Source organism: Streptomyces flavotricini (assembly GCF_020639365.1).
Classification (GTDB): domain Bacteria; phylum Actinomycetota; class Actinomycetes; order Streptomycetales; family Streptomycetaceae; genus Streptomyces; species Streptomyces flavotricini.
Genome location: NZ_JAINUL010000001.1, coordinates 5947747 through 6003040 on the forward strand (window position 1 = coordinate 5947747; position 55294 = coordinate 6003040).

Here is a 55294-nt window from a genome sequence, read left to right on the forward strand (position 1 = left end):
CGCGGGGTTCTGCGCGATTCCGCGCGCGGACTTCCTCAGCTGCTCGTAACGCTCGCGTCCCGCGCGGGTTCCGAGGACGTATCCGAGGGCCAGTCCGACCACGAACGTGACCTTGTACCGCATGCCTGCCACCCTTCGTCGTGTGGTGCCCGGCCCGCTGGCGATACCGATTGGCGGAGCACCCCCCTGCTTGCGCTAATCTATGACTCGCAACGGGCGCTCGCCCCTCCAGCAAGGCCGGAGGTGGGCTGTTCGGTGCACCGCAGCAATCCCCTGTAGCTCAATTGGCAGAGCAGCCGGCTGTTAACCGGCAGGTTACTGGTTCGAGTCCAGTCGGGGGAGCGCAGTCCCCTGTAGCTCAATTGGCAGAGCAGCCGGCTGTTAACCGGCAGGTTACTGGTTCGAGTCCAGTCGGGGGAGCGTGAAAGAAGAGGGCCTCACGCGAGGTCCTCTTTCTTTTTGCCCTGGTTCTGGAACCGGGCAGCCCTCAGAACGGTCTCCCTGAGCAGGCGAAGCCGATCATGCGAGGCATCCGAGGCAGGAGATCGTATGAGCGGCTATGCTGCGGCAGACGGCGCGCACACATGTACGCGCCACGCCGTGAAGGGGCGGTAGCTCAGCCGGTTAGAGCAGCGGACTCATAATCCGTCGGCCGTGGGTTCGAGTCCCACCCGCCCCACCGCACACCAGGTGTGCAGAAACGATCTGGTCAGCATCTTTGCTGGCGGCGTGAGTCACCTCGGTGATCTTGGCGGCCCTCCGGGGCCGCCTTTCGCGTTCCAGGGGACGCCCAGGCGGATCGGCACGTCGCCCTGCGGGTCGCGTCCTCGCCGCGATCACCCTCGTCGTGGTCCTGGGCACCAGCCTCACCCCCGGCACCGGAGCCGCGGCCGTCGTCAAGGACTGGTAGCCCCCTGGGGGGGCCAGTACCCACAGCAGGGCCCTGACGGTCAGCGGCGTGGTCGCGATCAGGCTGAGGTAGAGCTCCACCAGCGATCCGTCGCCCGTCAGGACATCGAGGTCGGCGGTCCCTCGCGAGAGCAGGTGGATGACGGCGTCGACGATGAGCCAGGAGGCGAGGCTGGCCCCGATCCACCACTTCCAGCGGGCGGTGACCTTGAGGAGGACCAGTGACTGCGACAGGCCGAGCAGGGGCCCGAGGACCAGACTCTGGCTGGCGGTCAGCAGGTAGGCCGTCGAGACGGGCTGGTGGGAGTCCTGTGCGCCGATCACGGCAGGCATGATCACCAGGAGCCATACGAGCAGTGCCGGACCGGTGTTGGCGGTGACCCAGGCCTTCCGGGTGAGGGGGACCCGCTCCCTGACGACCAGCGGTCACCACCCACTCCTCGGCGAGTATGCGGACGCGGACGCGCATGCCGTCCCGACGTCGAACGAGGACCGCCGCGGACCCGGCTCGCGCCACCGTCCGCCCTGCCGGTTCCGGCCCCGATCACTCGTGTGGCCCCACCTCCGACGCGGTCCTCGGTGCGGGCGCCCGCAGGCGGCGGACACGTGAGCGGCCATGTCGGTGACCTCATGGTGTGTCTGCCGCACATTGCCCGTCCCACCCGGGAGGTTGGGCCCAGGGCAGAGGCTGCGGTCGGGGTGGAGTCGTGATCGGGAACTCGGGTGGTCACCGTCGGCAGGCGCTGCTGGCCGCCGCGCGCTCGCTGGCGACGATGGTGCTCCTCGTGGTCGCCTACTACCTGCTGCCCATGGATTCGGCGTTCACGGCCACCACCGTCCTCGCGCTCGTCGGTGGCATCACGGCCGTCGTGGTGCTCCTGTCCTGGCAGATCTACCGGATCACGCTGTCTCCGCGGCCCGGGTTGAAGGCCATGGAGACCATGGCGATCACCGTGCCGCTGTTCGTCCTGCTGTTCGCCGCGGCCTGCTTCCTGATGGAACACAGCTCCTCCGGCAGCTTCAGCGAACCCCTGTCGCGCACCGACGCCCTGTACTTCTCGATGACGGTGTTCAGCACGGTCGGGTTCGGTGACGTCACCGCGCGCAGCGAGCCTGCCCGGGTGCTGACGACGGGGCAGATCACGCTGAACCTGCTGCTGCTCGGCGTGGCCGCCCGGCTCCTCGCCAACGCGGTCAAACGGGGCCGGCAACGCCTTGACCGGCCGGCCCGCCCCGACGGGAGTGACGGCCCGCCCCGTACCCCGTGACGGTCGGCGGCGCTTCCCGTCTGCCGGCTGCCCGTGGTGAGGTAGTCGTCGATGGGGCGGGCGGCGTGGTAGCCGCTCTGGATCGCGCCGTCGATGAAGGAGCGCCCTCCGATCGCGGAGTCGGCGCCGGCGAAGAACAGCCGTCCCGCGGTGGTGCGCAGGTCGGGGAAGCGGCTTGCGAGTTGTCCGGGCCGGTAGATGCACCAAGTGCCCAGGGAGAGGGGGGCGGTCTTCTGGCCGTCAGGTGTCCCACCGCAGCGGCGGCGGCCGGCCGGAGGGTGCGGTCGCAGGCGCCGGTTCCACCGCCGGCACGGACCGCGTCACCCGCACCCGCGGGGCGGTCCGCCATCCGCCGCACCCGTGGATCAACGGCCCGGACGGACACCCTCGGCGTACGCCGCACGGCCGTACCGGGCCCGCCCGGCGTGAGGCCGTCCCGCCCGCGTGGCGATCACCAGGTGAAGGGACGACCATGGGATGGCCGGAAGGACGCGTCGGCGTGATCCCCGGCTCTGGCCCGGAACGGCCGGAAGTGACACGAACCGGTCCTCCCTGAGGTTCCGGGAAAAGCGGGGCCGGCTCGGCGGTGGCGGTCACCGCCGTCCCGCGATCAGACTCCGAGATCCGAGATCCGAGATCCGTTTCCGAACGCCGCTGGAGTCTGCTCCTCGGACCACCGCCGGACCGCACTGGAGAACGAGGAACGGGTGATCATTCATGTGCCGATGGCTGGCCTACTCGGGGACGCCTCTCCTGCTCGACACCATCCTGTACAAGCCGGCGCACTCGCTCATCGATCAGAGCCTGCACTCCAAACTGGGCGTGGAGACGACGAACGGCGACGGGTTCGGCGTCGGATGGTACGCGGCGAACGGCACTCCGGCGGTCCTGCGGGACGTGGGACCCGCCTGGAACAACCGCAACCTGCGGGAGATCGCGGACCACGTCCAATCCCCGCTGTTCTTCGCCCACATCCGGGCGTCGACCGGAACGGCGGTGCAGCAGACGAACTGCCACCCCTTCCGGCACGGCCGCTGGCTGTGGATGCACAACGGGTCCATCGCGGATTTCCACCTCATGCGACGCGAGCTGTTCCTGCTCGTCGACCCCCAGCTGTTCAACGGCATCGAGGGAACGACGGACTCCGAGATGATGTTCTACCTCGCGCTCACCTTCGGCCTGGAACAGGACCCGCCCGGCGCCGTTGCGCGGATGGCGGGGACCGTGGAACGCATCGGCCACGAGAAGGGTGTGGAGTTCCCGCTCCAGATGACGGTCGCCGTGACCGACGGCGTGCGCGTGTGGGCCTTCCGCTACTCCAGCAAGGGCGAGTCCAGGTCGCTGTTCTACAGCAGCCGTGTGGACACCCTGCGCACCCTGCACCCCGATGTCGAGTTCCTGCAGGAGGTCTCCGACGAGACCCGCCTCATCGTGTCCGAGCCCCTCGGTGACCTGCCCGGCGCCTGGAACGAGGTGCCGGAGAGCAGCTACGGCGTCGTACAGCCGGGAGCGGACGAGATGTTCACCTTCAGCCCTCAGGCCGCCTGACGCCGCGATCGATGCCCGTGCTTCTCGCCGCCTGCCCCTGACCGGCTCAGGCCGGTCAGGGGCAGGCGGCCGCCGGGTCGTCGTGGACGATGGCGCAGACCATCCGGGCGCCGCGCCCGTGATCGGGGTAGGCCGCGAGCAGCTCGGCCTTGAAGTCGTTCCACTGGCGGGTGAGTTCGGCGGTCGCTCCGGCCGTCGCGCGGCGGAAGTCGTCGCCCGTCCCGGCGCGTGCGGATGCGGCGGTGTCCTTGTTCAGGGTCGGGGTGTGGGCGACGCGCCCGTCGCAGTCGGCCGGTTCGACGCCGGTGGAATCGATGTCGGGGTAGCAGCCGGTGGTGAGGTCCTCGGGGATGCGCCCGCGCGCGTCCCGGGTCCAGTCGGCGTCCTTCATGGCGCTGTAGCGGCGGATGTCGAGGAACGGCGGGTGGTCCGTACGGTCCAGGCCGGGCGGGTTGTCGAGGCCGACCGGACCCGCGGCGGGCCGGTCGCTCCAGTTGGAGTGCGCGTAGAAGTCCTCGATCTGGTGCCAGCCGCGGCCGAGCTGTTCGAGGACGGCGCATTTGGCCCGCCCGGGCTTCTCGTCCCACGTGCAGGGGGTGGACAGGTCGCTCTGGTCGGCGCGCACCGCGCCGTCGGTGCCCACGAGGCCGTCGGCGGCCCGGACCGCGTTGCGGAAGCGGGCGACGGACGTACGGATGCAGGCGAGGAGCTCCGTGCTCGCCTCGTCCCGGGTGCGGGGGTAGTCGGCGGAGTACCGGGGGGCGAGGTGGTCGGCGTTGTCGCAGTGCAGGGGGCCGACCTCGAAGTAGGGGCGGCGGTCGTTGGCGTTGATCGCCCCGTCGTGGGCGTCGGCCATCGCCGTCAGCGTGAGTGGCTCCCAGGGCAGCGCCGCCCGGGTGATGTCCTCGTGGTTGGCGCCGGTGAAGGCGTGGGCCGCGCCGCTCGGCAGCACGGCCAGGACGGCTGCCAGGGCCGCCGCGAAGGCCGCGGTGGAGGCGGCCCGGGGCCTGCCGGGGACCGCGAGGGGCGACATGGGGGCTCCAGGTGTGCGCGGGCGCGCCGGCCGCACCCGACCGGCGCCGGCCGCGGTGATCGCCTTGGTGCGGCGGCGGGCAGGACGGCCGTACTTCCATGCTGCGCGCCCGGCCGCGGTGCCGCACGCGCGCGGGGCCGCCTCCTGGGGCCCCGGCCGCGCCGGAGACCCGCGTCCCGCGACGGGCCTGCGGCCCGGGGAGGTCCTCCCCGGGCCGCAGGTGCGGAAACGATCGTGGGCCGCACCCGCGGCTTCGGTGGTTCGGGGCCGGACACCCCCTAGAAGTTCTCGGTTTCGTCCGCCAGGTGGCGCAGTACGTCGTTCAGGTCCTGGCGGCGGGCGAAAGCCGCGCGCTGGCGGTGGGCGCCGGAGCCGTCCCGCAAGAGGCCTCCCAGGGTTTTGGCCGCATGGTCGAGTTCACCCGACGCCGCGAGCTCCGGGGCGACGAGGTCCAACAGGCCCTCCGCCAGATCCGCCGCCGGGATCTCCGCCCCCGTGTACGGGTCGAGGCCGAAGCCCTCCAGCCCGTCGTGGGCCGCCCGCCAGCGCGCGAGGTGCAGTACGTCGTCCCGCAGCGCCGGCTCGGGACGCAGCTCCGCGATGTCCCGCAGGACCGTCGCCACCAGGGCGCGGACCAGCTCCGCCTGGAGGATCGCCGTGTCGATGTCCGGGGACATGTCGGGCGCCCGGATCTCGAGCGTCGGCCAGTGCCCGGACGGGCGCAGGTCCCAATAGACCATCTTCGTGTCCAGGGCCGCCCCGGAGCCGAGCAGGGTCTGCACGGAGCGCCGGAAGTGGGCCGTGGACGTGAAGTGCGGGGGCAGCCCGGCCGAGGGCCAGCCCGACCAGGCCATCGCCCGCCAGCTGGCGTGACCGGTGTCACGGCCGCCCCAGAACGGCGAGTTGGCGGCCATCGCGATCAGCGTGGGCAGCCATGGTCTGACCCGGTTCGACACCGCCACCGCCGTGTCCACGTCGAAGGTGCCGATGTGGATGTGGCGGCCGCAGCTGACCAGGGTGTCGGTCAGCGCGCCGAAGCGGCGGTGCTGCTCGCGCTGGCGCGGCTCGTCGTCGGTCAGGTGCAGCGGCCCCTCCACGGCCAGGACCGGCGAGGGCGCGGCCAGCAGCCGGCAGCCGTGGGCGCGGGCCGCCCGGGCGAGGGTGCGCCGCAGCGTGGCGAGCTCCGTGCGCAGCACGGGCGCCGAGTCGGCGACGGGGGTGGAGATCTCCACCTGGTAGCGGGTGCCCTCGGGGTGGACTTCGTGGGGCAGGCCCGCGGCGGTGGCCAGGACGAGGGGGGCGGCCGGGACCACCCGGAAGGTACGGGCGTCGACGAGGAGGAACTCCTCCTCGACACCCACGGTCAGCGGGGCTGTGAGGGGTGCCGCGTGGACTCCGTTGTCCGCGCTGCCGGTGCTCGTGGTGCTGTTGCCAGGTTCGATCACTACGCCTCCCTGGACATACGAGTCTTTTCATCATGAGCCGAACAGGAGGGGAGGAGCGCACGCCGATTCAGTCAAATGTCCTGTGACAGTGGCGAGTTACCGGCAAGGGCCGGCCCGGATTGAGGCCGCGGATCCGGGTGGGGCGGCTGGTGCGCGTGCGGGGACCGGCCGAGGTGCGCGGCGCCCGGGGGCGGGCTCCCGGCCCGTTAATGCCTGGGGCCGCCGAACGCCCCCTGGTTATCATCCGCTGTGACCGGTACGAGCACCCCCACGCCCACACCCGCCCGACGCGCGACGCGCATATTCGCGGACCTCACCCCGCTGCGCACGTCCGCGGACTACCGGCGGCTGTGGGTCGGCAGCACCATCTCCTGGATGGGCCAGGCGATGACCGCCCTCGCGATCTCGCTCCAGGTCTACGACATCACCGGCTCCAGTTTCTCGGTCGGGCTCGTAGGGCTCTTCTCCCTCGTCCCGCTCGTCGCCTTCGGCCTCTACGGCGGGGCCATCGCCGACACCGTCGACCGGCGCAAGCTCGGCCTGTACAGCTCCCTCGGCCTGACGGCCCTGTCGATCGGGCTGGCCGGCGCCGCGCTCCTCGACTACCACCGGGTCTGGCTGCTGTACTCGGTCGTCGCGCTCCAGGCGGTGTGCGGCGCCCTCAACGGACCCGCCCGCTCCGCGATGATCCCGCGACTGCTGCCGACCGAGCAGCTGCCCGCCGCCAACGCGCTGAACTCGGTGACGATGACTTCCGGGACGATGATCGGTCCGGTGCTCGGCGGGCTCATCGTCGGCTGGTGGGGCTACCAGGCCGCGTACCTGATCGACGCCGTCACCTTCTGCGCCGCGCTCTACGCCGTGTGGCGGCTGCCCGCGATGCTGCCCGAGCGGGAGGACGGCAAGCGGGGGCGGGCCTCCGTACTGGACGGACTGCGCTTCCTCGGTACCCGCCCCAACATCCGGATGACCTTCTTCTCCGACATGGCCGCCATGGTGCTGGCCCAGCCGAAGGCGCTGTTCCCGGCCATCGCCGTGCTCTGGTACGGCGGCGACGCCAAGACCGTCGGCCTGCTGGTGGCCGCGCCCGCCGTCGGGGCGCTGCTGGGCGGGCTGTTCTCCGGCTGGCAGGGCCGGATCCGCCGGCACGGGCTGGCGATCCTGATCTCGGTGGCCGCCTGGGGGCTGGCCATCGCCGTCTTCGGGCTCACCCGGAACCTGTGGCTCGGGCTGCTCTTCCTGGCCGTGGCGGGCTGGGCCGACACCATCTCCATGGTGTTCCGCTCCACGATGATGCAGGCCGCGACCCCGGACGAGATGCGCGGGCGCCTGCAGGGCGTCTTCATCGTGGTGGTCGCGGGCGGGCCCCGGCTCGGGGACTTCCTCGCCGGCACCACCGCCGACCTGACCTCCCCGGCCGTGGCGATCACGGGCGGCGGGCTCGGGTGCGTACTGGTGCTGGTCCTGCTGGCCCTGCGCTGGCGCGGGTTCGCCCGGTACGACGCGAGGTCGCCGCAGGCGTAGCGGCCCGCGGCCGTGGTTCACGCCGGTTCCAGGAGTACGGCCGGGAGCAGCCCGTTCACGATCTCCTCCCGGGGCAGCGAGAGGCCGAAGTGGCGCTCCACGACGCCCAGTGCGGTGCGGTGGACGTACCGGTCGCCCGTGCTGTCGTCCGTGCCCTCGTCCGCGGGGAGGCCCGCGGCGGTCAGCGCGGCCTGCACGCGGGAGGCCGTCCCCGGGTCGCCGTCGACGCCGTCGTAGCCCCAGGAGCCGTCGAGGTGCAGGTTGAAGGCGCTGAGCACGACCTCGTCGCGGACGTACGCGAACTGCGGCGGGACCGGCTTGCCGTTCTCCTCCTCGAATTCCAGGTGGCAGATGTCCACGCCTCCGCGGGAGAGTGGCGGCCCACCGCCGAACTCGCCCATCCAGCCCCCGTACGCGACGGTGTACGACCAGTCGCCGCAGCGGCCGTGGCGCAGGCCGATCTCGTCGTACTCGACCATGAGGGCGAGGAGGTCGGCTCCGGTGAGGTCGCCGACCGGCACGGCGGTGTGCCGGGGCCCGCGCAGGGTCTGCGTGAGGCGCCCGACGAGCTCCTGCGGGGTGAGTCCGCGGGCCATCACCACGCTGTATCCGCCGAAGGCGATCGACCGGGGCGCCGCCAGCCAGGTCATGCCGTCCGTCATGACGGACATCCTGGCCGATGCCTGTGACAACGCCGGGCGGTCGGGTCAGGCCGGTGCGACCACGCCGCGCGCGACGCCCAGGGCGACGAGGTCCTGGGGGCGGATGCGGAGCTGGTCCGCCGTGGACGCGGCCTCGGAGGCGGGGCGCTTGAGGATGGCCGCCGCCAGTTCGGGCGCGATCACCGAGAAGTAGCTGTCCGGGGTGACCCAGGTGTTCCCCGGCGCGGCCAGCGCGAGGGCTCCGCCCGACCCCCCCTCGCCGATCAGGAGCGTGGTCACCGGGACCGCGGCCGCCGCGACCGCCGCGAAGGTGTCCGCGATGGCTGCGCCCGCGCCGGCGTGCTCGGCGGCGGCGTCGTTGGCCGCGCCGGGGGTGTCCACCAGGGTGAGGACGGGGATCCCGAGGCGGTCCGCGAGGCGGATCACGCGGGCCGCCGTACGGTATCCGGCCGGGCGGGTGGCGGTGCCACACTGGGCGGCGTACGCGACGGCCCGCCCCTCCCGCAGCCCGAACCCGCACAGCATCCCGGGATCCGTGCCGCCCGCCCGGTCCCCGGAGAGGGGGAGGCGCAGGGCGAAGTGCGCGTCCAGGTACGCCTCGGCGCGCGGGCGGTCGGGGTGGCGGGCCTGCCGTACGGCGTCCCAGCCGGTCCGCGGGGGCGCTACGTCCGCCAGCGCGGCCGGGGGCCCGACCGGTTCGGCGGAGCGGGGCGCGGCCAGGACGCGCAGCCAGTCGGCGAGGACCGCGGGCAGCCCGGCGGGCGGGACGACGGCGTCCACGTGCCCGGCGGCGTACTGCCCCTCGGCGGTGTACGCCGCCGGGTCCGCGTCCGCCGGCCGCACCCGGGAGCCCGCGAAGCCGACCTGCGCGCCCGGGAGCGCGAGCACGACGTCGGCCCCGGCGCCGAGCGTGGCCCAGCCGCCGCCGGTGGTGGGATCGCGGAGCACGGCGATCTGCGGGAGCCCCGCCGCCCGGGTCAGTACGGACTGGCGTGCCACGCGCTGGAGTTGGGTCAGCGCGAGCATGCCCTCCTGCATGCGGGAGCCGCCGGTGGCGATCAGCGAGACGAGGGGGAGGCGGTGTTCGCGAGCGTACGTGTAGGCGGCTTCGAGCCGGTCTCCGGTGCGCTCGCCGAGGGAACCGCCGAGAAAGCCGAACTCGAAGGAGATGACGGCGGTTTGGCGGCCGCCGATGAGGGCGGTTCCGGTGACGACGGACTCCTCTTCGCCGGTGCGTGCGGTGGCGCGGGCGCGGGAGTCGTCGTATCCGGCCCAGGTGAGCGGCCCGTCGGGGGCGGAATCCCGCTGCGGGGCGGGCAGTTCGGCGAAGCTGCCGGGGTCGGTCACCGAGGCGATGGCCGCGCGGGCCGAGAGGCGGGTCGTCGTCACGGCATCACCCTATGGGGCCCGGCTCGCGGGCCCCTAGGAGAAGTCCGCAAAGCCCCGCCTGATCCGCACGACACGACCTACGGCAACGGGAAGGCCAGCTTGAGGGCGTAGGCGGCGACGAGGCCGTAGCCGAGGCGGAAGGTCCAGGCGCGGGCGGCGGGGGAGATCCGGCGCCCGGCGGCGGCGCCGATCGCCACGAGTGTCTGCTGCCAGAGGAGGGACGCGGTGGCCACCCCGGTCAGGAAGGCGGCGGCCGTGGTGGGGGTGGTGAGGGTGGAGGCCTGGGCGGTGGTGAGCGCGGCGAAGTAGAGGGCGGTGGTGGGGTTCACGGCGGTGAGGGCGACGTACCGTCCGAAGGCCGCGCGGGCCGTGGCCGTGTGCCGGGCCCCGTTTGCGGGGAGGTCCCCGACGCTCGTGCCGGCTGCCGCCTGCCCGGAGCCGGCTCCGCCCCCGGAGCCCCGCGCCCCGGACGCCGGAGGGGCCGGACGGGCCGTCGGCGGAGCCGGGACGGCGGGGCCGTGTCCCGGCTTCGCCGCCGCCGCCGCCGACGACGCCGCCGACGGCTCGGGCGCCGGAAGTGTGCGGCTGCGGTAGAGGGCGTGGGCCGCCATCGACAGGAGGACGGTCGCCGACAGCAGGCGGATCCAGGCCTCGATCGGGGTCACGTGGGAGGCCACCCAGGGGCCGAGGGCCGTGGCGAGGGCCGCGTAGGCGAGGTCCACCGTCGCGATGCCGGCCGCCGCGGCCATGGCCGTGCGCCGGTGCCGCATCGCCTCCTGGAGCAGCAGCACGCTCATCGCGCCCATCGGCATCGCCACGCCCAGGCCCGCGACCGCCCCCGACAGTCCCGGGGAGAGGAATTCGTTCATGGGGGGAGGGTGGGGTCCCGGGGAGCGGGTGCAGCGGCGGATATCGGACCCGACTGCGAGAATCGCGGTATGGACCGCCTCGACAGGGAGATCCTCGGCATCCTGCAGCAGGATGCGCGGGTCTCGTACCGCGACCTCGGCGTGCGCGTCGGGCTCAGTGCCAATGCCACCGCCGACCGGGTGCGCCGGATGCGGCGGGACGGGGTGATCCGCGGGTTCACCGTCATCGTGGATCCGGCCGCCGACACCCGCGGCGGGCTCGTCGTCTTCATCGACTTGAGCCTGCGGCAGGACACCACGAACGAGGAGTTCGAGGAGAAGGTGGTCAGGCTGCCCGGGATCACCGAAGTGGTGCACGTGACCGGGGAGTACGACTACCTCGTCCGGGCCCGTGCCGCCGACCCCGCCGCGCTCGACGCACTGCTGCGCCGGCTCAAGCGCGAGGCCGGCGTGGCGCAGTCCAGTACGCGGATCGCCCTCAAGGGGGCCCACGGGCCACCGCCCACTAGGCCGTGAGCGCCGACTCCCAGCTCATCGTCGTGCCCCGCGTCCCCGCCTCCGTGCGGCCGTCGTCCGTGACCGTCAGGCGGACGCGGGCCGGGGCCGCGTCCACCGCGACCACGATCGAGGTGACCTGCGAGCGGCGGTGGGCCGCGGCCAGGGCGCCGCGCAGGGCGGAGAGGAGGGCGCCCGCCACCGGCTCCGTGAGCAGGGCGTCCACCGCCCCCGTGAAGTGGACCGACGGCTGGAAGCCCAGCAGTGCCGCCGCCCCGCCCGTCTCCCGCAGGATCCGGCCGCGGACCGACGTCGGGGCGTCGCTCGGCGGCTGCTGGAGGGCGAAGATGGCGGTGCGGACCTCCTGGATGGTCGAGTCGAGTTCGTCCACGGCCCGGCCCAGTTCGTCGCCGACCGTGTCACCGGACGGCGCCGAGGCGGAGCGTTTCTTCGTGCTCTCCAGCATCATCTCCGTCGCGAACAGCCGCTGGACCACCAGGTCGTGCAGGTCCCGCGCGATCCGGTCGCGGTCCTCGTAGATCGCCAGCTGCTCGCGGTCGTGCTGCGCGTCGGCCAGGACGAGGGCCAGAGCGGCCTGCGAGGCGAACTGCGAGGCCAGCAGCCGGTCCACGGCGTCGTACGGGCGCCCGCCCCGGGCGCGCGGCAGGGCCAGGGTGCCGATGAGCTGGCCGCCGCTCTGGAGCGGCAGCATCATGCTCGGGCCGAATCGTTCCCGCACGCGCGTGGTCATCCGGGGGTCAGTTGCCGAGTCCTCGATGAAGACCGGCTCGCCGCCGAGGAGTTGTACGAGGACGGGTGAGCCGGGGGCGATCGCCGTCCCGACCAGGTCGCCGGGGTCCCCGTGGGTGGAGGCGGCCACGATCTCCATTCCGCCTTCCGGAGTCGGCTGGAGGACCACCCCGGCGGCCGCGTCAGCGAGCAGCCGGGCCCGTTCGGCCACGCACATCAGCGCGTCGGCGGCCGGGCTGCCGGCCAGCAGGGTCGTGGTGACCGCGGCGGCGCCCTCGATCCAGCGTTCCCGGCGGCGCGCCGTCTCGTACAGCCGGGCGTTGCCGATCGCTATGCCCGCCTGCGAGGCCAGGACCCGTGCCAGCGCGAGGTCCTCGTCGGTGAACGTGCCGCCGCCCTGCTTCTCGGTGAGGTAGAGGTTCCCGAAGACCTCCGTGTGGACCCGGATGGGGACGCCCAGGAAGCTGCGCATGACGGGATGGCCGGGCGGGAACCCCGCCGAGCGCGGGTCCTTCGACAGGTCCTCCAGCATGAGCGGGCGCGGATCGGTGAACAGCGCGCCGATCACGCCCGTCCGCCCGTCGGGCAGCCGGGGGATCGCGGCGCGCTCCGCCTCGCTCAGCCCGGCCGTGTACAGCTCGGTCAGCCGCAGGCGCTCGGGGTCGATGACCCCGAGCGCTCCGTACCGGGCGGTGCACAGCTCGGTCGCCGATTCCACGATGTGCTGCAGGGTCGCCCGCAGCTCCAGTTCGGAGCCGACGCTGAGCACCGCCTCCAGGAGTACGGGCAGGCCGGCCCGGTCCGCGGGATCGGTCGGCCCGGGCGCCGCGTCCGTCATTCGGCCAGCGGGTTGAGGACCATCGGGGCGATCTTCCCTTCGAGCATCATGCCGAGACCGAGCACGGCGCACACGTCCGGCCGTTCAGCGATGGCGACGGGCATTCCGGTGGCGTCGCGCAGCATCTGGTCCAGGCCCGGCAGCAGGGCGCTGCCTCCCACCATCATGATCCCCCGGTCCGTCAGGTCGGCGACCAGGTCCGGCGGGCAGTCCCGGAGCACCTTGCCGATGCCGTCGAGGACGGCGGTCAGCGGGGTGTGGATGGCGTCGCGGACGGCGGCGGTGTCCACGTGGACGGAGCGGGCCAGTCCGGTGGCCACGTCGCGGCCGTGGATGAGGGTGGAGGAGGGGCCGCCGCCGGTGATCCCGTTGCCGTGCAGGGCCACCTGGAGCGGCCGGACGGCCTGGCTCGGCAGCATCAGTTCGTGTGCGTGGCGCAGGTGCTGGACGACGGCGTGGTCGATGGCCTCGCCGCCGACCGGGATCCGCTGGGCGGTGACGATCGAGCCGAGGGAGAGGACGGCGATCTGGGTCGCGGCGGCCCCGCACACCATGATCATCGTCGCGGTCGGCTGCTCCACGGGCAGGCCGCAGCCGACGGCCGCCGCGATCAGGGTGTCGACGAGTTCGACGCGCCGGGCGCCGAGCCCGACCATCGTCTCGACGGCGGCCCGCTGCGCGAGCGGGTCGGCGTCGTGCGGGGTGCAGGCGGCGGCCCGCAGCCGGGGCTTGCGGCGCAGGGCGCGGCGCAGCTTCTCGCCGAGCAGGTGGCGCAGCATCCGCTGGGCCATCTCGATGTCGACGACGGTGCCGCCGGAGACGGGGCGTACGACACGGATGTAGTCGGGCGTGCGGCCCGTCATCCGCTCGGCGAAGGAGCCGACCGCGATGAGCGCGCCGGTGCGGGTGTTGACGGCGGCGACGCTGGGCTCGTCGACGACCAGACCGGCGCCCTTGACGTAGACGCGGGTCCTGGCTGCTCCCAGGTCGACGGCGACGTGGCAGCGGCGCAACTGCTCAAGACTGACGGTCACGGCAGATCCTCCCGAGAGCGCTGGCGCAAGAGTCCGGCGGCTGCCGGTTGCATTTCATATCTTCTCGGGCGAATAGGGCATAGCGCCCGTTGGGCTGCTCCGGCTGGGTGTGCCGCACGGGGCGGGAGGTGCTGCACGGGGGTGGATTTCTGTACCGACAGGCAGCACCATGCCGCCACTGCCCGCGCTACTCGCGCGTAACAAGGTAAAGGGGACCCCATGCTGATGCCCCGCCAGAGACTGCTCGCGCTCCTGACGCTCTGCCTGGCGCTCCTCGCACCCTTCCCGGCCCGGGCCGCCACTCCTGTGCAGCCGCACAACCCGGTCGTCTTCATCCACGGCTACAACGCCGACCCGGGCGTCTGGGGCGGCCTGCGCGAGGACCTGCGCGCCGCCGGGTACGCGGACTCCGAGCTCTTCTCCTGGGGTTACGACACGCACCGGTCCGTCAACGAGGTCGTGGCCGGGCAGCTCGGCGGGTACGTGGACCAGGTCCGCCGGCAGACCGGCGCCGCCAAGGTCGACATCGTGGCGCACTCGCTGGGCTCGCTGGTCGGGCGCTGGTACGTGAAGTTCGGCGGCGGCACCGCCACCGTGGACCACTGGGTCTCACTGGCGGGCCCCAACCACGGCACCTCCACCGCGTGGGCCTGCGCCCTGTGGGACCAGGCGTGCCGGGACATGACCCCCGGTTCGTACGTCGTGAGGAATCTGAACGCGGGGGACGAGACCCCGGGCGCGGTGAAGTACGCGACGTTCTGGTCGAACTGCGACGAGGTCGTCAACCCGGACGACAGCGTCCCGCTCGCCGGCGCGACCAACACGCCGGTCGGCTGCGTCAAGCACAACGACCTGCTGGGGGACGACGCCACCTCGGCCGGGGTCCGGGCCTTCCTCGCCTCGTAGCCCCGGCGGTCCGGTCCGGTCCGCGAGCTGGACCTAGACCTGGACCTCGACCCCGTCGACCGCGACGCGCTGGAGCAGGCCGTACGTGAACTCCGCCACGCACGGCCGCCCCTGCGCACTGAACGCCAGGCGCCACCGGGTCGGCGCGGTCCCCTCCAGCGGGCGCACCGGGGCGAAGGCCCGCGCCACTTCGTCCACCGTGGCCGACCAGGGCCTCAGGTCCCGCGGGGTCTCCAGTACGGGCCCCCGCGCGCCGGGGGCCCGGACCAGCCACTCGTTCCACACCGCCCCGTCCGGCGCGGCCAGCACCTCGAAGCGCAGGTCCGGCCAGAGCGGCACCGGCCACAGCAGGGCCTGGCACGCCAGATCGCCGATGGTGCGCGCCAGCGTGGACTCCGGGGGCCCGAGCACCGAGCGGTAGCGGGCCAGCGCACCGCGCGAGCGGGGCGAGCGGACCATCGCCTGCCAGCGCCTGTTCGCCTCCCGCTGCTCGGCGAGCGAGGCGCCCAGGCGCCGGCGCGCCTCCTCGGCGAGGTCCGGCCGGAAGTCCGCCATCCGGCGCAGCAGCACCAGCTGGAAGGCGGTCGGACCGAAGGGGCCGGGGGACGCGGACGCAGTCATGGAGGCCACGATTCCACACAGGACCTCCACGAACCCGCGATACGGATGTTGCGCGGAACCACGTAGCGTGCGGTCGTCATGGACTACTGCCACGCGTGCCGGAGGCACCTCAACGGCGCCCTGGCGTGCGCCGGCTGCGGAACCCCGGTCGAGTACCTGCCGCCCGCCGCGCCCGCCGCGCCCGGGGCGTCTGCCGTGCCCGGCGCCCCCCACGGCTCCCCGCGGTCCGGGGGCGACGGCTTCCCGGCGGACCCCTTCGCGGACTCGCTCGTCGTGCTCTCCGGTGCCGACCGGGGCGGCCGGGCCGGTTCGCGGCGCCGCGCCACGCACCGCAGGCGCCGCCGGACCCTGCTGACGCTGGGGCTGGGCCTGGTGCTCGCCGCCGGGGGCACGGTCGTGCTGGCCCGGATCGTCGCCGAGGGGCAGAAGACCGACCGGGCCGCCGAGGTGGTGCTCACCGACGGGAACGGCCCGCAGGATCCGGGTCCGCTGCCGAGCGGCAAGGGGACTCCCGCCGCGCCGACGGCGCTGAAGCCGGTGAAGGCCTCCGGGTCCGCGAAGGCCGGCGCGAGCAGTGCGCAGCCGGCCGGTCCCGGGGCGTCCGCCGAGGGGTCCGCGCAGCCGGGTCCGACGGTGTCCGCCTCCGCGTCGGGCAGGACGGGGCCGACCAGAGGGGCCACCGGGCCGGGGCCGTCCGTAAGGCCGAGTCAGTCGGGGAAGCCGTCGCCCAGCGCGTCGGGGTCTGCGCAGCCGCCGTCGCCGAGCCCCACCCCGGCTCCGACCAAGACCGGCTGCTGGTTCATCTTCTTCTGCTGAGCGGCCGGGTGCTCAGCCCAGCATCCGCTTGAGCAGGTCCCGCAGGACCGCCCGCTCGGCCGCGGACAGTCCGGCCAGCGGCTCGCGCGCGAAGTCCAGCGACTCGCGCAGCCGGTCCGCCGTCTGCAGACCCTCCTGCGTCGGGGCGGCCAGCTTCACCCGGCGGTCCGCCGGGTCCGGCCTGCGCTCGACCAGGCCGCGCGACTCCAGCCGGTCCACGATGCCCGTGATGTTCGAGGGCTCGCACTTCAGCTGCTGGGCGATCCGCCGCATCGGCATCGGCTCCAGGGACAGCAGGGTCAGCACCCGCGCCTGGGCGCCGGTGAGCTGGTGGCTGGCTGCCGCGTCCTCGTACTCCTCGTGGTAGCGGGCCACGACGGAGCCGATGAGCTCGACAACCTCAAGGGTCAGGGGATCTGCGCGACGACTGGGCATGGATCCAGGGTACCCATTTACTTGACAACATGAAATATCCAGGCGCATGGTTGTTTCACCTACTGAAGTATTCGTCGATTCCTCGATTCGGGAGCGCACATGTCTGAGATCCCTGCCGTCAGCCGCGAGTGGCACCTCGTCCGCCGTCCGCAGGGCTGGCCCGTCGCCGAGGACTTCGCCCTGCGCGAGGTCGAGGTCGCGGCCCCGGCCCCCGGCCGGATCCTGGTGCGCAACCTCCACATGTCCGTGGACCCGTACATGCGCGGCCGGATGAACGACGTGAAGTCCTACGTACCGCCGTTCCAGCTGGACCAGCCGATGGACGGCGGCGCGGTCGGCGAGGTCGTCGCCTCCGCCGACGAGCGCTTCGCGGTCGGCGACCACGTCCTGCACGGACTGGGCTGGCGCGAGTACGCCGACGTGGACGCCAAGCACGCCACCAAGGTCGACGCCGCCCTCGCCCCGCTCTCCGCCTACCTCGGCGTCCTCGGCATGCCGGGCCTGACCGCCTACGCCGGCCTCTTCGAGGTGGCCTCCTTCAAGGAGGGCGACACCGTCTTCGTCTCCGGCGCGGCGGGTGCGGTCGGCAGCCTCGTCGGCCAGTTCGCGAAGATCAAGGGCGCCGCCCGGGTCATCGGCTCGGCCGGTTCGGACGAGAAGGTGACGCTCCTCACGGAGAAGTACGGCTTCGACGCCGCCTTCAACTACAAGAACGGCCCCGTCGGCGAGCAGCTGAAGGAGGCCGCCCCCGAGGGCATCGACGTCTACTTCGACAACGTCGGCGGGGACCACCTGGAGGCCGCCATCTCCTCCCTGAACGTGCACGGCCGCGCCACCCTGTGCGGGGCGATCGCCCAGTACAACGCCACCGAGCCGACCCCCGGCCCGCGCAACCTGGCCCTGGTCATCGGCAAGCGGCTGCGCCTGCAGGGCGTGCTCGTCGGCGACCACGCCGGGCTCCAGCCGCAGTTCGTCCAGGACGTCGCCGGCTGGCTGCGCTCCGGCGAGCTCGTGGCCGACGAGACCGTCGTCGAGGGCGTGGAGAACGCGACGGGGGCCTTCCTCGGCATGCTGCGCGGTGAGAACACCGGAAAGATGATCGTTTCCTTCACCGGTTAGGCTCACCCCACACCGTCGTGATCGTGGGCGCGAGTCACGGCGATTACCAGGAGGATCCCTTCACATGTCCATCCAGCAGTCCGAGGTTCTGTACACCGCCGTCGCCACCGCCGAGAACGGCCGTGACGGCCGCGTCGCGACCAACGACGGCCAGCTCGACGTCGTCGTGAACCCGCCGAAGGAGATGGGCGGCAGCGGTGCCGGCACCAACCCGGAGCAGCTGTTCGCCGCCGGCTACAGCGCCTGCTTCCAGGGTGCGCTCGGTGTCGTCGCCCGCAACGAGAACGCGGACATCTCCGGTTCGACCGTCACCGCGGAGGTCGGCATCGGCAAGAACGACGACGGCTTCGGCCTGATCGTCAAGATCTCCGCCTCGATCCCGAACGTGGACGTCGCCACCGCCAAGGACCTCATCGAGAAGGCCCACCAGGTCTGCCCGTACTCCAAGGCGACCCGCGGCAACATCACGGTCGAGCTCGCCGTCTGATCGCGCTCGCACCGAGCGAAGGCCGCACCCCGATCACGGGGTGCGGCCTTCGCCGTAAGCTGTGCCCCATGCGTGATCTTGCGGGGGGATTCGGTCATCTGCTTGCCGGACAGAGATGGGTGTTCCGTAACGGCCGGTGGCTGGGGTTCGGCCTGCTGCCCGGGCTGCTCACGCTGGTGCTGTACGCCGGCGCGCTGATCGGGCTCGGCTACGGCGCCGACGACCTGACCGCGTGGGCCACCCCCTTCGCCGACGGCTGGGGCTCTCCCTGGCTCGGCCTCTTCCGCGGCTTCCTGACCGCCCTCGTCTTCTGTCTGGGCCTCTTCATCGCGGTGATCACCTTCACCGCCGTGACCCTGCTGATCGGACAGCCGTTCTACGAGTCCCTCTCCGAGCAGGTCGACCGCAGCGTCGGCGGCGAAGCCCCCGAATCCGGGCTGCCGCTGGCCCGGGAGCTGTGGATCTCGGCCCGGGACAGCGTCAAGGTGCTCGTCCGGGTGCTGCTGTACGGGATCGTGCTCTTCGCGCTGGGCTTCATCCCCGTCGTCGGACAGACCGTGATCCCGGCGATCGGGTTCTGCGTGTCCGGGTACTTCCTCACCGAGGAGCTCACCGCCGTCGCGCTCCAGCGCCGCGAGGTGGAGCTGAAGGACCGGCTGGCCCTGCTGCGCGGACGGCGCGCGATGGTGCTCGGCTTCGGAATCCCGCTCGTACTGGCGTTCCTCGTGCCGCTGGTCGCGGTGTTCCTCATGCCGGGTGCGGTGGCGGGGGCCACGCTCATGGTCCGGGAGCTGCGCGGCGAGGACGAGGAGCGGGCCGAGGGGGACGGGGCCGAGGACTCCGACGGGAGGACCCCGCAGGAGCATCTGGGCCGGCCCGGACATCCGGCGCCCCCGGCCCCGCAGCAGCCGTCCCCGTACGCGGGGCCGTACGCGGCCGGCCCCCGGCACCCGGCCCCGCAGCAGAACCCGTACGCGCAGTAGCTCCTAGGGGGTGGGCCGCGGGCGGGGTTCCACCCACAGGGCCTCGCCGATCGCGCACAGATCGCCTTCGGCGGTGGCCAGGGCGGTGCCCACGCGGTACTTGCGGCCCTCACTGCCCAGCATCCAGGCGTACGAGACGAGGCCGGCGCCGACCGGCACCGGGCGCAGCAGCCGCGCGGTCAGGGCCGCCGTGACGGCTCCGGCCCGCCGGTCGTCGAGCAGCCGCCCGGCCGCGTTGCCCGGGCAGTCCAGTGCGCCCCACACCAGCTCGGGCGGCAGCAGCCCGTCCGCACCGCCGAGTGCGGGACCCGGGGTCCAGGCCGCGGCGACCAGCGGGCCGCCGGACACCCGGCCGCAGTGCAGGCGCAGTCCGGTGTCGGGGGTGCGGTGCGGACCGCAGCCGAAGCAGTCGACCATCCCGTCCGGGGGCGCCGCCCGATAGGCTTCGGCCGCGGCCGAGGCCTGCGCCCAGGACGGGGGCTCGGGGGCCTCGACGGCCGGTTCGGCGGGGCTCGCCGCCGCCAGCAGGAGCTCGCCGTCCATCAGCTGGGCGCCGCCGTCGGCGGTCGGGGCGAGCCGGACCGGGGCGTCCGTGGGCACCGGCCGGCGGAAGTCCACCCGTACGGTCTTCGCGGCCGCCCGTACGGCCAGCACCCCGGCCACGTAGCCGCCGAAGGCCACCCCGGGATATCCGCTGAGGCGGGCCGGAACCGTGATCGTCTCGAAGTCGGTCATGCCCGACACCCCATCACACGCGTCGTCCTCGTCACAGGTGCGGGCCCCGGGGCCCCGCAACTATCGTGGCGCTCCGTTCGTCCTCCATCCTGGAGGGACGCGCGTACCGCGCGCAGGGGCTTCGGGAGGTGGCCGGATGGCCGAACAGCCGTGGGGGCAGCCGTACCCGGTCCGCCCGCAGCAGCAGCCGTACGGGCAGCCGTGGCAGCCCGTGCCCACCGCGCAGTCCGCGATGCGCGCCTCGAACACCGACCGGGACCGGACGGTGGACGTACTCAAGGCCGCGTACGCCGAGGGCCGGCTCTCCCGCGAGGAGTACGGACAGCGCTTCGACGCCGTCCACGCGGCGCAGACGTACGGCCAGCTCGCACAGCTGGTCGCGGACCTGCCGGCCGGGCCGATGCCGGGCCCGTTCGGCCCCGCCGCGCCGGGACCGCCCGCCGTGTACGGGCCGGTTCCGCTGCCCATGCCCGTGCCGGCCCGCCGGGTCAACGGGATGGCGATCACCTCGCTCGCGCTCGGCGTGCTGAGCCTGCCGACGCTCGGCGCCGCGGGCCTGGGCGCCGTCGCCACCGGGCACGTCGCCAAGGCGCAGATCCGCGCGCGGGGCGACGAGGGCACCGGGCTCGCGACGATCGGCCTGGTGCTCGGCTGGCTGTCGGTGGGCGGCTGGGTGCTGCTCTTCCTGCTCGCCGGCCTCGGGGCCCTCGACTGACAGAGCGGTTCCGGCCGGCGGAGAGCCCGCGGCGGCCGCCGTTCCGGGACCGGAGCCCGCCGACGGCGGGCAGATAGTATGCGTGGCGGCAAGAGCCGAGGCTGTCCCGAGGACGACGACCGGCCCTCGCGCCGAGCACCCACCAGCAGTAGGGACACCGTCAGTGACAGTCAGTACCGAGGGGTCGGCGGACGTGCGTCCCGTTCCCCCGAGCGGACCGGCCGCGAACGCCCCCGGCCGCTCGAAGTCCTCGAACGCGGAGCGGGTCCCGCGGCGCGCCCTGCGCTCCCGCGGCGGGCTCCTGGTGCTGGAAGCCGCCGTGGCCTTCGCCGCGGCACTCGTCCTCCCGCTGCTGGCACGCGGCCTCAAGCTCAACCCGCTCAACCGGATCGCGCAGGTCAGCGGCCTGGCCGCGATCCAGCTGCGGTTCGCCCTGATCGGGCTCCTCCTCGTCGGCGCCGTCGTGCTGGCGATGCGGCTGCGCGGCGGCCGCCACTTCGACCTCGCCACGCGCCTGGCCGCCGCCGGCCTCGCCGGCCTGGCCAGCGGTTTCGTCGCGGCGGGCGCCGTCGTCGCGCTGCTGGGCACGCCGTGGCCGATGTTCGGCCTCAACGGCGACAGCGGCCGCATCGTCGAATGGGCCCACGCCGTCGCGAACGGTCAGCCCTCGGGCTCGCCGGTCTACCCGCCGATGCCGCTCTACACCCTCGGCTACTACGCCGAGTGGTTCCACGGCGGCAACACCGCGTACGCCTTCAAGGACCTCCAGATCCTCGGCGCCGCCGCCTTCGGTCCGCTCGTCTACCTGGCCTGGCGGCTGCTGCTGAGCCCCGTTCGGGCGCTGGCCTTCGGTGTCGTGCCCGCCTTCGCGCTGATCGACTCGTACAAGCCGTACAGCCAGACCGTGCTCGTCCTGCTGGTCCCGGTGCTGGTGGCGATGGTGGTGGCGCTGCGCAGCAGCGGAACCGAGGGCTGGCGCCCGCTGCTGCTCAAGGGCGCCGGGTTCGGCGCGGTGCTGGGCGTGCTGTTCCTCACGTACTCGGGCTGGTTCCTGTGGAGTGCGGCCGGCGTGCTGTTCGCCGCGCTGCTGTACTTCCCGTGGAAGACCGGCCGGCTCAAGGGCGCGGCCTTCATGGGCAGTGCCCTGGCGGCGTTCCTCGTGGTGGCCGGGCGCTATCTGGTGGTCATGCTGAAGGAAGGGCAGACCACCAAGGACTACAACTTCCGCTTCGACAACTTCACCGACCCGGCCTACTACCTGATGTGGCGCACGGACATGCCCGGCAAGGTGGGCGACTGGCCGCCGCCGGGGGAGTTCGGCGGGGTCGGGCTGTTCGCGCTGGTGACCTTCGTGTGCCTGGGCGCCGCGATCTGGCTGGGCCTGCGCAAGCCGCTGATCGTCACCATCGCCGCCATGTTCGTCAGCGCGTGGGTCATGCGCATGTACATCGCCTCGCACATGTACGAGACGCAGACGGTCCAGCTGTACACGCGCACCAACAACCAGCTGCTCTACTGCGGGCTGATCCTGTGCGCGCTGGTGGCGCACCTGGTCTCGCTGAAGCTGGCCGAGCGGCGCACGGCGTCCGGAGCCGGCGCTCCCGACGTTCCCGCGGCTCCCGCCGACGGGACGCAGTCCGCGCCCGCCGCGGTCCGTGCCGGCTTCCCCGGCCGCGAGGGCGCCGTGATCGGCACGCTCTGCGCCCTCCTGCTGCTGCTCGGCACGGTCTCCTCCTCGATGTCCGACCGCTACATGCCGGCGCAGGACGGCACCTACCGGATCCTGCCCTGGGTCTCGCACACCATCCGGCAGCAGGACGGGAAGTGTCCGAAGTTCGCGCCCAAGGGCGAGTGCTCCAAGGACGGCGACCAGAGCTGGCTGAGCTACATCCGATGATCAGAAGGAAGCGATGATCTCCGCACTGACGCGCCTGGCCGACTGGTCGGCCCGGACCCCGAAGCGGCTCTGGGCCATCGCCTTCGCGCTGTTCTTCACGCTCGCGGCCTCCTGGTCCGCCGCCACCCCCCTCGGCGGCTCCCCGGACGAACACGCCCACTTCATCCGGGCCGCCGCCGTCGCCCGGGGCCAGATCGGCGGCCCCGAGGTGATGGTCCCGCACATGGTGGCGGGCATCGAGGGCAAGTTCGCCGAGACCGGGGTGCAGCTCCCCGAGTGGTACAAGCCGCTGCCCAAGCAGCACGAGTGCTACGCCTGGCACGAGGACAAGCCCGCCTCCTGCGCGCCCGCGATCGGGCACTCGGAGAAGACGGTCCAGGTCACCACCGCCGCCGGCCGCTACCACCCGGCGTACTACCTGGTGACCGGCTGGCCGAGCCTGCTGGTCGACGGCCCGAAGGGGCTGTACCTGATGCGACTCGTGTCGGCGGCGCTGTGCTCGGCCCTGCTGGCCAGTGCCGTGGTCACGGCCGCGCAGTGGCGGCGCCGGCGCTCCGTGGCGCTGCTCGGCGTCTTCACCGCGGCCACGCCGATGGCCCTCTACATGGCCGGCATGGTCAACCCCAGCGGTGGTGAGATCGCCGCCGGCATCCTCGTGTGGACCGCCCTGCTGTCGATCCTGATGTCGCCCGATCCCCGGCTGCTGAACCGGCGGCTGGCCCGGGTCGGCGTCGGCGGCCTCGTGCTGATCAACATCCGCCCGCTGGGGCTGATCTGGTTCGCCGGCGCGGTCTTCTTCGGCCTGCTGCTCGCGCACCGCGGCGTCCTGCGCTCGGTGCTGCGCCGCAAGGCGCTGTGGGTGTGGACCGCGCTGCTCGCGCTGGCCACGGCCGGAGCGCTGCTGTGGGCGCGGGCGCACCCCGACAACTCGGTGATCAACACGCCCAAGACGCTCACCGCCAAGGAAGCGGCCCGGCAGACCTTCGGCAACACCGAGACGTACGTCCACCAGATGCTCGGCTACTTCGGCTGGCTGGACACCCCGGCGCCCGCCTTCACCTGGCTGGTCTGGCTGGGCGTGATCGCGGTCGTCACCGCGCTGGGGCTGGCGTACGGCCGGGGCCGCGAGGCGGTGGCCCTGATCGGCATGCTCGTGGCGATCGTGGTGGTGCCGGTGGTGGCCCAGGCCTCCCAGGCGGAGCAGCTCGGCATGGTCTGGCAGGGCCGCTACCTGTTGCCGTTCGCCGTGGGCCTGCCGCTGATGGCGGTGCTGATCTGTGCGAGCCGCGCGCCCGAGCAGGGGTTCCCGTGGCGCCGGCTCGTCGGCTTCGGCGTCGCCGGGCTGGCGCTGGCGAACGCGGCGGCGTTCTTCTGGGCGCTGCGGCGCTTCGCGGTCGGCGTCAACGGGCCGTGGGTGCCGTTCTCGGCGCACTGGGCACCGCCCGGCGGCTGGATGCCGTGGACCGTCGTGTACACGGCGGCGGCGTTCGCGCTCGTGCTGCCGGCGCTGGTGCGGGACCGCGAGCCCGCCGCGGCGGAGGGTCCCGCGGAGCGGGACGAGGACAGCCGCACCGGACGGCACGCGAAGGTCCCGGCGATCGGCTGACGTCCCGGCCGCCGGACCGGCACGCCCGGTCCGGCGCGCCGGTCGCACGGCCACGCCGGTCGCACGGCCACGCCGTGGGCCCGGGGATGCCGTCAGGCGCCCACCTCCGCCGTCACCACCGAGGCCGTACGGTCGTCCGCCTCGGCCAGCAGCGCGCCGCCCGGTGCCCAGAGCGCGGCGCGCCCGCAGCCGGTCCACGAGCCCGCCGGGCCGACGTGGTTGGCGAGGACGACGTACAGCCCGTGCCGCTCGGCGATCCCGGGGTACACGGTGGCCCGCTCCCGGATGCCGTCGCCGGTCCCGTACAGCGAGCTCGCCAGGTGGACCCGGCAGCCGTCGGCCGCCGCGCGGTCGGTGAGCTGCGGGAAGTGGTTGTCGTAGCAGACGCCGAGGGAGAAGCGGATCCCGCCGAGCGAGAAGCGGCCCTGGCTCTCGCCGGGCGCGAACACGCCCTGCTCGTGCCCGTACAGGTGCTGCTTGGCGTACGTGGTCAGGTGCTCGCCGTCCGCCCCGTAGACCAGGGTCGCGAGGGCGGGCAGCGGACCGTCGGTGCGCAGTGCGGCGTTGACCGCGACGGCCACGCCGGCGGAGCGCAGCGGATCCAGGCGGGGGTCTTCGGCGCCCGCCAGCCACAGCCCCGGGTCGTCGGCCAGGGACTCCAACTCGTAGCCGGTGAGGACGAGTTCGGGGAACACGACGAGCTCGGTGCCCCGCGCCCGCGCCTCGGTGGCGAGGGCGACGCTGCGCTCCGTGTTGGCGGCTATGTCGGCGGGGACGCAGGTGAGCTGCGCTGCTGCGATCTTCACGGATCCCAGCATGCCAGCCCGGCCCCGCACGATCGGGGCCGGTACGGGGGTCGACGCGCAGGAGCGGCCGGACGATGCCGTACCGGTCCGTGCGTTCGCCGGAGTTGACGGAGGATCCGCTGACGCCCGACTGGATCCCGCCGGTCCTCGCCGTCGCCTTCCTGGTCGTGTCGTACCGCCTGGTCCGCACGAGCGGCGCCGGACTGCGGGTGGCCGTGCTGCTCATGACCCTCCTGAACGCGGGCGTGCTGTGGCTGCTCGCGGCCACCGGACCGGCCTGGGCCGTGGTCGCCGTCGCCCTCGTGTCCCTGGTGGCCGCGGTCCACGGTCTGGCGGCGGCGCAGGCCCTGGCGGCCCGCATCCAGTGGGTCGACGCCGAAGGCCTCCGCGACCTGATCGGGCAGGCGGCGGACGCCGTCGGCCCTCAAGTCGTCGGCGTGTGCGTGGTGTTCAGCGGCGCGCTCGTCCTGACCGGCTTCGCCGACGACGCCCGCCCGGAGGGCCGCGTCAAGCGGCGCTCGGAGCGGGAGCCCTGGACGGGACGGTTGCGCGACCGGGTCTACTACCGGGTCCCCGCCCCGGCCCGGCGCCCGCCCTGCTCCGTCCACGACCCGCCGCTGGGCCGCCCGTAGGTCAGCGGCCGCCACTCCGTCACCCCGTCACCCCGCTACGCCGCTTCGGGCCCGCGGAGCAGGGTCAGGAAGGAACGGAATGCGGCCGGCATGTCCACCGACTCCGGGGCGAGCAGCCACTGGTACTGGAGCCCGTCCATGACCGCCGTCAGCAGCGGGGCCACCTGTTCCGGGGTGAGGCCCGAGGGCAGCCGCTCGCCGAACTCGGCGCGCAGTACCGCCGCCATCTCGGAACGCACCTGCGCGTAGCGCTCGGTGAAGAACTCCCGGGCCGGATGCCCGTCGGTGACGCTCTCGCCCAGCAGCGCCGAGAAGGTCTGCACGATGCCGGGGCGCATGGCGTTGTACTCCACCAGCGAGGCCAGCAGGTCCAGGCGCCAGGTGCCGGCCGAGGCGCGCGAGCCGCCGCCGGTGTCCCAGCGGTCGCGCTCCTCCAACACGGCGACCAGCAGGGCCTCCTTGGTCGGGAAGTAGTGCAGCAGCCCCTGCTGGGTCAGGCCGACGCGCTCGGCCACCGCACCCAGCGACGCGCCGCGGTAGCCGCGCTCCGCGATCACCTCGACCGCCGCGCGGACGATGTCGCCGCGCCGCTCCTCACTCCTCGCCCTGGCCATCGCCCCGGCACCTCTTCCGCTCACGCCGTGCCCGCCGCGACGGCGGGACCGTACGTACGCTATCGGAATATCACGAACAGATTACAAACCCTACCGCTCTACCGGTATGGGGTCCACGATGGGGGACACCCCGCGGCACCGCACCACCCCCGCACCACAACCCCTGCCGCCGGCTCCCGCACGTACGCACGCACTCAACGAGGAGGCACGGCCGTGACCGATGCCGATCAGGTCCGCCACGACGCCGTAGAGGCGGCGCTCGGCAAGCTGGACCTCGACACCAAGGCCCGCCTCCTGGCCGGCCAGGACATGTGGTCCCTGCCCGCCGTTCCCGAGATCGGTCTGGAGTCCCTGGTCATGTCCGACGGCCCCATCGGGGTCCGCGGCGTGCGCTGGACCGCCGACGACCCGTCCATCGCGCTGCCCTCCCCGACGGCGCTCGCCGCCGCCTGGGACCCCGCGCTCGCCCGCCGCGCCGGCCGGCTCCTCGCCCAGGAGGCCCGCCGCAAGGGCGTCCACGTCCTCCTCGCCCCCACCGTCAACCTGCACCGCTCCCCGCTCGGCGGCCGGCACTTCGAGTGCTACTCCGAGGACCCGTACCTCACCGGCGCCATCGGCACCGGTTACGTGCAGGGCGTCCAGGACGGCGGCGTCGGCACCACCGTCAAGCACTTCGTCGGCAACGACGCCGAGACCGAGCGGTTCACCGTCGACAGCGTGATCGCCCCGCGCCCGCTGCGCGAGCTGTACCTGGCGCCCTTCGAGGCCATCGTCGCGAACGCCCACCCCTGGGGCATCATGACCGCGTACAACCAGGTCAACGGCACGACGATGACCGAGAACCGGTACCTCGTCAACGACGTCCTGCGCGGCCAGTGGGGCTTCGACGGGTACAACGTCTCCGACTGGATGGCCGCCCGCTCCACCACCGGCGACATCCTCGGCGGCCTCGACGTGGCCATGCCCGGACCGCAGACCGTCTACGGACCCGCCCTCGCCGGAGCCGTACGGGCCGGCGAGGTGCCCGAGTCCGCCGTGGACGAGGCCGTGCGCAACGTCCTGCGCCTCGCCGCCCGCGTCGGCATCCTGGAGGGCGCCCCCGCCGTCGTCGAGGCCGCGCCGGCCCCGATCGACGGCCAGGCGCTCGCCCGCGAGCTCGCCGCCCGCGGCTTCGTCCTCGTCCGCAACGAGAACGGGGCCCTCCCGCTGGACGCCGCCCCCGGCCGCACCGTCGCCCTGCTCGGCGCCGCCGCCCGCGACGCCCGCGTCCTCGGCGGCGGCTCGGCCACCGTCTTCCCCGAGCGGATCGTCTCCCCGCTGGACGGGCTGACCGGAGCCCTCCCGGACGGCGCCCTGACCTTCGCCGTCGGAGCCGACCCCTCCGAGGAGCTCACCCCCGCCGACAAGGGCTTCGAGCTCCGCGCGGTCTGCCGCGACGCCTCCGGCGCCGTCCTGGGCGAGGGCAGCCTGCCCACCGGCCAGGTCCAGTGGATCGGCGACGACCTGCCCGCGGGCGCCTCGTACGAGACCATGGCGAGCATCGAGGTCACCGGCACCTTCGTGCCGCGCGAGAGCGGAGAGCACGCCTTCGGCACCCGCGGACTCGGCGCGTTCACCCTCGCGGTCGGCGGCGAGACCCTCTGGGACGGTGTCCAGGCGATGGGCAACGAGGCCGACCCGTTCGAGGCCTTCTTCGGCGCCCCCAGCGAACGCGGCCGCGTCGAGCTGGCGGCGGGCGAGGCCGTCGAGGTCTCGCTGACCTTCCAGGTCCCCGACACGAGCACCCTGCCGCTCAAGGCGATCATGTTCTCGCTGCTCCACCTCGGCCCGCAGCGCGACGCCGACGGGCTGATCGCCGAGGCCGTGGCCGCCGCCCGCGCCGCCGACACCGCCATCGTGGTCGTCGCCACCACCGAACGCGTGGAGTCCGAGGGCTTCGACCGGAGCGACCTGCGCCTGCCGGGCCGCCAGGACGACCTCGTGCGCGCCGTCGCCGCCGCCAACCCGAACACCGTGGTCGTCGTCAACGCCGGCTCGCCGGTCGAGCTGCCGTGGCGGGACGAGGTGGCCGCCGTACTGCTGACCTGGTTCCCCGGGCAGGAGGGCGGGGCCGCGCTGGCCGACGTACTCCTCGGGCTCCGGGAGCCGGGCGGGCGGCTGCCCACCACCTGGCCCGCGCGGTTCGCCGACGCGCCGGTCACCGAGGTGACCCCGACCGAGGGGCGCCTGGAGTACGGCGAGGGCCTCTTCATCGGGTACCGGGCGTACGAGCGCCGGGGCGTCGCCCCCGCCTTCCCGTTCGGGCACGGCCTCGGCTACACCGACTGGGCGTACGAGTCCCTTGAGGTCACCGGCACCACGGCCCGGGTCCGCGTCACCAACACCGGCAGCCGGGCCGGCCGCGAGGTCGTCCAGGTCTACCTCGCCCCCGCCGGCGCGGCGTCCGGTGCCGCGGAGCGCCCGGCGAGCTGGCTGGCCGCCTTCGCGGGCGTCGAGGCGGGTCCCGGCGAGAGCGTCGAGGCCGAGATCGCCCTGCCCGCCCGGGCCTTCGAGATCTGGGACGAGGCGGCCGGCCGCTGGCAGCGGATCGGCGGTACGTACGAGGTCCGCGCGAGCCACGCCCACGGCGACACGCGGCTCACGGCGACCCTGGAGCTCCAGGACTCCTGAGGTGGCCGGAAATCACCCATGAACCGGACCGGGGGCGGGCCCTGACACCCGCCCCCGGTCCCCCTGTCCCACGTCAGCGCGGCGGCTCGGCCGCCGTCACCTGGCGGTGCGCCAGCTCCGCGAGCCGGGCCTGCCCGTCCTTGCCCGGGTGGAACCAGTCCCAGTGGCTCAACTGGTCCGCGGCGAACGGGTACTGGAACACCGCGCCGCCGTCGTAGCGGCACAGCCGGTCCTTCGCGCAGACCTCGCGGAGCACCTCGTTGTACTCGACCACCCGCGCCCGCACCTGCTCGCGCCGGGCCGTCGCCCCGGCGGCCGCCGACAGCGGGTCCGCCAGCATCGACTGACAGATCCCCAGCCTCCAGATCTGCCGCACCATCGGCGCGTCCTTGCCCTGTTCCCACAGCCGCTGCAGGTCCGGCACGCTGGAGACGTACACCTGGGAGGTGGGGGAGGCCGCCCGCAGACTGGTGAGGGCCTTCTCGAACCCGGCCCGGAACTCCGCCACCGGCGTCATCGACGAAGCCGTCGGCCGGCAGGCGTCGTTCGAGCCCACCATCACCGTGACCAGATCGGGCCTGTGTTCCGCGGCCGAGGCCAGCTGCCCCGCCAGGTCCGCCATCCGCGAGCCCGTCACCGCGTAGTTCCAGCTGCGCGCCGGCACCTGGGCCTCCCCGAGCAGCCGGGCGGCGAGCGAGTGGACGGCCGGGTCGTTCCCGGTGGCCCAGGAGACCTCGGGGCAGTCCGCCAGCACCGAACAGGCGTCGAAACCCCGCGTGATGGAGTCGCCGACGGCGGCGATCGACGCGGGCGCGGTGTTCCAGCGCGGCCCGGCCTGCGCTCCCCGCTCACCCTCCGTGTCCGACCCGCCCGACTGGCATCCGGTCAGCAACCCGGCCAGGAGGGCCGCCGCCGTGCCCGCGCCCGCGAGGCTCAGGCGCCGGGTCGTGCGCGCTCGGCGTCGCGTGGCGGTGGTGCGCATCGGGTGGTTTTCCTCCTCGTCGCCCCGCGTCCTCCGGGGGCGTCCTGCTGAGTGAATGCTCTGCGTTTGGCGGCCTGGGACCGACCGTACGTCACACCATGACCCCCGGCGCACGGTAGCTTTTTCCCGTGGCGTTTCGGCCGCAGGTCTCGTAGCGCAATGTCAAATAATTTCCGTTACATTACATCACGTCACATACTGTCCGTTTTCTGGAGTTTATTCCCGACCTCGTCCCACACTGGAGGTCCCGGTGACGACACGTGGAGTTCTGTACGTGCATTCCGCCCCGCGCGCGCTCTGCCCGCACGTGGAATGGGCTGTCGCGGGCGTGCTCGGGGTGCGGGTGAACCTCGACTGGATCAGGCAGCCCGCTTCCCCCGGCACCTGGAGAGCCGAGTTCTCGTGGCAGGCCGAAGCGGGCACCGCCTCGAAGCTCGCCTCCGCCCTGCGCGGCTGGCACCTGCTGCGCTTCGAGGTGACCGCGGAACCCTGCCCCACCGCCGAGGGCGAGCGTTACAGCTCCACCCCGGAGCTCGGCATCTTCCACGCCGTCACCGGCATGCACGGCGACATCCTGATCCCCGAGGACCGGCTGCGCGCCGCCCTCGCCCGGTCCGCGCGCGGTGAGACCGACCTGGAGGCGGAGATCGCCAAGCTGCTCGGCAAGCCCTGGGACGACGAGCTGGAGCCCTTCCGCTACGCGGGCGAGGGCGCCCCGGTCCGCTGGCTCCACCAGGTGGTCTGATCCAGGATCAGCGGATCCCGGGGCATGCGGAAAGGGCCCGCCCGGCGAGTGCCGGGCGGGCCCTTCCGTACGTACCGCCTCGCGGACTAGACGGTCCTGAAGGCCAGCGTCACGTTGTGTCCGCCGAAGCCGAACGAGTTGTTGATCGCGGAGATCGGGCCCTCGGCCGGCAGCTTGCGCGGCTCGCCGACGACGATGTCCGCGTCGATGTCCTCGTCGAGCTCGTCCACGTTGATGGTCGCCGGGGCGATCCGGTGGTACAGCGCGAGCACGGTCGCGACGGTCTCGATGCCGCCGGCGCCGCCCAGCAGGTGGCCGGTCATCGACTTCGTCGCGGAGATCGCGATGTGGTCGAGGTCGTCGCCCAGGACCTTGCGCAGGGCCTTCAGCTCGGCCGTGTCACCCTGCGGGGTCGACGTGGCGTGCGCGTTCAGGTGGACCAGCTCGGCCGGGTCGAGACCCGTGTTGTCCAGCAGGTTCTGCACCGCGGCCGCGACACCGCGGCCGGTCGGCTCCGGCTGCGCGATGTGGTGGCTGTCCGCGGACAGGCCCTGGCCCAGCACCTCGCAGTAGACCCGGGCGCCGCGCGCGGCGGCGTGCTCGGCAGACTCCAGGATGACGACGCCCGCGCCCTCGCCGAGGACGAAGCCGTCGCGGGCCTTGTCGTACGGGCGGGAGGCCTGCTGCGGGTTCTCGTTGTTCTTGGACATCGCCATCATGTTGGCGAAAGCGGCGATCGGCAGCGGGTGGATCGCCGCCTCGGTGCCGCCCGCGACGACCACGTCGGCGCGGCCGGTACGGATCATCTCGACGGCGTAGCCGATGGCCTCGGCGCCCGAGGCGCACGCGCTGACCGGAGTGTGCACGCCGGCCTGGGCGTTGACCTCCAGGCCGACGTTGGCCGACGGGCCGTTCGGCATGAGCATGGGAACGGTGTGCGGGGAGACCCGGCGCACACCCTTTTCCTTCAGTACGTCGTACTGGTCGAGCAGGGTGGTGACGCCGCCGATGCCGGAGGCGATCACGGTGCCCAGGCGTTCGGGCATGACGGCCGCGTCCTCGCCCGCCGGGGCGGTGTAGCCGGCGTCGGCCCACGCCTCACGGGCGGCGATGACGGCGAACTGGGCCGAGCGGTCCAGCTTGCGGGCCAGCGGGCGCGGCAGGACCTCACTCGGGTCCACGGCGGCCGGGGCGGCGATACGAACCGGGAGTTCGGCGAAGCGCTCGCCCTCGAGGGGCTTGACGCCGGAACGACCGGCGAGCAGACCTTCCCAGGTCGAAGCGCTGTCGCCACCCAGCGGAGTGGTTGCGCCGATACCGGTGACGACCACGGTGCGATTGGTCGGGCTCACAGGAATTCTTTCTCCACGTCTCAGAGGGTGCTGAATTGTCACGGCGCCACCGCCGGGTGGCGACAAACGCTCGTCAGGCTCAGGCCTGGTGCTTCAGGATGTAGTCCGCGGCGTCGCCGACCGTCTTGAGGTTCTTGACGTCCTCGTCCGGGATCTTGACGTCGAAGCGCTCTTCGGCGGCGACGACGACCTCGACCATGGAGAGCGAGTCGACGTCGAGGTCGTCCGTGAAGGACTTCTCGATCGCGACGTCCTCGGTGGGGATACCGGCGATCTCGTTGACGATCTCCGCGAGACCCTCGACGATCTCTTCCTGCGTGGCGGCCATGTGGCGCTCCTTCTCTAGCTAACTGGGTGAAACGGGGCGGGATGTGGATCCCGGGCCCTAGGGGAGGGTAACGACCGTCGCGGCGTAGACGAGCCCCGCCCCGAAGCCGATGACGAGCGCGGTATCGCCACTCTTCGCAGCTCCGGTCGCCAGGAGCCGCTCCATAGCGAGCGGGATCGAGGCGGCCGACGTGTTGCCGGTGGTCTCCACGTCACGGGCGACCGTGACGTGCTCCGGCAGCTTCAGAGTCTTCACCATCGAGTCGATGATCCGCATGTTTGCCTGGTGCGGGATGAAGACGTCCAGGTCCTCCGCGGTGATCCCGGCCGCGTCGAGCGCCTGCTGGGCCACCTTGGCCATCTCGAAGACGGCCCAGCGGAAGACCGCCTGACCCTCCTGCGTGATGGCCGGAAACTTCTGGTCGCTGTCCGTGCTGCGGTACTCGTCCCACGGCACGGTCTGCTTGATGGTCTCGGACTTGTCGCCCTCCGAACCCCACACCGTGGGGCCTATGGCGGGCTCGTCCGAGGGGCCGACGACCACGGCGCCGGCGCCGTCGCCGAACAGGAAGGCCGTCGCGCGGTCCTCCAGGTCCGTCAGGTCCGACAGCCGCTCCACGCCGATGACGAGGACGTACTGCGCCGAGCCCTCGACGACGAGGCCCTTGGCCAGCGTCAGGCCGTAGCCGAAGCCGGCGCAGCCCGCGGAGATGTCGAACGCGGCCGGCTTGACCGCGCCGATCCGGTGCGCGATCTCCGTCGCGACGGCCGGGGTCTGCTTGAAGTGCGAGACCGTCGAGACGATCACGGCGCCGATCTGCTCGGGCGAGATGCCGGCGTCGGCCAGGGCCTTGCCGGAGGCCTCCACCGACATCGCGGCGACGGTCTCCTGGGGCGAGGCCCAGTGCCGGGTCGCGATGCCCGAGCGGGAACGGATCCACTCGTCCGACGAGTCGATCGTCTCCAGGATGACCTCGTTGGAGACCACGCGGGTCGGTCGGTAGCCGCCGACGCCGAGGATGCGGGCGTACGGGGAGCCCTTGGCAGGCTTGATCTTCGACATGCTGTGTGGACTCCTTCTCTCAGGCCGCGTGCTCGGCGACGAGCGCGGCGGCCTTTTCGAGATCGTCCGGGGTCTTCAGGGCCACGGTCGGCACGCCCTTGAGCGCGCGCTTGGCCAGACCCGTCAGAGTGCCACCCGGGCTGAGCTCGATGATCCCGGTGACACCCAGCTCGCCGAACGTCTCCATGCACAGGTCCCAGCGGACCGGGTTCGCGACCTGGCCGACCAGGCGGGCGACGACGTCGGCGCCCGTGGTGACGACGTGGCCGTCCTTGTTCGAGACGTACTTCAGCTCCGGGTCCGCCGGGGCGAGGGCCTGCGCGGCCTTCTCCAGCGTGGCGACGGCGGGAGCCATGTGGTGCGTGTGGAAGGCGCCCGCGACCTTGAGGGCGACGACCTTCATGGAGCCCTCGGGCTTCTCGGCCACCAGGGCCTCGATCTGCTCCATCGTTCCTGCGGCGACGATCTGGCCCGCGCCGTTGATGTTCGCCGGGGTCAGACCCAGCTTCTCCAGGTGCGCGACGACCACCGCCTGGTCGCCCCCGAGCACCGCGGCCATGCCCGTCTCGGTGACGGCGGCGGCCTCGGCCATCGCCAGACCGCGGGTCCGTACGAACGACAGCGCGTCCGCGTCGGACAGCACACCGGCGTACGCGGCGGCGGTGATCTCGCCGACGCTGTGGCCCGCGACGGCGCCGAAGGCGGTGGCGGAGCCCAGGGCGGAGGCGGACAGGAGACCGGCGGCCACCAGCAGCGGCTGCGCCACCGCCGTGTCGCGGATCTCGTCCGCGTCCGCCTTCGTGCCGTAGTGGGCAAGGTCGAGCCCGATGGCGTCCGACCAGGCGGCGACGCGGTCAGCGGCGCCGGGGAGGTCGAGCCAGGGAGTCAGGAAGCCGGGCGTCTGTGCGCCTTGGCCGGGAGCGACGAGTACGAGCACCCTCACACTCTCTCTTGTGGACGGTCCCCCCCGCCCGTGGGGACAGGGACGAAGAACCGTCGGGGTAATTGTTGATGTCCGACAAAAGTCTAGGACTGCTGATCGCCGTCGGCCAGACGCCCGAGGATCAAGGCGATCCGCAACGTGAACGCGGATCGGACATCGGACGGTGACCAGCCGGTGACGTCGGTCACACGTCGCAGCCGGTAGCGCACCGTGTTCGGGTGTACGAACAGCATGCGCGCCGCCCCCTCAAGGCTGCTCGCCTGCTCCAGGTACACGCTCAGCGTCTCCAGCAACGCCGAGCCCGCCTCTTCCAGCGGTCTGTAGATCTCCTCCACCAACTGTTCCCGGGCGGAGGGATCCGAGGCGATCGCGCGCTCGGGCAGGAGATCGTCCGCCAGCACCGGGCGGGGGGCGTCCTGCCAGGCCGTACAGGCCTTCAGCCCGGCCGCCGCGGCCTGCGCGGACTTGGTCGCGTTCAGCAGATCCGCCACCACCGGGCCGGCCACCACCGGGCCCGCCGCGAACGGCCCGATCAGCGACTTCGCCACCTGGATCGGGTTGTCGCTGCCACCCGCGATCACCACCAGGCGGTCCCCGAGCACGCCCGTCAGGACCTGGAGCTTGTGGTGGCGGGCGGCGCGCCGGATCGCCTCGACCGTCAGCTCGCTGTCGCCCTCGGGCGCGGTGCCGAGCACCACGCACACGTGCTCCGGCGAATTCCAGCCAAGTGCGGCGGCCCGTGACAGCGCGCCCTCGTCGGCCTCGCCGGACAGCACCGCGTTCACGACGAGGGACTCCAGCCGGGCGTCCCACGCCCCGCGCGCCTCCGCGGCCTGCGCGTACACCTGGGCCGTCGCGAACGCGATCTCCCGGGCGTACACCAGCAGCGCCTCGCGCAGGATGGACTCGTCGCCCGGGGCCGCGACCTCCTCGATCGCGGTCTCCATGACCTCGATCGTGGTCCGGACCATCTCCACGGTCTGGCGCAGGGTGATCGCCCGGGTCAGCTCGCGCGGAGCCGTCCCGAAGACGTCCGTCGAGATCGCCTGCGGAGTCTCCGGGTGCCGGAACCACTCCGTGAACGCGGCGATACCGGCCTGCGCGACCAGGCCGATCCAGGACCGGTTCTCCGGGGGCATCGCCCGGTACCACGGCAGGGTCTCGTCCATGCGCGCGATCGCGTTCGCGGCGAGCCGGCCGGAGGACTTCTCCAGTCGGCGCAGCGTCGCGGCGTGCGGATGGGCGGGAGCGGGATGCGCGGGGGAATGCTCACGTTCGGGTTGGGGCACGGGACAAGACTGCCTTATCGGGGCGGCGGCGCGGAGTCCGGTCCCGTGGCGGCCCTCCACCGGGGGGCTACGGTGACTTCCATGATTGACGTACGCCGCGGGGCCGACCGGTACGAAGGCGGGGATCCGGACGCCGGGATCACCACCGCGCACGCCTTCTCCTTCGGCCGGCACTACGACCCGGACAACCTGCGCTTCGGCCCGGTCCTGGCCTGCAACGAGGAGCGGCTCGCCCCGGGAGCGGGCTTCGACGAGCACCCGCACAGCGACACCGAGGTCGTCACCTGGGTCGTCGAGGGCGAGCTCACGCACAAGGGCAGCACCGGCGAGAGCGCCGTGGTCCGGCCCGGTGACGTGCAGCACCTGGCCGCCGGATCCGGCGCCCGGCACGTCGAGCGCAACGACGGCGCGGTGCCGCTGCGCTTCGTGCAGACGTGGCTCGCGCCGCTGGCCGGGGGCGGGGAGCCCGCGTACACGCTGGTCCGGCAGATCGCCGAAGGCGCCCCGTACGAGATCCCCGCGGCCGGGGCCGTCCTGCACGTCCGCCGGCCCGGCGCGGGCGAGCGGGTCGCCGTACCGGCGGCGGAGCGGATCTACCTGCACGTGGTCCGCGGGGACCTGCGCCTGGACGGGGAGGAGCTCGGCCCGGGGGACGCGGCGCGGATCACCGGGGAGCAGGGCCTGGAGATCGTCGCCGGGTCCCCGGGCGAATTGCTGATCTGGGAGCTGCCGTAGAAGCCTGCGGGCTTACCGGGCGGCGAGCTCGGCGAGGACCGCGTCGGTGAACGGCGGCCAGGCCTCCACGGCCCACGGGCCGAAGGCGCGGTCGGCCAGCGCCACGCAGGCGGCGCGGGCGTCCGGGTCCACCCACAGGAAGGTGCCGGCCTGCCCGAAGTGACCGAAGGTGCGCGGCGAGGACGCGGCACCTGTCCAGTGCGGGGACTTCCCGTCGCGGATCTCCAGGCCGAGCCCCCAGTCGTTGGGGGACTGGATCCCGTACCCCGGGAGCACTCCCTTGAGCCCCGGGTGGACCACGGAGGTGGCCTCCGCGACCGTACGCACGTCCAGCAGCCGCGGCGCCTGGAGCTCGGCGGCGAACCGGACGAGGTCGCGGACGGTGGAGACCCCGTCCTTGGCGGGCGAGCCGTCCAGTGTGGTCGACCCCATGCCGAGCGGCTCGAACACCGCCTGGTGCACGTACTCCGCGAACGGGATGCCCGTGGCCTTGGTGATGTGGTCGCCGAGCACCTCGAACCCGGCGTTCGAGTACAGCCGGCGCGTCCCGGGCGCGGCCATCGCGCGGTGCTCGTCGAAGGCCAGCCCGCTGGTGTGCGCGAGCAGGTGACGGACCGTCGAGCCCTCGGGCCCGGCCGGCTCGTCCAGCTCGATCGCCCCCTCCTCGTACGCGACGAGCGCGGCGTACGCGGCGAGGGGCTTGGTCACCGAGGCCAGCGCGAAGCGGTGGTCCAGGGGCCCGTGGGAGCCGGCCAGGCTCCCGTCGGCGCGCACCACGGCCGCCGCGGCGGTCGGTACCGGCCAGTTTTCGATGGTCCGCAGGCTCTGCAGGGTCTCCACGCTCTCCATGCGGCCGAGCCTACTTGCTTGGAGTGCACTCCAAGGTTTTAGCGTGGTCGCCATGAGCCTGACGCAGACGCGGTACACGATCAGCGAGGTCGAGGCCCGGACCGGTCTGACCCAGCACACGCTGCGCTGGTACGAGCGGATCGGCCTGATGCCGCACGTGGACCGCTCCCACTCGGGACAGCGCCGGTTCAGCGACAAGGACCTCCACTGGCTGGCCTTCGTGGGCAAGCTGCGCGCCACCGGGATGTCGGTGGCCGACATGGTCCGCTACGCCGAACTCGTGCGCGAGGGCGAGCACACCGTCGACCAGCGGCGCGAGCTGCTGGAGCAGACGCGGCGCGAGGTGCGTGCGCGGATCGCGGAGCTGAACGACGCGCTCGCCGTACTGGACTTCAAGATCGACATGTATGCCATGGGAACGACCGCGGGGAAGGCGACACAGCAATGACGAAGAACACCACCATCGAGCAGGTCGAACTCGGCAAGGGGGGCCCGCTGGTGGGTGTCCAGGGCCTCGGCTGCATGGGCATGAGCGAGTTCTACGGGGAGACCGACGAGGCCCGCGCCCGCGACACCCTGGAAGCGGCCCTGGCCACCGGGGTCACCCTCTTCGACACCGCGGACAGCTACGGGCGCGGAGCCAACGAAGAGTTCATCGCGCCGTTCGTCACCGAGCACCGGGACGAGATCACCCTCGCCACCAAGTTCGGCATCGAGCGCACCGACGACCCGCAGCACCGGGGCATCCGCAACGACCGCGCGTACATCCGCCGGGCCGTGGAGGACAGCCTGCGCCGGCTCGGGACCGATGTGATCGACCTCTACTACATGCACCGGCGCGACCCGGCCGTGCCGTTCGCCGAGTCGGTGGGCACGATGGCCGAGCTGGTGCAGGAGGGCAAGGTGCGCCACCTGGGGCTCAGCGAGGTCACCGGCCCCGAACTGCGGGAGGCGTACGAGGTGCACCCGATCGCGGCGCTCCAGTCGGAGTGGTCGCTGTTCAGCCGGGACGTGGAGAACACCGCGGTGGGCGCGGCGGCGGAGCTGGGCGTGGCCTTCGTGCCGTACTCCCCGCTCGGGCGCGGCTTCCTGACCGGCTCGTTCGCGGACGCGTCGGCCGACCTGTCGGCGGCGGACTTCCGCCGCTTCCAGCCCCGGTTCAGCGGCGACAACGCCAAGGCCAACGCGGCGCTGCTGGCGCCGGTCCGGGAGATCGCGCAGGCGCACGGGGCGACCCCGGCGCAGATCGCGCTGGCCTGGGTGCAGCAGCGGGCGCAGGTGCACGGGCTGACCGTGGTCCCGATCCCGGGCACCCGCAAGACCGGCCGCCTCGCGGAGAACACCGCCGCCACCCGGATCACGCTGACGCCGGCGGAGCTGGCGCTGCTGGAGCCGATCGCCGCCCAGGTCGCGGGCGACCGCTACCCGGACATGACCTGGACCTCCGCGGGCCGCGAGGGCTGATCCCGCTTCGGCCGACCGCCGCCACCGCCGGGGGGCCTCCCGGCGGTGGCGGCGGTCTTCGGCGGATCAGGCCTCGGCGGTGAAGCGGTCGCGCAGCGCCGCGTACTCGGCGTCCGTCAGCAGGCCGGCGCTGTACAACTCGCCCAGGTGGTGCAGGCGTTCGTCCGTGCGCGCCGCGGGGACCGAGGCCACCGGGGTGCGGCCGCGCAGGGCGGCGAGGACGGCCGCCGCGAACGGCAGCGACTCGTGCACCGGCCCGTACCCGACGGCGAACACCGCGGTCGCCAGGTCGTGGTCGGGCCGCGGATCGGCCTCCTCGTCGCGCAGCAGCAGCCGCAGGTGGCCGCCCGGGTGCTCCGGGGAGCTCCACTCGACCCCGGCCAGCGCGGTCAGCGGGTAACGCTGGTCGCCCGCTTTCCACTTGGTGCCCGTGGCCCCCGTACGTGACCAGTGGAAGGTGACGGCGGAGCCGTCGAAGCCGAGCCGCGCGTCGTACGCCTTCAGCCGGATCGGCGGCTCCGGCGCCCGCACCAGGAAGCGCTCCGCCGGCTCGGCGGCCTCCGGGCCCAGCCGGGCCCGTACGGCGTCCGCGAACTCGGCGGCCTGCCCGGCCCGGTCGGCCGGCAGCACCAGCCGGTACGGGTCGCAGACCTCGCGCAGCTGCCCGGCGGCGGCCTCCAGAAGCGGATCCGCTCCCGTCCGCGGCACGGCGCGCAGGACCACCGCGTCCCGTCTCCCCCCGGATCCGGCCGCGCTCACGCTCACCCCCGCCAACGCCTCGAAGGGGATGCGCCGCTCTCCGAGGGCGTGCAGGAGTCTCGGCGTCCTCGGCGTGCGTATCCCCCGTGAGAAGCGGATGAGCACCGAGTCCGAGTCGAACTCCCAGACGGCATGATTTCCGGCCAGTACGTCACCCATGCGGCACATGGTAAAGGGACGCACCCCTGTGCGTCCCCCTCGGTGCGAAGCCCGTTTTCCAGGGCTCTACACGTGTCAGTCCCCGTCTGTCCCGGAAATTCCACGCCGGCACGCATCGTCGCCGGTCACGCAGGTGACAGAACCGAACGCACCGGTTCCGATTTTGGCGAAGTTGTCCAGGGATCCGGTGCCTGGCTCGAAATAGCCGGTGTGGAGCTTCGCCCCGGCCGAGGACAGCACCCGCGAGCCGAACTCCGGCGACACCGGGTCCGCCCCGTGGCCCACCCCGCCGACCTCCAGGTGCGGTACGTCCGCGATCCAGTCCCCGGAATCCCGCGTCGCCCACACCCGGGCCGAGGTGTGCAGGTCGGCCACCGACCCCGCGCGCATCCCCGGACTGCCGGCCACGACCACGTCGGTCACCGACTCCGGCAGCGCGTGCGCGGCGACCCCGCACACCACCGACCCGTAGCTGTGGCAGAACAGCGCCACGCTCGCGTCCCCGGGCAGCGCCGCCGTCAGGGACTCCAGCCGCACGGCCCCGTCCACCGCCATCCGGCCGGTGGCCGCGTCCATGCCGACCCCGGTCGGCGCGGTGTACCCGGCCCAGGCGATGACCGCGGTCCGGCTGCCGGGAGCCTGCGCGCGCTGGGCCTCGTACAGCGACTGCGCCATGCCGGCGGGCGCGATGAGGCGGCGCTGGGTGCGCTCGAAGGTGAGCACGTCCGTGTCGACGCCGGGGACGATCACCGAGATCCGGCTCGCCCGGTCGAGGTCGCCGAAGACCTCGGCGACGCGGCCGCTGCCGGTCGGGTCGAAGGCGAGGATCTGCCGGCCCGGCTCGGCCAGGGACTCGAAGCGGTGGGCGCGCCGGCCGGCCGTGGTGCGGTCGGCCGGGGTCAGGCTGACGTCCGTGCTGCGGGCCTCCTCCGCGCGCCGGGCCAGCTCCAGACCGCGCAGGTTGGCCCGGTAGCGCAGGGCGGCGGGCGCCCCGTCGAGGTTGCCGACGACCAGGGGGTACCCCTCGGCCAGCCGGGCCCGCTGGGATCCGTCGAGGCCCGCGAAGAAGCGGGCCACCGTCCGTACGGGGGCGTCCGCGGGCGGCACCGGGCGGCCGTCGATCCGGGCCGAGGCCCAGGAGGCCAGGGCCGCGGTCCGCAGGGTGGTGCCCGCGTCGGGGCGGTGCACCGCGGTCCAGCCGGTGGTCGCCAGCATGATGAAGACCACCGCCAGCGCGAGCAGGGTGCGCAGGGCGGCGGGGCGCGGATCGGCGCCGGTGGCGGTGGAGTGGGCGAGGCCGGGCAGGTTCACTGGGACCAGCGTAGGAGACCGGATCCGGCCACGGTGGCCAGGGTGACCGGGTTCACGGCCGACCGTGCGACCCGGTACGGGTGTTCAGCGCCAGTCGGCGGCGAGCGCCGGACCGATCTGGTCAAGGCAGGCCTCGGTCATCCTCCGGATCGAGGCCACGCTGGCGTCCTCGTCCTGCGCCCACAGCCGCCCGGTGACCCTCATCACCCCGGAGAAGGCGGCGACCGCCACCCGGGGCCGCGGGTCCGCGTCCACGTCGAGCCCCTCGCGCTCGGCGATCAGCCGGGCGATCCGCTCCTCCAGCTCGGTGGAGCGGCGCAGGTGCACCGCGAGCAGCGCCGGGGTCGACTCGATGAGCTGGTACGTCCGCATGTAGAGGTCGACCGGAACCACGTCGGAAAGGGCCTCGTCGAGGGTGTCCCATGCGCCGAGCACCGCACCGCGCAGGGCCTCGAAGGGGCCCTCGGCGGGCGGCCGGGCGCGCAGCGCGGCGACGTAGTGCGACTCGACCAGGTCCTGGACGGCGAAGGCGACCTCCTCCTTGTTGGCGAAGTACCGGAAGAAGGTGCGCTGGGAGACGTCCACGGCGTCGGTGATCTCGTCGACGGTGGTGTGCTCGTACCCCTGCGCGATGAAGTGGAGGAGGGCGGCGCGCAGCAGCGCGTCCCGGGTGCGCCGCTTCTTGCGTTCGCGCAGCCCGGGCGCCGCTGCCGGTGCCGGCCGCTCGTCGGTCATCACCGAGGGGTGTCCTTTCCACAGGCGCCGCCTGCTGAATCTGACGCTGAGTGAGCGGTCAGGGTACCTGTGACCGACCTGACAGCCACTGCCGCGTTAAGCCGTTTGTGAAGTGTCAGTCGCTGTCACTAGCCTGTCCGCATGACTAGTCAGATCACCCTCGCCAAGGAATCGGGTCCGGCTCCGGCCCGCACCGGTTTGCGCGGCCACCCCTGGCTGACCCTCTTCGCCGTGGCGATCGGCGTCATGATGGTCACTCTGGACGGCACGATCGTCGCCGTCGCCAACCCCGCCATCCAGAAGGACCTCGGCGCCTCGCTCGCCGACGTCCAGTGGATCACCAACGGCTATCTGCTGGCCCTCGCGGTCTCGCTGATCACCGCCGGCAAGCTCGGTGACCGCTTCGGCCACCGCCAGACCTTCCTCATAGGCATCGCCGGATTCGCCGCGGCCTCCGCGGCGATCGGCTTCTCGTCCGGCGTCCAGTACGTCATCGGTTTCCGCGTGGCGCAGGGCCTGTTCGGCGCGCTGCTGATGCCCGCCGCGCTGGGCCTGCTGCGCGCCACCTTCCCCGCCGAGAAGCTCAACATGGCGATCGGCATCTGGGGCATGGTCATCGGCGCCTCGACCGCCGCGGGGCCCATCGTGGGCGGCCTGCTGGTGGAGAACGTCAGCTGGCAGTCCGTCTTCTTCATCAACGTGCCCGTCGGCGTCCTCGCGCTGGCCTTCGGCCTGTTCATCCTGGTCGACCACCGCGCCGAGAACGCCCCGAAGTCCTTCGACGCGGTCGGCATCCTGCTGCTGTCGGTCGCGATGTTCTCGCTGATCTGGGCACTGATCAAGGCCTCGGAGTGGGGCTGGGGCGATACCCGGACCCTGCTCTTCCTCATCGGCTCCGTGGTCTGCTTCGTGCTCTTCGCGGTCTGGGAGTCGAAGGTCGCCGAGCCGCTGATCCCGCTGGGGATGTTCCGCTCGCTGCCGCTGTCCGCGGGCACCGTGCTCATGGTGCTGATGGCCTTCGCCTTCATGGGCGGCCTGTTCTTCGTCACCTTCTACCTGCAGAACGTGCACGGCATGAGCCCCGTCGACAGCGGCCTGCACCTGCTGCCGCTGACCGGCATGATGATCATCGGATCGCCGCTGGCCGGCGCCGCCATCACCGCCGTCGGCCCGCGGATCCCGCTGGTCACGGGCATGGTCGCGACCGCCGTCGCCTGCTTCGGGATGTCCGCACTCACCCCCGGTACCGGCACCCTGCAGATGTCGCTCTGGTTCGCCCTCCTCGGGGTCGGCCTCGCGCCCGTCATGGTCGGCGCCACCGAGGTCATCGTCGGCAACGCACCGCTGGAGCTCTCCGGCGTGGCGGGCGGGCTCCAGCAGGCCGCCATGCAGGTCGGCGGCAGCCTCGGCACCGCGGTCCTCGGCGCGGTCATGGCCAGCACCGTCGGCAACTCGTTCGGGGACAACTGGGCGCGGGCGGAGCTGCCCGTGCTCACCCCGGAGCAGATGGACCTCGCCGAGAAGGGGGTCCAGGTCGGCATCGCCCCCGTCCAGCCGGGGACCCCGGCCCCGATCGCCGAGTCGATCACCAAGGTCGCGCACGACACCTTCGTCGACGGCATGAGCACGGCCTTCACCGTCGCCGGCTGCGTCGCGGTGCTCGCCGCGGTCGTCGCCTGCTTCACCAAGCGCGGCGAGAACGCCGCCGCCGGGGCGGGCGCGGCGCACATCTGAGCCGGCCCGGGCCACCGGCCCCGACGCCCTCGCACACGCGTCAACCGGGTACGCACGACAGCCCCGCCGGACGGTTCCGGCGGGGCTGTCGCCTATCCGGGTGGACCGGCCCCCGACCCCTTCCGCCCGAGCGTCCTCGCAGGTCAGCGTGGTGTCCGAGGCGCTCCGGAACCGTCCGGGGCGCCGTCGTCCACAAGGAGTTGACCCGTCATGCGTACGAGTTCACCCGCACGGTCCACCACCGTCCTGGCCGCGACCGTCCTCGCCCTCGCCGCGCTCATCCCGGGCACGGAAAGCGCCGCACACGCCGCCGGTCCGCCGCCGGGCAAGGTCCCCGCCTGCGCCACCGGGCAGCTGTGCCTGTGGGCGAAGCCGGAGTTCAAGGGCACCCGCCACGCCCACGAGCTGAGCACCCTGGACATCAACAGCTGTACGGCACTGCCCGCCGGGACCAGCGCCCAGTCGCTGATCAACCGCATCGGACGGCCGGTGACCACCTACCAGTCGGCCGAGTGCGCGGAGACCGGCGAGTTCCAGACCTATCCCGGCGACGGGGTCTGGCTGCCCGAATCGCCCTACCTGGTCAGGGCCTTCAAGGTGTGGGAGCGGTAGCCGCGTCCGCCGCCGGGACCGCTTCGGGCACCTGGGCCGGTACGTCGGCTCCCGCGCCCGGAGCGGCTCCCGCGCCCGGAGCGGTCGCCGACCCGCCGAGGCGCCCGATCTCGGCGCGCAGCGCCCGTACCTCCGCCGCCAGTTCGGCGATCGCGGCGGTCTGCGCCCGCTCCACCCGGTCGTCGCGCTCGAACCGGGAGATGAACCAGGCCGCGATGTTGGCGGTCACCACACCCAGCAGCGCGATCCCCGACAGCATCAGCCCCACGGCGATGATCCGGCCGAGCCCGGTGGTGGGCGAGTGGTCGCCGTAACCGACCGTCGTCATCGTGGTGAAGCTCCACCACACGGCGTCGCCCAGGTTCTTGATGTTCCCCCGGGGGGCGTCGCGCTCCACGCTCAGCACGGCCAGCGAGCCGAACATCAGCAGCCCGACCACCGCCCCCGCCACGTACGTGGTCAGCCGGATCTGCGGGGCCATCCGGGCCCGCCGGCCCACCAGCAGCAGCGTGGACACCAGCCGCAGCAGCCGCAGGGGCTGGAACATCGGCAGCAGCACCGCGCCCAGGTCCAGCCAGTGCGTGCGCACGAAGGCCTTCTTGGCCGTCGACAGGCCCAGCCGCATCAGGTAGTCGGCGGCGAACGCCCCCCACACCACCCACTCGGTGACCGTGCACGCCCGGTGCACGCCCGCGTTCGCGTCGGGCACGACGATCGGCACGGCGTAGGCCACGGTGAAGGCCACGGCGAGCACGAGCAGCGGGGTCTGGCTCCGCCGCTCCCACCGCAGCTGGCGGGAGGGTTCCTTCATACGGAGCATCGTAAGGAACTGGTAAAGCGAAGCGGGCCCCCGGCGCTGCCGGGGGCCCGCCTGGTCCGTCTCGCGCGGATCCCGCCCGGGACGGGACCTACGCGTCGCCGCCCGCGGCGCCCGGGTCGGCCGCCGAGACGTCCAGCAGCCGGTACCGGTCCACCGCCTGCTTCAGCGCGGAACGGTCGATCTTGCCCTGCTTGGCCAGCTCGGTCAGCACCGCCAGCACCACCGACTGCGCGTCGATGTGGAAGAAGCGACGGGCCGCGCCACGCGTGTCCGCGAAGCCGAAGCCGTCCGCACCCAGCGAGGTGTACGCGCCGGGCACCCACCGCGAGATCTGGTCCGGGACGGACCGCATCCAGTCCGAGACCGCCACGAACGGCCCCTCGGCACCCGACAGCTTCCGCGTCACGTACGGGACGCGCTGCTCCTCCTCCGGGTGGAGCAGGTTGTGCTCCTCCACCTCGACGGCCTCGCGGCGCAGCTCGTTCCAGGAGGTCGCCGACCAGACGTCCGCCCGGACGTTCCACTCCTCGGCCAGGATCCGCTGGGCCTCCAATGCCCACGGCACCGCCACGCCCGAGGCCATGATCTGCGCCCCGATGGAGCCCGCCGAGCCCTCGGACACCCGGTGGATGCCCTTGAGGATGCCGTCCACGTCGACGCCCGCCGGCTCGGCCGGGTGCTGGATCGGCTCGTTGTAGACGGTCAGGTAGTAGAAGACGTCCTCCGACTCGGGCCCGTACATGCGGCGCAGGCCGTCCTGGACGATGTGCGCGATCTCGTACCCGTACGCCGGGTCGTAGGCCACACAGCCCGGGTTGGTCGACGCCAGCAGCTGCGAGTGACCGTCGGCGTGCTGCAGGCCCTCACCCGTCAGGGTGGTCCGGCCGGCGGTCGCACCCAGGACGAAACCGCGCGCCAGCTGGTCGGCCATCTGCCAGAACTGGTCACCCGTGCGCTGGAAACCGAACATCGAGTAGAAGACGTAGACCGGGATGAGCGGCTCGCCGTGCGTCGCGTACGCCGAACCCGCGGCGATCAGCGAGGCCGTGCAGCCCGCCTCCGAGATGCCGTCGTGCAGCATCTGGCCGGTCGGGGACTCCTTGTACGCGAGCAGCAGGTCGCGGTCGACCGCCTCGTACTGCTGGCCCAGCGGGTTGTAGATCTTGGCGCTCGGGAAGAACGCGTCCATGCCGAACGTGCGGTACTCGTCCGGGGCGATCAGCACGAACCGCTTGCCGATCTCCTTGTCCCGCATCAGGTCCTTCAGGATGCGCACGAAGGCCATCGTCGTGGCGATCGACTGCTGGCCCGAACCCTTCTTGGCGGCCGCGTACGTCTTCTCGTCCGGCAGCTGCAGCGGCTTCGCCCGCACCACGCGGGTCGGCACGTAGCCGCCCAGCGAGCTGCGCCGGTCGTGCATGTACTGGATCTCCGGCGAACCCGGGCCCGGGTGGTAGTACGGCGGGGCGCCGTTCTCCAGCTGTGCGTCGGTGATCGGGATGTGCAGGCGGTCGCGGAAGCGCTTGAGGTCGTCGACCGTCAGCTTCTTCATCTGGTGCGTCGCGTTGCGGCCCTCGAAGTTCGGGCCCAGCGTCCAGCCCTTCACCGTCTGCGCCAGGATCACCGTCGGCTGGCCCTTGTGGGCCTTGGCCGCCGCGTACGCCGCGTAGATCTTCTTGTGGTCGTGGCCGCCGCGGCCCAGGTGCAGCAGCTGCTGGTCGCTCATGTTCTCGACCATCGCCCGCAGCCGCTGGTCGTCGCCGAAGAAGTGGTCGCGGATGTACGCGCCGGTCTCGGTGGCGTACGTCTGGAACTGGCCGTCCGGCGTCGAGTTCATCTTGTTGACGAGGATGCCGTCTCGGTCCTGCGCCAGCAGCGGGTCCCAGGAGCGGTCCCAGATGAGCTTGATGACGTTCCAGCCGGCGCCGCGGAACTGCGACTCCAGCTCCTGGATGATCTTGCCGTTGCCGCGCACCGGGCCGTCGAGCCGCTGCAGGTTGCAGTTCACGACGAAGGTCAGGTTGTCCAGGCCCTCGCGGGCGGCGATCGACAGCTGGCCGAGCGACTCCGGCTCGTCCATCTCGCCGTCGCCGAGATACGCCCAAACGTGTGACTTCGAGGTGTCCGCGATCCCGCGCGCCTCCATGTACCGGTTCATCCGGGCCTGGTAGATCGCGCCGAGCGGACCGAGGCCCATCGAGACGGTCGGGAACTCCCAGAAGTCCGGCATCAGCCGCGGGTGCGGGTAGCTGGACAGGCCGTACGGGGCCTTCGACTTCTCCTGCCGGAACGCGTCGAGCTGCTGCTCGGAGAGCCGGTCCAGGAGGTAGGCGCGCGCGTAGATGCCGGGGGAGGCGTGGCCTTGGAAGAAGATCTGGTCGCCGCCGTCGCCCTCGTCCTTGCCCCGGAAGAAGTGGTTGAAGCCCACGTCGTAGAGGGAGGCGGAGGAGGCGAACGTGGCGATGTGACCGCCGACGCCGATCCCGGGACGCTGGGCGCGCGAGACCATGACGGCCGCGTTCCACCGGGTGGCGTTCAGGACCTTGCGCTCGATCTCCTCGTTGCCGGGGAAGAACGGCTCGTCCTTGGTGGCGATCGTGTTGACGTAGTCCGTGCTGCGCATCTCGGGCACGGCCACGCGCTTCTCGCGTGCCCGTTCGATCAGCCGCAGCATCAGATAGCGGGCGCGCTCACGGCCCCGCTCGTCGACGGCTGCGTCCAGGGAGTCGAGCCACTCCTGCGTCTCCTCCGGATCGAAGTCCGGGACCTGGCTCGGCAGGCCGCCAATGATGATCGGATTGCGATCGGATGCGGAAGCCACGCTGTTCCTTCGCTGTCAGGGGAGTCGTGCCATGGGGTTTCGCCGCCTCCCATCGTCTTACGCTCGGTCGGAATCGTCACCCGTACCACTGGGTAATCACTGGAGTCCGCGGAGATTCGGGCGCCGTGAGCGTCAGGTCCGGCCGATCGCCACCCTACGCCCAGGAAGATCGGCGGGCTCGCAAGACCGTTCGTCCCTCAAACAGGTAGGAAAGCCGCCGAGCGTCGCCGATGATGCCGAATGAGCTGGAATGGTGTGGGATGAATCACCAGACGTGCATACGGGAAGGCTGAAAGTTGCGGCGAGACGGCCGTAATCGTCACCGTTTCGACGGTCTCGACGGCCGGGTACTTGCGCGATCCGCCGCGCCCGTGTGGACTACGCCCAATGCTGCGCGTACGCGCGCCGCCGAAGACATTCACCGAACATGAGCAGGAGGCACCCCGTGAGCGCGACCGCGGACCACGCGGAGAGCCTGGCCGCCCGGCTGGGTTTCCAGTCCGAACAGGTGGTCCAGGAGATCGGCTACGACGACGACGTCGATCAGGAATTCCGTGACGCCGTCGAGAAGCTCGTCAGCGAGCTCGCCGACGAGGACTACGACGACGTCGCCGACGCGGTGCTGTTGTGGTTCCGCGACGAAGACGGCGATCTGACGGACGCCCTGGTCGATGCGACCGAGCTGGTCGAGGACGGCGCACTGATCCTGCTGCTGACCCCCAAGACGGGCCGTGACGGCTACGTCGAGGCCAGCGACATCAGCGAGGCAGCCGAGACGGCCGGCCTCTCGCTTGCCAAGGGCCTGCCCGTCGGCAAGGAGTGGACCTCCACCAAGCTGGTGACGCCGAAGGCCGCCAAGGCCAAGCGCTGAGCCGTTCCCCCGCAGCCAAGCGGACACGCACCCCGCCCGCCGGATTCCCTTCCGGTCGGCGGGGTGCGTGCGTTCCGGGGCCCCGGCCCCCCTAGGCTGGACCCACCCGAACAGCCCAACGCAGGGATGCAGGAACGAAGGGATGCGAGAGATGGCGATCGAGGTCGGCAGCAAGGCCCCGGACTTCGAGCTCAAGGACAACCACGGCGCCACCGTGCGGCTCTCCGACTTCCGCGGCGAGAAGGCCGTGGTGCTGCTCTTCTACCCGTTCGCCTTCACCGGTGTCTGCACCGGCGAGCTGTGCGAGCTGCGCGACCAGCTGCCGCGGTTCCAGAACGACGACGTCCAGCTCCTCGCGGTCTCCAACGACTCCGTGCCGACCCTGCGCGTCTTCGGCGAGCAGGAGGGCCTGGACTACCCGCTCCTCTCGGACTTCTGGCCGCACGGCGAGACCTCCCGCGCGTACGGCGTCTTCGACGAGCAGAAGGGCTGCGCGGTCCGCGGCACCTTCATCATCGACAAGGACGGCATCGTGCGCTGGACCGTCGTCAACGGCCTGCCCGACGCGCGTGACCTGAACGAGTACATCAAGGCCCTCGACAGCCTCTGAGGAGTCTCCGGGAGCGCCCGGGAACCCGCTTCGGGCGGGTTCCGTGAACTGTTCACCGGGAAAGACGCCGACAGGCGGGAACCCGTCACTAGGATCGAAGCGTTGATCCCGGTAGAAACCGCACGACGGGGCGCCGCCCCACACATGAACCCAATGGAGGACCCGTGGGAGTCAGCCTCAGCAAGGGCGGAAACGTCTCGCTGACCAAGGCCGCGCCGAATCTGACGGCGGTCATCGTCGGTCTGGGCTGGGACGCTCGCACCACCACCGGTGTCGACTTCGACCTCGACGCCAGCGCGATCCTGACCAACGACCAGGGCAAGGTCGCCAACGACTCGAACTTCGTGTTCTTCAACAACCTGAAGAGCCCGGACGGCTCGGTCGAGCACACCGGTGACAACACCACCGGTGAGGGCGAGGGCGACGACGAGGCGATCAAGGTGAACCTGGCCGGTGTCCCGGCCGATGTCGCCAAGATCGTCTTCCCGGTCTCGATCTACGAGGCCGAGAGCCGCCAGCAGAGCTTCGGCCAGGTCCGCAACGCGTACATCCGCGTCGTGAACCAGGCCGACAACAGCGAGCTCGCCCGCTACGACCTCTCCGAGGACGCCTCGACCGAGACCGCCATGGTCTTCGGCGAGCTGTACCGCAACGGAGCGGAGTGGAAGTTCCGCGCCATCGGCCAGGGCTACGCCTCCGGCCTGCGCGGCATCGCGCAGGACTTCGGCGTCAACGTCTGAGCCTGCCAGCAGTCACCCGTCCGGCGCCGTGCACTGTGTGTACGGCGCCGGACGTGCTTTGCGACGGTGCACCGCAGAGGTGCACCGCCGAGATCCACCGGCGGCCCGCCACGCGGGGCGCGCCGCGATCACCACGTCGTCCGGGGAGGACCACAACATGGGCGTCACACTCGCCAAGGGGGGCAACGTCTCCCTGTCCAAGGCCGCACCGAACCTCACCCGGGTCCTGGTCGGTCTCGGATGGGACGCGCGTTCGACCACGGGGGCCGATTTCGACCTCGACGCCAGCGCGCTGCTGTGCCGCGACGGCCGGGTCCTCGGGGACGCGTACTTCGTCTTCTACAACAACCTGAAGAGCCCCGAGGGCTCCGTCGAACACACGGGGGACAACCTCACCGGCGAGGGTGAGGGCGACGACGAATCGATCATCATCGACCTGACCAAGGTGCCGGTCGAGGTCGACAAGATCGTCTTCCCGGTCTCGATCCACGAGGCGGAGGCCCGCCGGCAGAGCTTCGGCCAGGTCAGCAACGCCTTCATTCGCGTGGTCAACGACTCGGACGGCCAGGAACTGGCCCGCTACGACCTCACCGAGGACGCCTCGAGCGAGACCGCGATGATCTTCGGGGAGGTCTACCGGTACGGCGGCGAATGGAAGTTCCGGGCGGTGGGGCAGGGGTACGCGTCGGGGCTCCGGGGCATCGCTCTAGACTTCGGGGTCAACGTTTCGTAAAGCCGTACAAGACGATGGGGTGCCAGTGGTTCTCAAAACCTTCGGCTGGTCGTTCGCAGTCACTGCGCTCGGTCTGGTCGCAGCGGTGTTCTACGGGGGGTGGACCGCGTTCGGGATCGTCGCGATCCTGTCCATCCTTGAGATCTCGCTGTCCTTCGACAATGCGGTGGTCAACGCCGGAATCCTGAAGAAGATGAATGCCTTCTGGCAGAAGATCTTCCTCACGGTCGGCGTGCTCATCGCCGTGTTCGGCATGCGCCTGGTCTTCCCCGTCGTGATCGTCGCGGTCACCGCCGGCATCGGCCCCATCGAGGCCGTCGACCTGGCGCTGAACGACAAGGACATGTACCAGCAGCTGGTCACGGACGCCCACCCGGCGATCGCGGCCTTCGGCGGCATGTTCCTTCTGATGATCTTCCTCGACTTCATCTTCGAGGACCGGGACATCAAGTGGCTCGCGTGGCTCGAGCGCCCGCTCGCCAAGCTCGGCAAGATCGACATGCTGTCGGCGTGCCTCGCGCTGATCGCCCTGCTGATCACGTCCATGACCTTCGCCGCCAACGCCCACCAGCACGGCGGGACGCACGTGGACAAGGCGCAGACCGTCCTGGTCTCCGGCATCGCCGGTCTCATCACCTACATGATCGTCGGTGGTCTCTCCGGCTACTTCGAGAACCGCCTCGAAGAAGAGGAAGAGGCCGAACACGAAGCCGAGGAAGCGGCCAAGAAGAGCGGCAAGCCCGTCTCGGCCGTCGCCATGGCCGGCAAGGCCGCCTTCTTCATGTTCCTCTACCTCGAAGTCCTCGACGCCTCCTTCTCCTTCGACGGGGTCATCGGCGCCTTCGCCATCACCAACGACATCGTGCTGATGGCCCTCGGCCTCGGCATCGGCGCCATGTACGTCCGGTCGCTCACGGTCTACCTGGTCCGCCAGGGCACCCTCGACGACTACGTCTACCTGGAGCACGGCGCGCACTACGCCATCGGCGCGCTCGCCGTCATCCTGCTCGTCACCATCCAGTACGAGATCCACGAGGTCATCACCGGCCTCGTCGGCGTGCTGCTCATCGCCTGGTCCTTCTGGTCCTCGGTGCGCCGCAACAAGCGTTTGGAACTGGAGGGTTCCACCGCCGAGGCATGATCACGGCGCTAATGCGGAACGCTCCAACTGCGGGGCGGCCGGGCTGGTCTGCGGACTGCCGGGCCGCCCCGTCCGCGTAGGCCGCCCCGCCTACACAGAATGAGGGGGGACAGGGGAATGGGATTCTTCGAAGGGTTCTTCGACGGGATGAGGGGCAGCCGCGCCCTGCAGTTCGACTCGGGCGGCGGCTCGGCCGCGATCGAGCTGACCAAACGGCATCCGACGGTGTCGCTGACCAAACAGGGGGCGGTCCACGGGAACCTGCGGGTCAACCTGTCCTGGCGCATGCGCAGCTCGGACATCGGCGGCCGCGGGGGCGGTGGGAGCGGCCGGCTCCTGCGCCACCCGTTCAAGCTGTTCAAGCCCGACATGGTGCAGGCGCACACCCAGGGCATGGTCAACGTCGACCTCGACCTCGGCTGCCTCTACGAGCTGGCCGACGGGACCCGGGGTGTCGTGCAGCCGCTGGGCAACCTCCACGGGGACATCAACAGCCCGCCGTACGTGAAGCTCAGCGGCGACGACCGGTTCGGGGCGCCGTCGGGGGAGACGGTCTTCGTCAATCTCGACCACGCCGACGAGATCAAGCGGCTGCTGGTGTTCGTCTACATCTACGACCAGACCCCGGCCTTCGACCGGACCCACGCCATGATCACCCTCTACCCGATCACCGGGCCGCGGATCGAGATCCCGCTGGAGGAACGGCAGCCGCAGGCCCGCTCCTGCGCGGTGCTCTCCATGGAGCACGTCAAGGGCGAGCTGATCGTGCGGCGCGAGGTGAAGTTCGTGTACGGGTTCCAGGCCGAGCTGGACCGGTTGTACGGGTGGGGCCTGCAGTGGGGCCGCGGCTACAAGAGCGCCAAGGCCTGACCGGGGGCGCGCGCCCCCGGCCGGGTACGGCGCGTCAGCGGCGGAGGAACTGGGGGCCCTGCACCGGCAGCCGGAACGTCGGGTCGCCGCCCGGGACCGGCACCGGGGCCGGGGACACCGGCTGCGGGTACCCGTACGCCGGCTGCGCGGCGGGCGGGGCCTGCGTCAGCGGCGCAGGGGGTGTCTGCGGGACCGGCGGGCGCATCAGGGCCGTCTGCTCGTCGGCCGGGCCGGCGGCCGGAGCGGCCCCGGAGGCACCCTCGGCGGCGTTCTCGTCCACGGAGATCCCGTGGTCGGTCGCCAGCCCGACGAGGCCGTTCGAGTAGCCCTCGCCCAGCGCCCGGAACTTCCACCCGTCCCCGCGGCGGTACAGCTCCCCGCAGATCAGCGCCGTCTCGGCGCCGGTCTCGGGCCGCACGTCGAAGAAGGCCAGCGGCTCGGAGCCGCCGGTCGCCGTGGCGTCGTACAGCAGGATCCGCAGGTCCCTGACCTGCTGGAACGGCACGTCCTCGGCGGATGCCACGACCAGGATCCGGTCCACCACCGGCGGCACCGCCCGCAGGTCCGCCTGCACGGCGTCGGTGATCCCGTCGCCTATCTGCTTCTTCCCGAGCCGCCAGACGGCCCCCGAGGGGTGCCGGGGCTGGTTGTAGAACACGAAGTCCTCGTCCGAGCGCACGCGCCCGTCCGCTCCCACGAGCAGCGCCGAGGCGTCGACGTCCGGCACCTCGGGGCCGTCGGTCCAGCGCAGCACCGCCCGGACCGCCACGGCGGTCACCGGGATGTTCGAGCCCTTCTGCATCGCGTGCGTCATGCCCGTCATCCTGCCCTCCCGGGGCGGCGCGGAACAACGCGGCCCCCCGTGGAGCCTTGTCGCGGGAGAAAGACCTGGGCATGGTGCAAGAGGGTTACCTGAACTTCATGTACTTGAGGAACTCTTGACTCACGTTCGTACGTACTATTACCGGCCACGCCACTGGGGCCGCCGAGGCAGTACGGGGGAAGTACATGCGTCACTTTGGGCACATATCGCCCACCGTCCGTAAGGACCTCTTCCACCAGGAGCCGGCCGAGTTCACCGCCGCCTCCCCCGCCCGCATACTCGCCGCCGCCCTCGGAGCCACCCTCTACAGCCCCGCCACCCGCCCGAACCTCGCCGGGGACGTCCACAAGCAGGCCGCCCGCGGAGTCGTCTCCATGGTCCTCTGCCTGGAGGATTCGATCAGCGACGCCGACGTCGCCGACGCCGAGGACAACCTCGTCCGCCAGTTCGCCGCCCTCGACGCCGACGGCGCAGAGCTCCCGCTCCTCTTCATCCGGGTCCGCACCCCCGAGCAGATACCCGACCTCGTGCGCCGCCTCGGCGGCTCCGCCCGCAGACTGGCCGGATTCGTACTCCCCAAGTTCACCGAGAGCCGCGGCACCGCCTTCCTCGACGCCGTCGCCGAGGCGGAGGCGGCCGGCGGACAGCAGCCGCTGTACGCCATGCCCGTCCTGGAGACCCCCGACCTCCTCCACCTCGAAACCCGCGTCGAAGCCCTCGCCGGCATCTCCCGCACCGTGAACCGCTACCGAGACCGCGTCCTGGCCCTGCGCCTCGGCGTGACCGACTTCTGCTCGGTCTACGGACTGCGCCGCACCCCCGACATGACCGCCTACGACGTCCAGATCGTCGCCGGAGTCATCGCCGACGTGGTGAACGTGCTCAGCCGCGCCGACGGCACCGGCTTCACCGTCACCGGACCCGTCTGGGAGTACTTCCGCAGCCAGCAGCGCCTCTTCAAGCCCCAGCTGCGCCGCAGCCCCTTCCTCGAGGAAGGCGCCGAGGAACTGCGCACCACCCTCATCGAGCACGACCTCGACGGGCTCCTGCGCGAGATCGAACTCGACCGGGCCAACGGACTCCTCGGCAAGACCTGCATCCACCCCGCCCACGTCACCCCCGTCCACGCGCTGTCGGTGGTCTCCCACGAGGAGTTCAGCGACGCCCAGGACATCCTGCGCCCCGAGCGCGGCGGCGGCGGAGTCATGCGCTCCGCCTACACGAACAAGATGAACGAAGTGAAGCCCCACCGGGCCTGGGCCGAGCGCACCATGCTGCGCGCCGAGGTCTTCGGCGTGGCGAAGGAGGAAGTCGGCTTCGTCGACCTCCTCACGGCCGGGCTCCAGCTGTGAGCGGGCCCGTGACGGCGAAGACTACGGAGAAGGGCGAGACGATCGACGCGGTGTGGTCGGGAACCTGGGTGGCCGAGCGGCTGGGCGTACGCCTGGAGGAGGCCGGCGACCCGGGCTCGCCACGGCTGGACGAACTGCTCGGGCTGGCCCTGCGGCGCAATCCCAAGCGGGCCCACCTGCTGGTCTCGCAGGTGCTGGGCAAGCACGTCCCGCAGTCCCCGCGGGCCGTGTACGCGGCCGGGCACGGACTCGGCGAACGGGTGCGGGCCCTGCTGGGCGACGAGGCCGCCGCCGCGGTGGTCCTGGGGTACGCGGAGACGGCGACAGGACTCGGGCACTGCGTGGCCGACGGGCTCGGCGCCGCCCCCTACCTGCACTCCACCCGCCGCCCCGTGCCCGGTGTCGAGCCCGCCGGCGGGTTCGAGGAAGCCCACTCGCACGCCACCTCCCACCTGCTGCTGCCGCAGGACCCGAAGCTGCTGGCCGGAAGCGGGCCGCTGGTCCTCGTCGACGACGAGTTCTCCACCGGCAACACGGTCCTGAACACCATCCGCGACCTGCACGCCCGCCACCCCCGCCGGCACTACGTGGTCGTCGCCCTCGTCGACATGCGCTCCCCGGCCGACCGCGAGCGGCTCACCGCCTTCG

The 55294-nt window shown here is 72.2% G+C and carries 54 protein-coding genes, 3 tRNA genes and 1 pseudogene (2 of these 58 running past the window's edge); 31 read left to right on the top strand and 27 right to left on the bottom strand.

Annotated features, from left to right (window positions below; genetic code table 11):
- Window positions 1-123: the start of a YtxH domain-containing protein gene (locus tag K7B10_RS27040; protein WP_229339912.1), read on the bottom strand. 180 nt of this gene lie to the left of the window's left edge; 123 of the gene's 303 nt are visible here — the first part of the coding sequence; it begins with the start codon at window positions 121-123; the stop codon falls past the left edge of the window.
- A 146-nt stretch (window positions 124-269) separates the two neighbouring features.
- Here K7B10_RS27040 and K7B10_RS27045 point away from each other — a divergent pair.
- The 4 genes from K7B10_RS27045 to K7B10_RS27060 all read left to right on the top strand — a co-directional run bounded on the left by K7B10_RS27045 (window position 270) and on the right by K7B10_RS27060 (window position 2177).
- A tRNA-Asn gene (locus K7B10_RS27045) sits at window positions 270-342 on the top strand.
- A 5-nt stretch (window positions 343-347) separates the two neighbouring features.
- A tRNA-Asn gene (locus tag K7B10_RS27050) sits at window positions 348-420 on the top strand.
- A gap of 185 nt (window positions 421-605) precedes the next feature.
- Window positions 606-679 (top strand) — tRNA-Ile (locus K7B10_RS27055).
- 937 nt (window positions 680-1616) lie between these two features.
- Window positions 1617-2177: a potassium channel family protein gene (locus K7B10_RS27060; RefSeq protein ID WP_229339914.1), complete on the top strand. Its 561-nt coding sequence runs from the start codon at window positions 1617-1619 to the stop codon at window positions 2175-2177.
- A 68-nt stretch (window positions 2178-2245) separates the two neighbouring features.
- On the opposite strand, the pseudogene K7B10_RS41665 reads toward K7B10_RS27060, so the two are convergent.
- A pseudogene (locus tag K7B10_RS41665) lies at window positions 2246-2467 on the bottom strand (FAD-dependent oxidoreductase); the annotation flags it as partial.
- 427 nt (window positions 2468-2894) lie between these two features.
- Here K7B10_RS41665 and K7B10_RS27065 point away from each other — a divergent pair.
- Window positions 2895-3725 (top strand): class II glutamine amidotransferase, encoded by an 831-nt coding sequence (locus tag K7B10_RS27065; protein ID WP_229339916.1) that lies wholly within the window; start codon window positions 2895-2897, stop codon window positions 3723-3725.
- A gap of 55 nt (window positions 3726-3780) precedes the next feature.
- On the opposite strand, the gene K7B10_RS27070 is transcribed toward K7B10_RS27065, so the two are convergent.
- Together K7B10_RS27070 and K7B10_RS27075 are read right to left on the bottom strand one after the other, a co-directional pair.
- The gene (locus K7B10_RS27070) at window positions 3781-4758 is read right to left on the bottom strand and encodes a hypothetical protein (protein WP_229339918.1); all 978 of its coding nucleotides are present in this window, start codon (window positions 4756-4758) and stop codon (window positions 3781-3783) included.
- 278 nt (window positions 4759-5036) lie between these two features.
- On the bottom strand, window positions 5037-6203 hold the full coding sequence (locus K7B10_RS27075; RefSeq protein ID WP_229339920.1) for a carboxylate-amine ligase: 1167 nt from the start codon (window positions 6201-6203) through the stop codon (window positions 5037-5039).
- Window positions 6204-6452: 249 nt separating this feature from the next.
- Between K7B10_RS27075 and K7B10_RS27080 the strand changes: the two genes are divergently transcribed.
- Window positions 6453-7727 (top strand): MFS transporter, encoded by a 1275-nt coding sequence (locus K7B10_RS27080; RefSeq protein WP_229339922.1) that lies wholly within the window; start codon window positions 6453-6455, stop codon window positions 7725-7727.
- A gap of 17 nt (window positions 7728-7744) precedes the next feature.
- Here K7B10_RS27080 and K7B10_RS27085 read toward each other — a convergent pair whose 3' ends face one another.
- From K7B10_RS27085 to K7B10_RS27095, 3 genes are all read right to left on the bottom strand, one after another.
- Complete coding sequence (locus K7B10_RS27085) at window positions 7745-8389, bottom strand: hypothetical protein (RefSeq protein WP_229339924.1); 645 nt, start codon at window positions 8387-8389, stop codon at window positions 7745-7747.
- Window positions 8390-8434: 45 nt separating this feature from the next.
- Window positions 8435-9778 carry a carboxyl transferase domain-containing protein gene (locus K7B10_RS27090; RefSeq protein ID WP_229339926.1) on the bottom strand — a complete coding sequence of 448 codons (1344 nt, stop codon included), beginning with the start codon at window positions 9776-9778 and terminating at the stop codon, window positions 8435-8437.
- A gap of 77 nt (window positions 9779-9855) precedes the next feature.
- On the bottom strand, window positions 9856-10647 hold the full coding sequence (locus K7B10_RS27095) for a LysE family transporter (protein WP_229339928.1): 792 nt from the start codon (window positions 10645-10647) through the stop codon (window positions 9856-9858).
- 69 nt (window positions 10648-10716) lie between these two features.
- Between K7B10_RS27095 and K7B10_RS27100 the strand changes: the two genes are divergently transcribed.
- Window positions 10717-11163 carry an Lrp/AsnC family transcriptional regulator gene (locus K7B10_RS27100; protein ID WP_229339930.1) on the top strand — a complete coding sequence of 149 codons (447 nt, stop codon included), beginning with the start codon at window positions 10717-10719 and terminating at the stop codon, window positions 11161-11163.
- On the opposite strand, the gene K7B10_RS27105 is transcribed toward K7B10_RS27100, so the two are convergent.
- Window positions 11153-12730 carry a sensor histidine kinase gene (locus K7B10_RS27105; RefSeq protein WP_229339932.1) on the bottom strand — a complete coding sequence of 526 codons (1578 nt, stop codon included), beginning with the start codon at window positions 12728-12730 and terminating at the stop codon, window positions 11153-11155. The two genes, K7B10_RS27100 and K7B10_RS27105, sit on opposite strands and share 11 nt — an antisense overlap.
- A complete protein-coding gene (locus tag K7B10_RS27110) occupies window positions 12727-13764 on the bottom strand; it encodes a rod shape-determining protein (RefSeq protein ID WP_229339934.1) in 1038 nt (345 codons plus the stop codon). Before K7B10_RS27110 ends, K7B10_RS27105 begins: the two co-directional genes overlap by 4 nt.
- Window positions 13765-13983: 219 nt before the next feature.
- On the opposite strand from K7B10_RS27110, the gene K7B10_RS27115 reads away from it, so the two are divergent.
- Entirely contained in the window at window positions 13984-14670 is a 687-nt protein-coding gene (locus K7B10_RS27115; RefSeq protein ID WP_443735050.1) for an esterase/lipase family protein, read from the top strand.
- A gap of 33 nt (window positions 14671-14703) precedes the next feature.
- Here K7B10_RS27115 and K7B10_RS27120 read toward each other — a convergent pair whose 3' ends face one another.
- A complete protein-coding gene (locus tag K7B10_RS27120; protein WP_229339938.1) occupies window positions 14704-15291 on the bottom strand; it encodes a hypothetical protein in 588 nt (195 codons plus the stop codon).
- 78 nt (window positions 15292-15369) lie between these two features.
- Between K7B10_RS27120 and K7B10_RS27125 the strand changes: the two genes are divergently transcribed.
- On the top strand, window positions 15370-16107 hold the full coding sequence (locus tag K7B10_RS27125; RefSeq protein WP_229339940.1) for an SCO2400 family protein: 738 nt from the start codon (window positions 15370-15372) through the stop codon (window positions 16105-16107).
- A gap of 12 nt (window positions 16108-16119) precedes the next feature.
- On the opposite strand, the gene K7B10_RS27130 is transcribed toward K7B10_RS27125, so the two are convergent.
- Entirely contained in the window at window positions 16120-16542 is a 423-nt protein-coding gene (locus K7B10_RS27130; protein ID WP_030868954.1) for a MarR family winged helix-turn-helix transcriptional regulator, read from the bottom strand.
- Window positions 16543-16641: 99 nt separating this feature from the next.
- Here K7B10_RS27130 and K7B10_RS27135 point away from each other — a divergent pair, with 99 nt between their 5' ends.
- The 3 genes from K7B10_RS27135 (at window position 16642) to K7B10_RS27145 (ending at window position 19131) form a co-directional block, all read left to right on the top strand.
- Window positions 16642-17661 (top strand): NADP-dependent oxidoreductase, encoded by a 1020-nt coding sequence (locus K7B10_RS27135; RefSeq protein ID WP_229339942.1) that lies wholly within the window; start codon window positions 16642-16644, stop codon window positions 17659-17661.
- Between the two features lie 64 nt (window positions 17662-17725).
- On the top strand, window positions 17726-18148 hold the full coding sequence (locus tag K7B10_RS27140) for an organic hydroperoxide resistance protein (protein WP_030868956.1): 423 nt from the start codon (window positions 17726-17728) through the stop codon (window positions 18146-18148).
- Between the two features lie 68 nt (window positions 18149-18216).
- Entirely contained in the window at window positions 18217-19131 is a 915-nt protein-coding gene (locus K7B10_RS27145) for an EI24 domain-containing protein (RefSeq protein WP_229339944.1), read from the top strand.
- A 3-nt stretch (window positions 19132-19134) separates the two neighbouring features.
- Here the strand turns inward: K7B10_RS27145 and K7B10_RS27150 are convergent, their stop codons facing one another.
- Window positions 19135-19866, bottom strand: a complete 732-nt coding sequence (locus K7B10_RS27150; protein WP_229339947.1) for a hotdog family protein — start codon at window positions 19864-19866, stop codon at window positions 19135-19137.
- A 136-nt stretch (window positions 19867-20002) separates the two neighbouring features.
- On the opposite strand from K7B10_RS27150, the gene K7B10_RS27155 reads away from it, so the two are divergent.
- The 3 genes from K7B10_RS27155 (at window position 20003) to K7B10_RS27165 (ending at window position 24084) form a co-directional block, all read left to right on the top strand.
- On the top strand, window positions 20003-20581 hold the full coding sequence (locus tag K7B10_RS27155; protein WP_229339948.1) for a DUF1707 and DUF4190 domain-containing protein: 579 nt from the start codon (window positions 20003-20005) through the stop codon (window positions 20579-20581).
- Window positions 20582-20744: 163 nt separating this feature from the next.
- A complete protein-coding gene (locus tag K7B10_RS27160) occupies window positions 20745-22478 on the top strand; it encodes a hypothetical protein (RefSeq protein WP_229339950.1) in 1734 nt (577 codons plus the stop codon).
- A 13-nt stretch (window positions 22479-22491) separates the two neighbouring features.
- Entirely contained in the window at window positions 22492-24084 is a 1593-nt protein-coding gene (locus K7B10_RS27165) for a DUF2142 domain-containing protein (RefSeq protein ID WP_229339952.1), read from the top strand.
- Between the two features lie 92 nt (window positions 24085-24176).
- Here K7B10_RS27165 and K7B10_RS27170 read toward each other — a convergent pair whose 3' ends face one another.
- The gene (locus tag K7B10_RS27170) at window positions 24177-24890 is read right to left on the bottom strand and encodes a carbon-nitrogen hydrolase family protein (RefSeq protein ID WP_229339954.1); all 714 of its coding nucleotides are present in this window, start codon (window positions 24888-24890) and stop codon (window positions 24177-24179) included.
- Window positions 24891-24964: 74 nt separating this feature from the next.
- Here K7B10_RS27170 and K7B10_RS27175 point away from each other — a divergent pair, with 74 nt between their 5' ends.
- Window positions 24965-25522, top strand: coding sequence for a hypothetical protein (locus K7B10_RS27175; RefSeq protein WP_229339956.1), 558 nt, complete (start codon window positions 24965-24967; stop codon window positions 25520-25522).
- Window positions 25523-25557: 35 nt separating this feature from the next.
- Here K7B10_RS27175 and K7B10_RS27180 read toward each other — a convergent pair whose 3' ends face one another.
- Window positions 25558-26136, bottom strand: a complete 579-nt coding sequence (locus tag K7B10_RS27180; RefSeq protein ID WP_229339958.1) for a TetR/AcrR family transcriptional regulator — start codon at window positions 26134-26136, stop codon at window positions 25558-25560.
- A 213-nt stretch (window positions 26137-26349) separates the two neighbouring features.
- Between K7B10_RS27180 and K7B10_RS27185 the strand changes: the two genes are divergently transcribed.
- On the top strand, window positions 26350-28806 hold the full coding sequence (locus K7B10_RS27185; protein ID WP_229339960.1) for a glycoside hydrolase family 3 protein: 2457 nt from the start codon (window positions 26350-26352) through the stop codon (window positions 28804-28806).
- Window positions 28807-28879: 73 nt separating this feature from the next.
- Here the strand turns inward: K7B10_RS27185 and K7B10_RS27190 are convergent, their stop codons facing one another.
- Entirely contained in the window at window positions 28880-29788 is a 909-nt protein-coding gene (locus tag K7B10_RS27190; protein ID WP_229339962.1) for an SGNH/GDSL hydrolase family protein, read from the bottom strand.
- Between the two features lie 250 nt (window positions 29789-30038).
- Between K7B10_RS27190 and K7B10_RS27195 the strand changes: the two genes are divergently transcribed.
- A complete protein-coding gene (locus tag K7B10_RS27195; RefSeq protein ID WP_030160508.1) occupies window positions 30039-30533 on the top strand; it encodes a DUF3145 domain-containing protein in 495 nt (164 codons plus the stop codon).
- 86 nt (window positions 30534-30619) lie between these two features.
- Here the strand turns inward: K7B10_RS27195 and K7B10_RS27200 are convergent, their stop codons facing one another.
- The 5 genes from K7B10_RS27200 to K7B10_RS27220 form a co-directional block, all read right to left on the bottom strand.
- A complete protein-coding gene (locus K7B10_RS27200) occupies window positions 30620-31885 on the bottom strand; it encodes a beta-ketoacyl-[acyl-carrier-protein] synthase family protein (RefSeq protein WP_229339965.1) in 1266 nt (421 codons plus the stop codon).
- 79 nt (window positions 31886-31964) lie between these two features.
- Window positions 31965-32213: an acyl carrier protein gene (locus K7B10_RS27205; RefSeq protein ID WP_030009997.1), complete on the bottom strand. Its 249-nt coding sequence runs from the start codon at window positions 32211-32213 to the stop codon at window positions 31965-31967.
- Window positions 32214-32270: 57 nt separating this feature from the next.
- Complete coding sequence (locus K7B10_RS27210) at window positions 32271-33275, bottom strand: ketoacyl-ACP synthase III (protein ID WP_229339967.1); 1005 nt, start codon at window positions 33273-33275, stop codon at window positions 32271-32273.
- A 19-nt stretch (window positions 33276-33294) separates the two neighbouring features.
- A complete protein-coding gene (locus tag K7B10_RS27215; RefSeq protein ID WP_229339969.1) occupies window positions 33295-34212 on the bottom strand; it encodes an ACP S-malonyltransferase in 918 nt (305 codons plus the stop codon).
- An 89-nt stretch (window positions 34213-34301) separates the two neighbouring features.
- Window positions 34302-35507 carry a PucR family transcriptional regulator gene (locus K7B10_RS27220; RefSeq protein ID WP_229339971.1) on the bottom strand — a complete coding sequence of 402 codons (1206 nt, stop codon included), beginning with the start codon at window positions 35505-35507 and terminating at the stop codon, window positions 34302-34304.
- 81 nt (window positions 35508-35588) lie between these two features.
- On the opposite strand from K7B10_RS27220, the gene K7B10_RS27225 reads away from it, so the two are divergent.
- Window positions 35589-36242: a pirin family protein gene (locus K7B10_RS27225; protein ID WP_229339973.1), complete on the top strand. Its 654-nt coding sequence runs from the start codon at window positions 35589-35591 to the stop codon at window positions 36240-36242.
- A gap of 12 nt (window positions 36243-36254) precedes the next feature.
- Here K7B10_RS27225 and K7B10_RS27230 read toward each other — a convergent pair whose 3' ends face one another.
- Complete coding sequence (locus tag K7B10_RS27230) at window positions 36255-37073, bottom strand: serine hydrolase domain-containing protein (RefSeq protein ID WP_229345441.1); 819 nt, start codon at window positions 37071-37073, stop codon at window positions 36255-36257.
- A 70-nt stretch (window positions 37074-37143) separates the two neighbouring features.
- Between K7B10_RS27230 and K7B10_RS27235 the strand changes: the two genes are divergently transcribed.
- Both K7B10_RS27235 and K7B10_RS27240 read left to right on the top strand, forming a co-directional pair.
- A complete protein-coding gene (locus tag K7B10_RS27235; RefSeq protein WP_229339976.1) occupies window positions 37144-37539 on the top strand; it encodes a MerR family transcriptional regulator in 396 nt (131 codons plus the stop codon).
- Window positions 37536-38555 (top strand): aldo/keto reductase, encoded by a 1020-nt coding sequence (locus K7B10_RS27240; RefSeq protein ID WP_229339978.1) that lies wholly within the window; start codon window positions 37536-37538, stop codon window positions 38553-38555. The genes K7B10_RS27235 and K7B10_RS27240 overlap by 4 nt, the downstream gene beginning before the upstream one ends.
- A gap of 66 nt (window positions 38556-38621) precedes the next feature.
- On the opposite strand, the gene K7B10_RS27245 is transcribed toward K7B10_RS27240, so the two are convergent.
- The 3 genes from K7B10_RS27245 to K7B10_RS27255 form a co-directional block, all read right to left on the bottom strand.
- Window positions 38622-39482 (bottom strand): DUF4429 domain-containing protein, encoded by an 861-nt coding sequence (locus K7B10_RS27245; protein ID WP_229339980.1) that lies wholly within the window; start codon window positions 39480-39482, stop codon window positions 38622-38624.
- Window positions 39483-39548: 66 nt separating this feature from the next.
- A complete protein-coding gene (locus K7B10_RS27250) occupies window positions 39549-40700 on the bottom strand; it encodes an alpha/beta hydrolase (RefSeq protein ID WP_372481566.1) in 1152 nt (383 codons plus the stop codon).
- A gap of 168 nt (window positions 40701-40868) precedes the next feature.
- Window positions 40869-41519: a TetR/AcrR family transcriptional regulator gene (locus tag K7B10_RS27255; protein ID WP_229339983.1), complete on the bottom strand. Its 651-nt coding sequence runs from the start codon at window positions 41517-41519 to the stop codon at window positions 40869-40871.
- Window positions 41520-41660: 141 nt separating this feature from the next.
- On the opposite strand from K7B10_RS27255, the gene K7B10_RS27260 reads away from it, so the two are divergent.
- Together K7B10_RS27260 and K7B10_RS27265 are read left to right on the top strand one after the other, a co-directional pair.
- Window positions 41661-43253: a DHA2 family efflux MFS transporter permease subunit gene (locus K7B10_RS27260; protein ID WP_229339985.1), complete on the top strand. Its 1593-nt coding sequence runs from the start codon at window positions 41661-41663 to the stop codon at window positions 43251-43253.
- A 210-nt stretch (window positions 43254-43463) separates the two neighbouring features.
- Window positions 43464-43865, top strand: coding sequence for a peptidase inhibitor family I36 protein (locus tag K7B10_RS27265; protein ID WP_229339987.1), 402 nt, complete (start codon window positions 43464-43466; stop codon window positions 43863-43865).
- On the opposite strand, the gene K7B10_RS27270 is transcribed toward K7B10_RS27265, so the two are convergent.
- Both K7B10_RS27270 and aceE read right to left on the bottom strand, forming a co-directional pair.
- The gene (locus K7B10_RS27270; protein WP_229339989.1) at window positions 43846-44676 is read right to left on the bottom strand and encodes a potassium channel family protein; all 831 of its coding nucleotides are present in this window, start codon (window positions 44674-44676) and stop codon (window positions 43846-43848) included. The two genes, K7B10_RS27265 and K7B10_RS27270, sit on opposite strands and share 20 nt — an antisense overlap.
- A gap of 97 nt (window positions 44677-44773) precedes the next feature.
- A complete protein-coding gene (gene aceE / locus K7B10_RS27275; protein ID WP_229339992.1) occupies window positions 44774-47506 on the bottom strand; it encodes a pyruvate dehydrogenase (acetyl-transferring), homodimeric type in 2733 nt (910 codons plus the stop codon).
- A gap of 445 nt (window positions 47507-47951) precedes the next feature.
- Between aceE and K7B10_RS27280 the strand changes: the two genes are divergently transcribed.
- The 6 genes from K7B10_RS27280 to K7B10_RS27305 all read left to right on the top strand — a co-directional run bounded on the left by K7B10_RS27280 (window position 47952) and on the right by K7B10_RS27305 (window position 52471).
- Entirely contained in the window at window positions 47952-48377 is a 426-nt protein-coding gene (locus K7B10_RS27280; RefSeq protein ID WP_030009300.1) for a DUF3052 domain-containing protein, read from the top strand.
- 151 nt (window positions 48378-48528) lie between these two features.
- Complete coding sequence (locus K7B10_RS27285; RefSeq protein ID WP_134075355.1) at window positions 48529-48987, top strand: peroxiredoxin; 459 nt, start codon at window positions 48529-48531, stop codon at window positions 48985-48987.
- A gap of 164 nt (window positions 48988-49151) precedes the next feature.
- Window positions 49152-49727, top strand: a complete 576-nt coding sequence (locus tag K7B10_RS27290; protein WP_030160471.1) for a TerD family protein — start codon at window positions 49152-49154, stop codon at window positions 49725-49727.
- A 157-nt stretch (window positions 49728-49884) separates the two neighbouring features.
- The gene (locus K7B10_RS27295) at window positions 49885-50460 is read left to right on the top strand and encodes a TerD family protein (RefSeq protein ID WP_030160469.1); all 576 of its coding nucleotides are present in this window, start codon (window positions 49885-49887) and stop codon (window positions 50458-50460) included.
- 25 nt (window positions 50461-50485) lie between these two features.
- On the top strand, window positions 50486-51601 hold the full coding sequence (locus K7B10_RS27300) for a DUF475 domain-containing protein (protein WP_229339994.1): 1116 nt from the start codon (window positions 50486-50488) through the stop codon (window positions 51599-51601).
- A 117-nt stretch (window positions 51602-51718) separates the two neighbouring features.
- The gene (locus K7B10_RS27305) at window positions 51719-52471 is read left to right on the top strand and encodes a Tellurium resistance (RefSeq protein WP_229339996.1); all 753 of its coding nucleotides are present in this window, start codon (window positions 51719-51721) and stop codon (window positions 52469-52471) included.
- A gap of 34 nt (window positions 52472-52505) precedes the next feature.
- On the opposite strand, the gene K7B10_RS27310 is transcribed toward K7B10_RS27305, so the two are convergent.
- Window positions 52506-53285, bottom strand: a complete 780-nt coding sequence (locus tag K7B10_RS27310) for a TerD family protein (protein ID WP_229345443.1) — start codon at window positions 53283-53285, stop codon at window positions 52506-52508.
- 194 nt (window positions 53286-53479) lie between these two features.
- Between K7B10_RS27310 and K7B10_RS27315 the strand changes: the two genes are divergently transcribed.
- The gene (locus tag K7B10_RS27315; RefSeq protein WP_229339998.1) at window positions 53480-54646 is read left to right on the top strand and encodes an HpcH/HpaI aldolase/citrate lyase family protein; all 1167 of its coding nucleotides are present in this window, start codon (window positions 53480-53482) and stop codon (window positions 54644-54646) included.
- A gap of 8 nt (window positions 54647-54654) precedes the next feature.
- Window positions 54655-55294, top strand: partial view of a phosphoribosyltransferase gene (locus K7B10_RS27320; protein WP_229340000.1) — the 5' portion only. The gene runs 1892 nt beyond the window's last position; the window shows 640 of its 2532 coding nt (coding positions 1-640); its start codon is at window positions 54655-54657; the stop codon falls past the right edge of the window.

Excerpts from the sequence above, each read along its gene's own strand:
- K7B10_RS27065 (WP_229339916.1), top strand. The coding sequence starts at position 2,895 with ATGTGCCGATGGCTGGCCTACTCGGGGACGCCTCTCCTGCTCGACACC.
- K7B10_RS27070 (WP_229339918.1), bottom strand. The coding sequence starts at position 4,758 with ATGTCGCCCCTCGCGGTCCCCGGCAGGCCCCGGGCCGCCTCCACCGCG.
- K7B10_RS27085 (WP_229339924.1), bottom strand. The coding sequence starts at position 8,389 with ATGACGGACGGCATGACCTGGCTGGCGGCGCCCCGGTCGATCGCCTTC.
- K7B10_RS27095 (WP_229339928.1), bottom strand. The coding sequence starts at position 10,647 with ATGAACGAATTCCTCTCCCCGGGACTGTCGGGGGCGGTCGCGGGCCTG.
- K7B10_RS27100 (WP_229339930.1), top strand. The coding sequence starts at position 10,717 with ATGGACCGCCTCGACAGGGAGATCCTCGGCATCCTGCAGCAGGATGCG.
- K7B10_RS27105 (WP_229339932.1), bottom strand. The coding sequence starts at position 12,730 with ATGACGGACGCGGCGCCCGGGCCGACCGATCCCGCGGACCGGGCCGGC.
- K7B10_RS27115 (WP_443735050.1), top strand. The coding sequence starts at position 13,984 with ATGCTGATGCCCCGCCAGAGACTGCTCGCGCTCCTGACGCTCTGCCTG.
- K7B10_RS27120 (WP_229339938.1), bottom strand. The coding sequence starts at position 15,291 with ATGACTGCGTCCGCGTCCCCCGGCCCCTTCGGTCCGACCGCCTTCCAG.
- K7B10_RS27125 (WP_229339940.1), top strand. The coding sequence starts at position 15,370 with ATGGACTACTGCCACGCGTGCCGGAGGCACCTCAACGGCGCCCTGGCG.
- K7B10_RS27130 (WP_030868954.1), bottom strand. The coding sequence starts at position 16,542 with ATGCCCAGTCGTCGCGCAGATCCCCTGACCCTTGAGGTTGTCGAGCTC.
- K7B10_RS27135 (WP_229339942.1), top strand. The coding sequence starts at position 16,642 with ATGTCTGAGATCCCTGCCGTCAGCCGCGAGTGGCACCTCGTCCGCCGT.
- K7B10_RS27140 (WP_030868956.1), top strand. The coding sequence starts at position 17,726 with ATGTCCATCCAGCAGTCCGAGGTTCTGTACACCGCCGTCGCCACCGCC.
- K7B10_RS27145 (WP_229339944.1), top strand. The coding sequence starts at position 18,217 with ATGCGTGATCTTGCGGGGGGATTCGGTCATCTGCTTGCCGGACAGAGA.
- K7B10_RS27150 (WP_229339947.1), bottom strand. The coding sequence starts at position 19,866 with ATGACCGACTTCGAGACGATCACGGTTCCGGCCCGCCTCAGCGGATAT.
- K7B10_RS27155 (WP_229339948.1), top strand. The coding sequence starts at position 20,003 with ATGGCCGAACAGCCGTGGGGGCAGCCGTACCCGGTCCGCCCGCAGCAG.
- K7B10_RS27165 (WP_229339952.1), top strand. The coding sequence starts at position 22,492 with ATGATCTCCGCACTGACGCGCCTGGCCGACTGGTCGGCCCGGACCCCG.
- K7B10_RS27175 (WP_229339956.1), top strand. The coding sequence starts at position 24,965 with ATGCCGTACCGGTCCGTGCGTTCGCCGGAGTTGACGGAGGATCCGCTG.
- K7B10_RS27180 (WP_229339958.1), bottom strand. The coding sequence starts at position 26,136 with ATGGCCAGGGCGAGGAGTGAGGAGCGGCGCGGCGACATCGTCCGCGCG.
- K7B10_RS27190 (WP_229339962.1), bottom strand. The coding sequence starts at position 29,788 with ATGCGCACCACCGCCACGCGACGCCGAGCGCGCACGACCCGGCGCCTG.
- K7B10_RS27205 (WP_030009997.1), bottom strand. The coding sequence starts at position 32,213 with ATGGCCGCCACGCAGGAAGAGATCGTCGAGGGTCTCGCGGAGATCGTC.
- K7B10_RS27210 (WP_229339967.1), bottom strand. The coding sequence starts at position 33,275 with ATGTCGAAGATCAAGCCTGCCAAGGGCTCCCCGTACGCCCGCATCCTC.
- K7B10_RS27225 (WP_229339973.1), top strand. The coding sequence starts at position 35,589 with ATGATTGACGTACGCCGCGGGGCCGACCGGTACGAAGGCGGGGATCCG.
- K7B10_RS27235 (WP_229339976.1), top strand. The coding sequence starts at position 37,144 with ATGAGCCTGACGCAGACGCGGTACACGATCAGCGAGGTCGAGGCCCGG.
- K7B10_RS27240 (WP_229339978.1), top strand. The coding sequence starts at position 37,536 with ATGACGAAGAACACCACCATCGAGCAGGTCGAACTCGGCAAGGGGGGC.
- K7B10_RS27245 (WP_229339980.1), bottom strand. The coding sequence starts at position 39,482 with ATGTGCCGCATGGGTGACGTACTGGCCGGAAATCATGCCGTCTGGGAG.
- K7B10_RS27255 (WP_229339983.1), bottom strand. The coding sequence starts at position 41,519 with ATGACCGACGAGCGGCCGGCACCGGCAGCGGCGCCCGGGCTGCGCGAA.
- K7B10_RS27260 (WP_229339985.1), top strand. The coding sequence starts at position 41,661 with ATGACTAGTCAGATCACCCTCGCCAAGGAATCGGGTCCGGCTCCGGCC.
- K7B10_RS27265 (WP_229339987.1), top strand. The coding sequence starts at position 43,464 with ATGCGTACGAGTTCACCCGCACGGTCCACCACCGTCCTGGCCGCGACC.
- K7B10_RS27270 (WP_229339989.1), bottom strand. The coding sequence starts at position 44,676 with ATGAAGGAACCCTCCCGCCAGCTGCGGTGGGAGCGGCGGAGCCAGACC.
- K7B10_RS27285 (WP_134075355.1), top strand. The coding sequence starts at position 48,529 with ATGGCGATCGAGGTCGGCAGCAAGGCCCCGGACTTCGAGCTCAAGGAC.
- K7B10_RS27295 (WP_030160469.1), top strand. The coding sequence starts at position 49,885 with ATGGGCGTCACACTCGCCAAGGGGGGCAACGTCTCCCTGTCCAAGGCC.
- K7B10_RS27305 (WP_229339996.1), top strand. The coding sequence starts at position 51,719 with ATGGGATTCTTCGAAGGGTTCTTCGACGGGATGAGGGGCAGCCGCGCC.
- K7B10_RS27310 (WP_229345443.1), bottom strand. The coding sequence starts at position 53,285 with ATGACGCACGCGATGCAGAAGGGCTCGAACATCCCGGTGACCGCCGTG.
- K7B10_RS27315 (WP_229339998.1), top strand. The coding sequence starts at position 53,480 with ATGCGTCACTTTGGGCACATATCGCCCACCGTCCGTAAGGACCTCTTC.